This window comes from Pseudomonas koreensis (genome assembly GCF_024169245.1).
Taxonomy (GTDB): domain Bacteria; phylum Pseudomonadota; class Gammaproteobacteria; order Pseudomonadales; family Pseudomonadaceae; genus Aquipseudomonas; species Aquipseudomonas koreensis_F.
This window is the reverse complement of record NZ_JALJWP010000001.1, coordinates 2232400-2290070: the sequence shown is the minus strand read 5'-3', so window position 1 is coordinate 2290070 and position 57671 is coordinate 2232400. Positions and strand designations below refer to the sequence as shown.

General features: G+C 60.3%; 55 protein-coding genes (2 of these 55 only partly in view). 27 read left to right on the top strand and 28 right to left on the bottom strand.

Annotated features, from left to right (window positions below; genetic code table 11):
• The 4 genes in view from J2Y90_RS10235 to J2Y90_RS10220 are tightly spaced (at most 11 nt apart) and all read right to left on the bottom strand, a layout consistent with a single transcriptional unit that may run on beyond the window.
• A protein-coding gene (locus tag J2Y90_RS10235; protein WP_129999927.1) for an MlaC/ttg2D family ABC transporter substrate-binding protein crosses the window boundary here: on the bottom strand, positions 1-144 show its beginning. It extends 510 nt beyond the left edge of the window; the window shows 144 of its 654 coding nt (coding positions 1-144); the start codon lies at positions 142-144; its stop codon lies beyond the left edge, outside the window.
• Between the two features lie 11 nt (positions 145-155).
• Positions 156-623 (bottom strand): outer membrane lipid asymmetry maintenance protein MlaD, encoded by a 468-nt coding sequence (gene mlaD, locus J2Y90_RS10230; RefSeq protein WP_253499060.1) that lies wholly within the window; start codon positions 621-623, stop codon positions 156-158.
• Positions 623-1420: a lipid asymmetry maintenance ABC transporter permease subunit MlaE gene (mlaE, locus tag J2Y90_RS10225; protein ID WP_042608753.1), complete on the bottom strand. Its 798-nt coding sequence runs from the start codon at positions 1418-1420 to the stop codon at positions 623-625. The genes mlaD and mlaE overlap by 1 nt, the downstream gene beginning before the upstream one ends.
• Positions 1420-2229 (bottom strand): ATP-binding cassette domain-containing protein, encoded by an 810-nt coding sequence (locus J2Y90_RS10220; RefSeq protein WP_039759369.1) that lies wholly within the window; start codon positions 2227-2229, stop codon positions 1420-1422. Before J2Y90_RS10220 ends, mlaE begins: the two co-directional genes overlap by 1 nt.
• 272 nt (positions 2230-2501) lie before the next feature.
• Between J2Y90_RS10220 and J2Y90_RS10215 the strand changes: the two genes are divergently transcribed.
• The 10 genes from J2Y90_RS10215 to J2Y90_RS10170 all read left to right on the top strand — a co-directional run bounded on the left by J2Y90_RS10215 (position 2502) and on the right by J2Y90_RS10170 (position 9505).
• Entirely contained in the window at positions 2502-3476 is a 975-nt protein-coding gene (locus J2Y90_RS10215) for a KpsF/GutQ family sugar-phosphate isomerase (RefSeq protein WP_042608754.1), read from the top strand.
• The gene (locus J2Y90_RS10210) at positions 3476-4000 is read left to right on the top strand and encodes a KdsC family phosphatase (protein WP_253499057.1); all 525 of its coding nucleotides are present in this window, start codon (positions 3476-3478) and stop codon (positions 3998-4000) included. Before J2Y90_RS10215 ends, J2Y90_RS10210 begins: the two co-directional genes overlap by 1 nt.
• A gap of 8 nt (positions 4001-4008) precedes the next feature.
• Entirely contained in the window at positions 4009-4581 is a 573-nt protein-coding gene (lptC, locus tag J2Y90_RS10205) for an LPS export ABC transporter periplasmic protein LptC (RefSeq protein ID WP_253499055.1), read from the top strand.
• The gene (lptA, locus tag J2Y90_RS10200; protein WP_016771679.1) at positions 4568-5113 is read left to right on the top strand and encodes a lipopolysaccharide transport periplasmic protein LptA; all 546 of its coding nucleotides are present in this window, start codon (positions 4568-4570) and stop codon (positions 5111-5113) included. The genes lptC and lptA overlap by 14 nt, the downstream gene beginning before the upstream one ends.
• Complete coding sequence (gene lptB, locus J2Y90_RS10195; protein WP_024011621.1) at positions 5113-5838, top strand: LPS export ABC transporter ATP-binding protein; 726 nt, start codon at positions 5113-5115, stop codon at positions 5836-5838. The genes lptA and lptB overlap by 1 nt, the downstream gene beginning before the upstream one ends.
• A gap of 166 nt (positions 5839-6004) precedes the next feature.
• A complete protein-coding gene (locus J2Y90_RS10190; protein ID WP_016771682.1) occupies positions 6005-7495 on the top strand; it encodes an RNA polymerase factor sigma-54 in 1491 nt (496 codons plus the stop codon).
• A 73-nt stretch (positions 7496-7568) separates the two neighbouring features.
• Positions 7569-7877, top strand: coding sequence for a ribosome hibernation-promoting factor, HPF/YfiA family (gene hpf, locus J2Y90_RS10185; RefSeq protein WP_007912419.1), 309 nt, complete (start codon positions 7569-7571; stop codon positions 7875-7877).
• Positions 7878-7889: 12 nt separating this feature from the next.
• Positions 7890-8354, top strand: coding sequence for a PTS IIA-like nitrogen regulatory protein PtsN (ptsN, locus tag J2Y90_RS10180; protein WP_253499052.1), 465 nt, complete (start codon positions 7890-7892; stop codon positions 8352-8354).
• 2 nt (positions 8355-8356) lie between these two features.
• Positions 8357-9214, top strand: coding sequence for an RNase adapter RapZ (gene rapZ / locus J2Y90_RS10175; RefSeq protein ID WP_253499049.1), 858 nt, complete (start codon positions 8357-8359; stop codon positions 9212-9214).
• Between the two features lie 15 nt (positions 9215-9229).
• Positions 9230-9505: an HPr family phosphocarrier protein gene (locus J2Y90_RS10170; RefSeq protein ID WP_071174390.1), complete on the top strand. Its 276-nt coding sequence runs from the start codon at positions 9230-9232 to the stop codon at positions 9503-9505.
• A gap of 34 nt (positions 9506-9539) precedes the next feature.
• Here the strand turns inward: J2Y90_RS10170 and J2Y90_RS10165 are convergent, their stop codons facing one another.
• From J2Y90_RS10165 to pmbA, 6 genes are all read right to left on the bottom strand, one after another.
• Positions 9540-10433, bottom strand: coding sequence for a ZIP family metal transporter (locus tag J2Y90_RS10165; protein ID WP_253499046.1), 894 nt, complete (start codon positions 10431-10433; stop codon positions 9540-9542).
• 30 nt (positions 10434-10463) lie between these two features.
• Positions 10464-11075, bottom strand: a complete 612-nt coding sequence (locus J2Y90_RS10160; RefSeq protein ID WP_253499043.1) for a superoxide dismutase — start codon at positions 11073-11075, stop codon at positions 10464-10466.
• A 1-nt stretch (position 11076) separates the two neighbouring features.
• Positions 11077-11517, bottom strand: coding sequence for a hypothetical protein (locus tag J2Y90_RS10155; RefSeq protein ID WP_253499041.1), 441 nt, complete (start codon positions 11515-11517; stop codon positions 11077-11079).
• A 27-nt stretch (positions 11518-11544) separates the two neighbouring features.
• Positions 11545-12921: a class II fumarate hydratase gene (locus J2Y90_RS10150; protein ID WP_253499038.1), complete on the bottom strand. Its 1377-nt coding sequence runs from the start codon at positions 12919-12921 to the stop codon at positions 11545-11547.
• The gene (locus tag J2Y90_RS10145) at positions 12902-13309 is read right to left on the bottom strand and encodes a FagA protein (RefSeq protein ID WP_253499035.1); all 408 of its coding nucleotides are present in this window, start codon (positions 13307-13309) and stop codon (positions 12902-12904) included. The genes J2Y90_RS10150 and J2Y90_RS10145 overlap by 20 nt, the downstream gene beginning before the upstream one ends.
• Positions 13310-13561: 252 nt before the next feature.
• The gene (pmbA, locus tag J2Y90_RS10140) at positions 13562-14908 is read right to left on the bottom strand and encodes a metalloprotease PmbA (protein WP_042608767.1); all 1347 of its coding nucleotides are present in this window, start codon (positions 14906-14908) and stop codon (positions 13562-13564) included.
• A 108-nt stretch (positions 14909-15016) separates the two neighbouring features.
• On the opposite strand from pmbA, the gene yjgA reads away from it, so the two are divergent.
• Complete coding sequence (gene yjgA / locus J2Y90_RS10135; protein ID WP_253499032.1) at positions 15017-15541, top strand: ribosome biogenesis factor YjgA; 525 nt, start codon at positions 15017-15019, stop codon at positions 15539-15541.
• Between the two features lie 106 nt (positions 15542-15647).
• Here yjgA and tldD read toward each other — a convergent pair whose 3' ends face one another.
• The 8 genes from tldD to mreB form a co-directional block, all read right to left on the bottom strand.
• Positions 15648-17090 (bottom strand): metalloprotease TldD, encoded by a 1443-nt coding sequence (gene tldD, locus J2Y90_RS10130; RefSeq protein WP_093104683.1) that lies wholly within the window; start codon positions 17088-17090, stop codon positions 15648-15650.
• Between the two features lie 4 nt (positions 17091-17094).
• Positions 17095-17955 carry a carbon-nitrogen hydrolase family protein gene (locus J2Y90_RS10125; RefSeq protein WP_253499028.1) on the bottom strand — a complete coding sequence of 287 codons (861 nt, stop codon included), beginning with the start codon at positions 17953-17955 and terminating at the stop codon, positions 17095-17097.
• Between the two features lie 144 nt (positions 17956-18099).
• Positions 18100-21903, bottom strand: a complete 3804-nt coding sequence (locus J2Y90_RS10120; protein WP_253499025.1) for a YhdP family protein — start codon at positions 21901-21903, stop codon at positions 18100-18102.
• A 75-nt stretch (positions 21904-21978) separates the two neighbouring features.
• On the bottom strand, positions 21979-23436 hold the full coding sequence (gene rng, locus J2Y90_RS10115) for a ribonuclease G (RefSeq protein ID WP_016771696.1): 1458 nt from the start codon (positions 23434-23436) through the stop codon (positions 21979-21981).
• A gap of 58 nt (positions 23437-23494) precedes the next feature.
• Positions 23495-24091: a Maf family protein gene (locus tag J2Y90_RS10110; RefSeq protein WP_253499022.1), complete on the bottom strand. Its 597-nt coding sequence runs from the start codon at positions 24089-24091 to the stop codon at positions 23495-23497.
• Between the two features lie 37 nt (positions 24092-24128).
• Complete coding sequence (gene mreD / locus J2Y90_RS10105; RefSeq protein ID WP_042608773.1) at positions 24129-24620, bottom strand: rod shape-determining protein MreD; 492 nt, start codon at positions 24618-24620, stop codon at positions 24129-24131.
• On the bottom strand, positions 24620-25723 hold the full coding sequence (mreC, locus tag J2Y90_RS10100; protein WP_080902498.1) for a rod shape-determining protein MreC: 1104 nt from the start codon (positions 25721-25723) through the stop codon (positions 24620-24622). The genes mreD and mreC overlap by 1 nt, the downstream gene beginning before the upstream one ends.
• A gap of 305 nt (positions 25724-26028) precedes the next feature.
• The gene (gene mreB / locus J2Y90_RS10095; RefSeq protein ID WP_002555108.1) at positions 26029-27066 is read right to left on the bottom strand and encodes a rod shape-determining protein MreB; all 1038 of its coding nucleotides are present in this window, start codon (positions 27064-27066) and stop codon (positions 26029-26031) included.
• Positions 27067-27277: 211 nt separating this feature from the next.
• On the opposite strand from mreB, the gene gatC reads away from it, so the two are divergent.
• The 6 genes from gatC (at position 27278) to J2Y90_RS10065 (ending at position 32498) form a co-directional block, all read left to right on the top strand.
• Complete coding sequence (gatC, locus tag J2Y90_RS10090; protein WP_024011606.1) at positions 27278-27565, top strand: Asp-tRNA(Asn)/Glu-tRNA(Gln) amidotransferase subunit GatC; 288 nt, start codon at positions 27278-27280, stop codon at positions 27563-27565.
• A 16-nt stretch (positions 27566-27581) separates the two neighbouring features.
• Complete coding sequence (gene gatA / locus J2Y90_RS10085; protein WP_041477968.1) at positions 27582-29033, top strand: Asp-tRNA(Asn)/Glu-tRNA(Gln) amidotransferase subunit GatA; 1452 nt, start codon at positions 27582-27584, stop codon at positions 29031-29033.
• Between the two features lie 10 nt (positions 29034-29043).
• A complete protein-coding gene (gene gatB / locus J2Y90_RS10080; RefSeq protein ID WP_016771702.1) occupies positions 29044-30489 on the top strand; it encodes an Asp-tRNA(Asn)/Glu-tRNA(Gln) amidotransferase subunit GatB in 1446 nt (481 codons plus the stop codon).
• Between the two features lie 152 nt (positions 30490-30641).
• On the top strand, positions 30642-31013 hold the full coding sequence (locus tag J2Y90_RS10075; RefSeq protein WP_042608775.1) for a septal ring lytic transglycosylase RlpA family protein: 372 nt from the start codon (positions 30642-30644) through the stop codon (positions 31011-31013).
• Between the two features lie 97 nt (positions 31014-31110).
• Positions 31111-32121: a calcium/sodium antiporter gene (locus J2Y90_RS10070; protein WP_253505115.1), complete on the top strand. Its 1011-nt coding sequence runs from the start codon at positions 31111-31113 to the stop codon at positions 32119-32121.
• A complete protein-coding gene (locus J2Y90_RS10065; protein ID WP_253499019.1) occupies positions 32118-32498 on the top strand; it encodes a carboxymuconolactone decarboxylase family protein in 381 nt (126 codons plus the stop codon). Before J2Y90_RS10070 ends, J2Y90_RS10065 begins: the two co-directional genes overlap by 4 nt.
• 117 nt (positions 32499-32615) lie before the next feature.
• Here J2Y90_RS10065 and J2Y90_RS10060 read toward each other — a convergent pair whose 3' ends face one another.
• The 5 genes from J2Y90_RS10060 to kdgD form a co-directional block, all read right to left on the bottom strand.
• Positions 32616-33557 carry an AEC family transporter gene (locus J2Y90_RS10060; protein ID WP_122508218.1) on the bottom strand — a complete coding sequence of 314 codons (942 nt, stop codon included), beginning with the start codon at positions 33555-33557 and terminating at the stop codon, positions 32616-32618.
• A gap of 430 nt (positions 33558-33987) precedes the next feature.
• A complete protein-coding gene (garD, locus tag J2Y90_RS10055) occupies positions 33988-35541 on the bottom strand; it encodes a galactarate dehydratase (RefSeq protein ID WP_253499016.1) in 1554 nt (517 codons plus the stop codon).
• Positions 35542-35552: 11 nt separating this feature from the next.
• Complete coding sequence (locus tag J2Y90_RS10050) at positions 35553-36914, bottom strand: MFS transporter (protein WP_051600602.1); 1362 nt, start codon at positions 36912-36914, stop codon at positions 35553-35555.
• Positions 36915-37078: 164 nt separating this feature from the next.
• Positions 37079-38524, bottom strand: coding sequence for an aldehyde dehydrogenase family protein (locus J2Y90_RS10045; RefSeq protein ID WP_016771707.1), 1446 nt, complete (start codon positions 38522-38524; stop codon positions 37079-37081).
• Between the two features lie 71 nt (positions 38525-38595).
• The gene (gene kdgD, locus J2Y90_RS10040; protein WP_039759443.1) at positions 38596-39507 is read right to left on the bottom strand and encodes a 5-dehydro-4-deoxyglucarate dehydratase; all 912 of its coding nucleotides are present in this window, start codon (positions 39505-39507) and stop codon (positions 38596-38598) included.
• Between the two features lie 298 nt (positions 39508-39805).
• Between kdgD and J2Y90_RS10035 the strand changes: the two genes are divergently transcribed.
• Positions 39806-40186 (top strand): hypothetical protein, encoded by a 381-nt coding sequence (locus J2Y90_RS10035; RefSeq protein WP_253499013.1) that lies wholly within the window; start codon positions 39806-39808, stop codon positions 40184-40186.
• Positions 40187-40317: 131 nt separating this feature from the next.
• Positions 40318-40671 (top strand): hypothetical protein, encoded by a 354-nt coding sequence (locus tag J2Y90_RS10030; protein ID WP_253499010.1) that lies wholly within the window; start codon positions 40318-40320, stop codon positions 40669-40671.
• 7 nt (positions 40672-40678) lie between these two features.
• Here the strand turns inward: J2Y90_RS10030 and J2Y90_RS10025 are convergent, their stop codons facing one another.
• From J2Y90_RS10025 to J2Y90_RS10010, 4 genes are all read right to left on the bottom strand, one after another.
• A complete protein-coding gene (locus tag J2Y90_RS10025; protein ID WP_042608783.1) occupies positions 40679-41425 on the bottom strand; it encodes a FadR/GntR family transcriptional regulator in 747 nt (248 codons plus the stop codon).
• Positions 41426-41614: 189 nt separating this feature from the next.
• Entirely contained in the window at positions 41615-43342 is a 1728-nt protein-coding gene (locus tag J2Y90_RS10020; protein WP_253499007.1) for an ABC transporter ATP-binding protein/permease, read from the bottom strand.
• Positions 43343-43438: 96 nt separating this feature from the next.
• Complete coding sequence (locus tag J2Y90_RS10015) at positions 43439-43999, bottom strand: response regulator transcription factor (RefSeq protein ID WP_003221630.1); 561 nt, start codon at positions 43997-43999, stop codon at positions 43439-43441.
• Positions 43992-45254 (bottom strand): ATP-binding protein, encoded by a 1263-nt coding sequence (locus J2Y90_RS10010; RefSeq protein ID WP_042608786.1) that lies wholly within the window; start codon positions 45252-45254, stop codon positions 43992-43994. The genes J2Y90_RS10015 and J2Y90_RS10010 overlap by 8 nt, the downstream gene beginning before the upstream one ends.
• Before the next feature lie 313 nt (positions 45255-45567).
• Between J2Y90_RS10010 and J2Y90_RS10005 the strand changes: the two genes are divergently transcribed.
• Complete coding sequence (locus J2Y90_RS10005; protein ID WP_253499004.1) at positions 45568-46284, top strand: SIMPL domain-containing protein; 717 nt, start codon at positions 45568-45570, stop codon at positions 46282-46284.
• A 174-nt stretch (positions 46285-46458) separates the two neighbouring features.
• Here the strand turns inward: J2Y90_RS10005 and J2Y90_RS10000 are convergent, their stop codons facing one another.
• A complete protein-coding gene (locus tag J2Y90_RS10000) occupies positions 46459-46821 on the bottom strand; it encodes a DUF6124 family protein (RefSeq protein ID WP_116658266.1) in 363 nt (120 codons plus the stop codon).
• Positions 46822-47890: 1069 nt separating this feature from the next.
• On the opposite strand from J2Y90_RS10000, the gene J2Y90_RS09995 reads away from it, so the two are divergent.
• From J2Y90_RS09995 to J2Y90_RS09965, 7 genes are all read left to right on the top strand, one after another.
• The gene (locus tag J2Y90_RS09995) at positions 47891-49492 is read left to right on the top strand and encodes an ABC transporter substrate-binding protein (RefSeq protein ID WP_253499001.1); all 1602 of its coding nucleotides are present in this window, start codon (positions 47891-47893) and stop codon (positions 49490-49492) included.
• Positions 49493-49752: 260 nt separating this feature from the next.
• Positions 49753-51378: an ABC transporter substrate-binding protein gene (locus tag J2Y90_RS09990; RefSeq protein WP_042608790.1), complete on the top strand. Its 1626-nt coding sequence runs from the start codon at positions 49753-49755 to the stop codon at positions 51376-51378.
• Positions 51379-51679: 301 nt separating this feature from the next.
• Positions 51680-53278, top strand: a complete 1599-nt coding sequence (locus J2Y90_RS09985) for an ABC transporter substrate-binding protein (RefSeq protein WP_253498998.1) — start codon at positions 51680-51682, stop codon at positions 53276-53278.
• A gap of 176 nt (positions 53279-53454) precedes the next feature.
• Complete coding sequence (locus J2Y90_RS09980) at positions 53455-54870, top strand: OprD family porin (protein WP_253498995.1); 1416 nt, start codon at positions 53455-53457, stop codon at positions 54868-54870.
• A gap of 76 nt (positions 54871-54946) precedes the next feature.
• A complete protein-coding gene (locus tag J2Y90_RS09975; protein ID WP_253498992.1) occupies positions 54947-56542 on the top strand; it encodes an ABC transporter substrate-binding protein in 1596 nt (531 codons plus the stop codon).
• A 73-nt stretch (positions 56543-56615) separates the two neighbouring features.
• Positions 56616-57626 carry an ABC transporter permease subunit gene (locus J2Y90_RS09970; RefSeq protein ID WP_007917620.1) on the top strand — a complete coding sequence of 337 codons (1011 nt, stop codon included), beginning with the start codon at positions 56616-56618 and terminating at the stop codon, positions 57624-57626.
• Positions 57627-57637: 11 nt separating this feature from the next.
• Positions 57638-57671 carry the start of an ABC transporter permease subunit gene (locus J2Y90_RS09965; protein WP_016771721.1) on the top strand. It continues 893 nt past the right edge of the window, so only the first 34 of its 927 coding nucleotides appear in the window; the start codon lies at positions 57638-57640; its stop codon lies beyond the right edge, outside the window.

Here is a 57671-nt window from a genome sequence, read left to right as displayed (position 1 = left end):
CTCTTTGTTGGCCTGCAAGTCCGCAAGCATCCGGTTCGTGGTGTCCTGAATCAGGTCATGAGCCGATTGTCCCGGTGCAGCGTTAGCCATCAACGGCAGGGCCGCGAGCAACACCAACAGGCCACGTCGCAAGATAGAGATCATTCAAAAGCTCCTCATTTGGCGTCTTTGCTAACGGTATTGAGCAGGAATTTACCGATCAGGTCTTCCAGTACCAGTGACGACTGTGTGTCGTGGATGGTTCCACCGTCTTTCAACTGGGTGTCTTCACCGCCGACGCTGATACCGATGTATTTTTCGCCCAGCAGACCCGCGGTGAGGATAGACGCAGTCGAATCAACCGGCAGGTTGTCGACCTTTTTATCCACCTGCAGCGTGACCCGACCGGTGAAGCTGTCGCGATCCAGATCGATCGCGGTGACCTTGCCGATGGTCACACCGGCCATGGTCACTTTGGCTCTGACCGTCAGACCGGCGATATTGTCGAAATAGGCATAAAGTTTATAAGTGTCGGTGGACGCAGTCGCAGACAGACCGCTGACGCGCAAGGCGAGCAGCAGCAAAGCCAGGATCCCTGCCAGCAGGAACAGGCCGACACCGATTTCCAGGGTGCGGTTTTGCATCAGAAATCTCCAAACATCAAAGCGGTCAGAATAAAGTCCAGGCCGAGCACTGCCAGCGAGGCAAACACCACGGTCTTGGTGGTGGCACGACTGATTCCCTCGGAAGTGGGCTCACAGTCATAGCCTTGGAATACGGCGATCCAGGTCACGACAAAGGCGAAAACGACACTCTTGATCACGCCATTCAGCACATCGCTGGTGAAGGTCACGCTGTTCTGCATGTTCGCCCAGTAGGAGCCTTCGTAGACGCCCAGCCAGTCGACCGCGACCCACGAACCACCCCAGATGCCGACGACACTGAAGATCATCGCCAGCACCGGCAGCGAAATGAAGCCGGCCCACAGGCGCGGGGCAATGATGTACTTGAGCGGATCGACACCGATCATTTCCAGGCTGGACAACTGCTCGGTGGATTTCATGTTGCCGATCTCGGCGGTCAACGCCGAGCCGGCCCGACCGGCAAACAGCAACGCCGTGACCACCGGCCCCAGTTCACGCAGCAACGTCAGGGCGACCATCTGCCCCACCGCCTGCTCTGAACCATAGCTGGAAAGAATGCTGAAGCCCTGTAGCGCGAGCACCATGCCGATGAAAATGCCGGAGACCACGATGATCACCAGCGACATGACGCCGACCGAGTGCAGCTGCTTGACCAACAGGCCGAAACCACCACTGATACCGCCACGGCCCAGCAGGGCGTGAAACAGGAACAGGGTGGCTCGACCAAACACCGCGACCGCGTCGATCGCCGATTCGCCGAACCGACGCACGCGTTCCATCAATGAAATTCTGCGCATCAGCGCTTCCCCAGAAGATCTGCGCGGTAATCCGTCGCTGGAAAATGGTACGGCACCGGGCCATCGGGATCGCCGGTCATGAACTGGCGGATACGCGGCTCATCCGAGTTCATCAGCTCATCCGGCGTGCCCTGCCCCAGCACCTGACCATCGCCCACTACATAGATGTAGTCGGCAATGCTCGCGGTTTCCGCCAGATCGTGAGACACCACGATACTGGTGATGCCCAGTGCATCGTTGAGCAGGCGGATCAGGCGCACCAGCACGCCCATGGCGATCGGGTCCTGGCCCACGAAAGGCTCGTCATACATGAGAATCTGCGGATCGAGAGCAATTGCCCGGGCCAGCGCCACGCGGCGCTTCATGCCGCCGGACAGTTCGTCCGGCATCAGCTCGATGGCGCCACGCAGCCCCACCGCCTGCAACTTGAGCAGAACGATGTCGCGGATCATGTCTTCCGGCAGCTGCGTGTGAACCCGCAGCGGAAATGCCACGTTTTCGAACACATCGAGATCGGTGAACAGCGCACCGCTTTGAAACAGCACGCCCATGTGCTTGCGCGCATCGAACAGATCGCTGCGCGACAGCGTCGGCAGGTTCTGCCCGTTGACCCAGACTTCGCCGCTGGACGGCCGCAACTGCGCGCCCATCAGGCGCAGCAGCGTGGTCTTGCCGCAGCCGGAAGGCCCCATGATGCCGGTGACCTTGCCGCGCGGGATGCGGATATCGACGTTATTGAAAATGCTCCGCGCACCGCGCTTGAAGGAGACTCCCTTCAGCTCGACCGCGTAGGCGTTATCGGCACTCATCTAAACTCCTTGCGATGCAGCCTTTCATCGGGATGCCAGACTTTCCTCGGAAACACCTGCATCCCGGGCAGGCCGAACTGGCGGCGAACTATATCACTGCAAAGGCTGAGCGCCCAAGCGAGAACCCGGCCAGAATCGCCGACGGGTGAGGGTCACAGCGACTTTCACAGGGTTTTGGTAACCAGTAATGACAAAGCACGACGAACTTGCGTGAGGCTTTGCCACATAACCGCTATAATCGCCGCCTTTTCATCGGCCCATACGATTCTGACATGAGCAAAACCCGCGACCTGATTCAATCGGCACAACGCACCATCCGCCTCGAAGTGGAAGCCGTCCAAGGCTTGATGGCCCATATCGACGCCGATTTCGTACGCGCTTGCGAGATGATTCTGGCCAGCAAGGGCCGTGTGGTCGTGGTCGGCATGGGCAAATCCGGGCATATCGGCAACAAGATCGCCGCGACCCTGGCCAGCACCGGCACTCCGGCGTTTTTTGTCCATCCCGCCGAAGCCAGCCATGGCGACATGGGCATGATCACCCGCGACGACGTCATTCTGGCGCTGTCGAACTCCGGCTCGACCAACGAAATCATCACGCTGCTGCCATTGATCAAACGCTTGGGCATCCAGTTGATCAGCGTCACCGGCAATCCGCAGTCGCCACTGGCGAAGGCTGCCGAGGTCAATCTCAATGTGCATGTTGAGCACGAAGCCTGCCCGTTGAATCTGGCACCGACGTCTTCGACTACTGCAGCGCTGGTCATGGGCGACGCCCTGGCCGTGGCCTTGCTGGAAGCGCGCGGTTTTACCGCCGAAGATTTTGCCTTCTCGCATCCGGGCGGCGCCCTTGGCCGGCGCCTGTTGCTGAAAGTGGAAAACGTCATGCACGCCGGGGAGGAGTTGCCGCAAGTACAACGCGGCACCCTGCTCAAGGATGCGCTGATGGAAATGACCCGCAAGGGCCTCGGCATGACCGCTATCCTTGAAGCCGACGGCAAACTCGCCGGGATCTTCACCGATGGTGATTTGCGCCGCACCCTGGATCGCACCATCGATATTCGCAACGCCACCATCGACGAAGTGATGACCGCACACGGCAAAACCGCGCGGCCCGACATGCTTGCCGCCGAAGCCCTGAAAATCATGGAAGACCACCGAATCAGCGCCCTGGTAGTCGTCGACGAGGAGGATCGCCCGATCGGCGCCTTCAACCTCTCCGATCTGCTGCGCGCAGGAGTCATGTAATGAGCAACGATCTGCTGCAACGCGGCAAAGCGATCAAACTGGCAGTCTTCGACGTCGACGGTGTGCTCACCGACGGCCGTCTGTATTTCCTCGAAGACGGCAGCGAGTTCAAGACTTTCAATACCCTCGACGGCCAGGGCATCAAGATGCTGATGAATGCCGGCGTGGAGACCGCAATCATCAGCGGCCGCAAGACCCCGGTGGTCGAGCGCCGCGCGAAGAACCTCGGCATCCCGCATCTGTTTCAGGGGCGCGAAGACAAATTGGTCGTGCTCGACGGCCTGCTCGCGCAACTGGGCCTAAGCTATGAAGAAGTCGCCTATCTGGGCGACGATCTGCCAGACTTGCCGGTGATCCGCCGTGTGGGGCTGGGCATGGCGGTGGCCAACGCTGCCGATTTCGTCCGCGAACACGCCCACGGCGTTACCCGCGCCCGTGGCGGCGAAGGTGCCGCCCGCGAATTCTGCGAATTGATCCTGCGCGCCCAGGGCCGCCTCGAAGCGGCTAACGCCGCGTACCTGTGAGCCAGACCATGTTTAGCAAAAAGTTTCGCAACTTCCTGCTGTTCGGCTGCATCGCTGCGATATTCGCCGCGGTCGGCTACTGGAACATCAGCCCGGAACGCTTCCTCGACAAGCCGCCGGTCTCGACCGCCGAGAACCCGATCGACTGGTACGCGACCAACACGCACACCATTCAGTACCTGCCCGACGGCAAGGTGCAGTACGAGATGACCTCCGACAAGGCCGAGCATGTCAAGGCCACCGATGTCACTCTGGTGACCAAGCCTGATTTGAACATGTATCGCGGCACCGACTTCCCGTGGCACGTGACCAGCGAGCGCGGCGAAGTGAACTCGGGCGGTACCGAAGTGGAATTGATCGATTCGGTCCGCGTACAGCGCACCGATGAGAAAAATCGCGGCACCCTGATCACCAGCACCCGCATGACCGTGTTCCCGCAGCAGGAATATGCGCAGACTGCGCAACCCGTTAGAATCGAGGGCGCTGGCGGCGTGTCGACTGGCGTCGGAATGAAAGCGTACCTGAAGGACAGCAGGATACACCTGCAATCGAACGTAAGAGGACAGTATGAGGCTCGTTAAAACCCTCCCTATTTTGCTCAGTCTGGGCGCAGCACTGGGAAGCGCGAGCGCCTGGTCCCTGCCGAACGATCAGCAGCAACCTATCCGCATTCAGGCCGACGACGCCCAGCTGGACGACAAGAATGGCATCGCCACCTATAAAGGTGACGTGATCATTACCCAGGGCTCGATGATCGTTAAAGGCAACACGGTGACCATGACTCGCGCGCCCAACGGTGATATCGACGTGGTGACCTCGGTGGGCAATCTGGCTTACTTCGAGCAGTTGCAGACCCAGGGCGACGCCAACCCGGTCAAGGGCTACGGCGTGACGATTCAATACCACGCCCAGCAGAACCGCGTGGTGCTGATCGACAAGGCCAAGGTTATCGACAAGGATAACAACGTCACCCAAGGCGAAAAAATCGTCTACGACACCGTGAAGAAACTGGCCAGCGCCGGTCGCGCCACGGGCAGCAAGGTCACCGAATCGCGTCCGCGCATCGACATGGTGATCCAGCCGAAGAAGAAAACCGAAGAGAAATCCCAGTAATGGCAACTCTGAAAGCTCAGCACCTGGCCAAGGCCTATAAAAGCCGCCAGGTCGTGCGTGACGTCAGCCTGTCGATCGACAGCGGGCAGATCGTCGGCCTGCTCGGCCCGAACGGCGCCGGCAAGACGACCTGCTTCTACATGATCGTCGGCCTGGTGCAGGCCGATCAGGGCCGGGTGCTGATCGATGATCTGGACGTCAGCCACCAGCCGATGCACGGCCGCGCCAAGGCCGGTATCGGCTATCTGCCGCAAGAAGCGTCGATCTTCCGCAAGCTGTCGGTCGCCGACAACATCATGGCGATCCTCGAGACTCGCCCGGAACTCGACAAGGCCGGCCGTCGCAAGGAGCTGGAAAGCCTGCTGCAGGAATTCCACATCAGCCACATCCGCGACAACCTCGGCATGAGCCTGTCCGGTGGTGAACGCCGCCGGGTGGAAATCGCTCGCGCTCTGGCCACTGCGCCGAAATTCATCCTGCTCGACGAACCGTTCGCCGGTGTCGACCCGATCTCGGTCGGCGACATCAAGCAGATCATCCACCACCTCAAGGCCAAGGGCATCGGTGTGCTGATCACCGACCACAACGTCCGCGAGACGCTGGATATCTGCGAAACCGCTTACATCGTCAACGACGGTCAACTGATCGCCGAGGGCGATGCCGAGACTATCCTGGCCAACGATCTGGTCAAGGAAGTGTATCTGGGTCACGAGTTCCGCCTGTAAGCGCGACAGCGCTGTATCGATTCAAGGCGCCTTTATCCGCTTTAATTGTTACAGCGCTCTAGGCAAACACTTCAGTTTCAGGCATATAATTTGCTTAAGTTTGGCGCTTCGGCGCCCTGTAGTGGATGGCGCAAAGCGCCGGCGAATAAGGTGTTAAGCCCCTGCCATGAAACCATCGCTAGTCTTGAGAATGGGCCAGCAGCTGACGATGACACCGCAGCTGCAACAGGCCATCCGTCTGCTCCAATTGTCGACCCTGGACCTGCAACAGGAGATTCAGGAGGCTCTGGAATCCAATCCGATGCTCGAACGCCAGGAAGAAGGCGACGACTTCGACAACGCCGATCCCTTGGCCGACAACGCCGAACAGAAGCCCGCAGAAATCCAGGAACCCTCCTATCAGGAAACCGCCCCGACGGTGGACAACCTCGAGGATGGCGAATGGAACGAGCGCATCCCCAACGAACTGCCGGTGGATACCGCCTGGGAAGACGTCTACCAGACCAGCGCCAGCAGCCTGCCCAGCAGCGATGACGACGAGTGGGATTTCACCACCCGCACCTCCGCCGGGGAGAGCCTGCAGAGCCATCTGCTCTGGCAACTGAACCTGGCGCCGATGTCCGACACCGATCGCCTGATCGCCGTGACCCTGATCGATTGCATCAACAATCAGGGTTACCTGGACGAAACGCTCGAAGAGATTCTCGAAGCATTCGATCCGGAACTGGATATCGAGCTCGATGAGATCGAAGCCGTCCTGCATCGCATCCAGCAATTCGAACCCGCCGGGATCGGCGCACGCAACCTCAGCGAATGCCTGCTCCTGCAACTGCGCCAGTTGCCAGCCAAGACGCCGTGGCTGACCGAGGCCAAGCGTCTGGTCGCCGATTACATCGACTTGCTCGGCAGCCGCGATTACAGCCAGTTGATGCGGCGCATGAAGCTCAAGGAAGACGAACTGCGCCAGGTCATCGAACTGGTGCAGAGCCTTAATCCGCGTCCGGGCTCGCAGATCGAATCGACCGAGGCTGAATATGTCATTCCCGATGTGATCGTGCGCAAGGACAACGAGCGCTGGCTGGTCGAGCTGAACCAGGAATCGGTGCCACGCCTGCGTGTCAACGCCCAGTACGCCGGTTTTGTGAAGCGTGCCGACACCAGCGCCGACAATACCTTCATGCGTAATCAATTGCAGGAAGCCCGCTGGTTCATCAAGAGCCTGCAGAGCCGCAACGAAACCTTGATGAAAGTGGCCACGCAGATCGTCGAACATCAGCGCGGATTCCTGGAATACGGCGACGAAGCGATGAAACCGCTGGTACTGCATGACATCGCTGAGGCGGTCGGCATGCACGAATCGACTATTTCCCGCGTGACCACGCAAAAATTCATGCATACCCCGCGCGGTATTTATGAGCTGAAATACTTTTTCTCCAGCCACGTCAGCACCTCCGAAGGCGGCGAATGCTCGTCCACGGCGATTCGCGCGATCATCAAGAAACTGGTCGCGGCGGAAAATCAGAAAAAGCCGTTGAGTGACAGCAAGATCGCTGGTTTACTGGAGGCACAAGGCATTCAGGTGGCTCGCCGCACCGTCGCCAAGTACCGCGAATCCCTCGGAATCGCGCCTTCGAGCGAACGCAAGCGGTTGATGTAAGCCACGTTACAGCGTTCCAGTGGCAGGCTTTTCGGCCTGCCGCTTTATGCACTGGCAACGAAGGAGAAGCTGTATGCAAGTCAACATCAGTGGACACCAACTGGAAGTGACCCAACCTCTGCGTTCCTACATCGAGGAAAAACTCCAACGACTGGAGCGACATTTCGACAAGATCACCAACGTGCAAGTCACGATGTGCGTCGAAAAGCTGAAGCAGAAGATCGAAGCCACCTTGCATATCCCCGGCAGCGAAGTGGTCGCCAACGCAGAAGATACCGACATGTACGCTGCGATCGACTCACTCACCGACAAGCTGGATCGCCAACTCAAAAAGCATAAGGAAAAGACCCAGAGCCTCCTCCAGGGCGCGACCGGTCGTTAACACCCCTATCCCATGATCCGACTTGAAACCATCCTGACCCCCGGCCGTTCCCAGGTGAACGCGCCGGGCGGCAGCAAGAAAAAAGCCCTCGAACAGATTGCCAACCTGATCCACCGCGAAGTGCCGGATCTGGCGATGCAGGATGTCTTCGAAGCGCTCATTGCCCGTGAAAAACTCGGTTCCACCGGTTTTGGCAACGGCATCGCCATTCCCCACTGCCGCCTCAAGGGCTGCACGGCGCCCGTCAGTGCCCTGCTGCACCTCGAAGCTGCGATTGATTTCGACGCCATCGACGGCGCCCCGGTAGACCTGTTGTTTGTGCTGCTGGTCCCGGAAGCCGCAACCGATGCGCATCTGGAATTGCTGCGCCAGATCGCCAGCATGCTCGATCGCAAGGAAGTGCGCGACAAACTGCGTAGCGCCCCGAGTAACGAAGCCTTGTACCAGGTCGTACTGGACGAGCAGAACGGGCACTGATCATGCGTTTGATTATCGTCAGTGGCCGTTCGGGCTCGGGTAAAAGTACCGCCCTGAATGTCCTTGAGGACAACGGTTATTACTGCATCGACAACCTGCCGGCCGGCTTGCTGCCGGAACTGGCCGAGCGCGCGCTGATCCACACCGAGCTCGCGCAGCCGCTGGTTGCCGTGTCGATCGATGCGCGCAACCTGCCCAGCCATCTGTCACGTTTCCCGGAATTGCTCGAAGATGTGCGTGCCAAGCATATCCAGTGCGATGTGCTGTATCTGGACGCCGACGAAGAAACCCTGCTCAAGCGTTTTTCCGAAACACGCCGTCGCCACCCGCTGAGCAACGCCAATCGCTCACTGGCCGAAGCCATTCAGGATGAAAGCGCCCTTCTCGGGCCGATCGCCGATCTGGCCGACCTGAAAATCAACACCACCAACCTGAATCTGTATCAACTGCGCGACACCCTGAAGTTGCGCCTGTTGAATCAGCCGGAGCCCGGTACCGCATTCCTGATTGAATCTTTTGGTTTCAAGCGTGGCATGCCGGTCGATGCCGACCTCGTGTTCGATGTGCGCTGCCTGCCCAATCCGTACTGGAAACCGGAGCTGCGCGCGCAGTCCGGACTCGATGCACCTGTGGCCGAGTACTTGGCGGAACAGCCTGATGTCGAAGAAATGTATCAGGACATCTACGCCTACCTGAACAAGTGGCTGCCACGTTTCGCCGCGAGCAACCGCGCCTACGTCACCATTGCCATTGGCTGCACCGGCGGGCACCACCGCTCCGTCTACCTGACCGAACGCCTGGGTCAGGCCCTGCAGAAAACCCTGAAGAACGTCCAGGTTCGCCACCGCGACCTCACCTAAAGGATTCACACCGCGATGCCTGCTCGTGAAATCGAAATCATCAATAAGCTGGGCCTGCATGCCCGGGCATCGGCCAAATTTGTCGGCGTAGCGGGTCAGTACCCAGACTGCACGATCAGAGTGGGTCGCACGCCAGAGACGACTGTCGACGGCAAGAGCATCATGGCGATGATGATGCTTGCCGCTGGCAAGGGCACCAAAATTTATCTGAGTACTGAAGGCGAACAGGCTCAGGAAGCCATGGACGCCTTGGTCGATCTGATCGAAAGGTATTTCGACGAAGGCGAGTAATCCTTGAGGCGAGGACAATGTTCCTCGCCTCCATTCAACCCAACGCCGTATCCATCACCATCATCAGACAAAACCCGATCAACAAACCAAGACTCGCCAGCTTGTCATGCCCATGACGACGCGACTCCGGAATCACTTCGTGGGTCACCACCAGCAACATCGCCCCGGCCGCCAGCGCCAGCCCCAGTGGCAACAGCACTTGAGCCAGACTGACCAGCCACGCGCATAACAACGCGAACACCGGTTCGACCAGCCCTGACGCCGCGCCGATCAGAAAGGCCCTGACCCGCGACATCCCCGCCCCGGCCAGCACCAACGCAATCACCAGACCTTCCGGCACATCCTGCAACGCGATGCCCATCGCCAGACTGTCGGCGTCTGCCATGCCGCCACCGGCAGACACGCCGACCGCCATGCCTTCCGGAATGTTGTGCGCGATGATGGCGAACACGAACAGCCAGATGCGCGGTGGAATAACCGGACGCTCAAGCGTGCCGACGAGCATCTCCGGCGTGGCACCGGAAACTCTGCGATCCACCAGATACAGGCCGAAGGCGCCGAGCAGGATGCCAAAGCAGATCAGGCCACTGGCGGCCCACGGCGTCAGGCCAAGACTCTCAGCCGCAGCGATGCCCGGCACGATCAGCGAAAACGCCGTCGCCGCCAGCATCACCCCGGCACCGAATCCCAGCAAGGTGTCGCTGAGTGCCTGCGGCATACGCCGAATTATCAGCACCGGCACCGCGCCGAGTGCCGTGCCCAAGGCACAAATAGCGCCGCCCTGCAGCGCGCGCAGAAGCTTCGGTTCCAGATTCAGCCAGTGCAAACCGTGGGCGACCAGCAAAGTCATCCCCGCCAACAGCAACAGCGAGCCCACCGCGTAACGAAACATCCGTCCGCTGCCAATCGCCAGTGTTTCAGTGCCCATAGTCAGCCCTGGATTGTTTTTATTGGAGGCTTAAACCAGTGCGGCCTGATAGCGCGCAGCAACTTCCGGCCAGTTGATCACGTTGTAAAAGGCGTTGATGTATTCCGGACGACGGTTCTGGTAGCGCAGGTAGTAGGCGTGCTCCCAGACGTCGAGACCGAGAATCGGGGTATTGCCGTTCATCAACGGACTGTCCTGGTTGCCACTGCTTTCCACGATGAGCTTTTTCTCCGGGGTCACGCTGAGCCAGGCCCAGCCACTGCCGAAGCGGGTCAGCGCGGCTTTGGTAAACGCTTCCTTGAAACTGTCGAGTCCGCCCAGTTGCTCGTCGATGGCCTTGGCCAAAGCGCCGTCGGGCTTGCCGCCGCCGTTGGGCACCATCACTTCCCAGAACAGCGAATGATTGGCGTGACCGCCGCCCTGGTTGATCACCGCCGCGCGAAGTTTTTCCGGCAGTTGCTCAACGCTGGCGACGAGCTTTTCCACCGGCCACTCGGCAAACTCGGTGCCTTCAACCGCCGCGTTGAGGTTATTGATGTAGGTCTGGTGGTGCTTGGTGTAATGAATCTCCATCGTCTGCGCATCGATGTGCGGTTCGAGGGCATCGTAGGCGTAAGGCAAGGCAGGCAAGGTAAAAGCCATTTCAATGGACTCCATGCTGATGAGAAGTTGAGGCGCGGCGGGCATTGCCGGTGTCGGGATGCAGCAGGCGTTGGGTGCGCGGGTATTCACCGTGCTCACTGATGAAATTCAACAGTTCGACGTAGGTCTTGCTGCTCTGGCGCAACGCCGCCTCACGCAGGGCCGGGCGCAGGCGTTCGTCCTGCATGGTCTGCAACAGGCGTTGGTGGATGGCGCAGAGATATTCGGCGCTCTCCTCCGGTTGGTTCAGGCGCAGATGCAGGTCGGCGAGGTTGTGATGCGAGACGACGCAGGCCGCCACCGCTTCGTCGGCATCCGTCCAGCGTTCGAACAGCACTTGCGCCAGGGCCAGGGCTTGCAGGTAAGCCTCGCGGGCGTCGATCAATTCGCCCAGCATGAAGCAGCGATTGGCCCGTTCGATCGTGCGTTTCCAGTGCTCCATGGTGATCCTCCAAAGCGGTTGCAGGTTTTACACGCCGCCGGCGGTGAGCTTCTCGGGGTTGAGCAACTCTTCCAGCTGGCTGCGCGACAGGTCTGTGTGTTCCAGAGCAACGTCGATCACCGCGCGGCCTTCCCGGTAAGCCTGCTTGGCGATGTCGGCAGCTTTCTGGTAGCCGATGATGGGGTTGAGGGCGGTGACCAGAATCGGGTTGCGCGACAACGCTTCTTGCAAGCGCGATTCGTTGACCTTGAAGCTGGCAATCGCCTTGTCACCGAGCAGGCGACTGGAATTGGCCAGCAGTTCGATACTGCTCAGCAGGTTCTGCGCGATGATCGGCAGCATCACGTTCAGTTCGAAATTGCCGGATTGACCGGCCACGGTGATCACCGAGTCGTTGCCGATCACTTGCGCGGCGACCATGGCGGTGGCTTCCGGAATCACCGGGTTGACCTTGCCGGGCATGATCGACGAACCCGGCTGCAGCGCTTCGAGTTCGATTTCGCCGAGACCGGCCAGCGGGCCGGAGTTCATCCAGCGCAGATCATTGGCGATTTTCATCAGCGAGACGGCGATGGCCTTGAGTTGGCCGGAGACAGCGACGGCGGTGTCCTGCGAGCCGATCAAAGCGAAGAGATCCTTGCCGGGGGTGAATTGCACGTCGGTCAATTGGCTCAGATGCCGACTGAATCGCGCGGCAAACTCCGGATGCGCATTGATCCCGGTGCCCACGGCGGTGCCGCCCTGCGCCAACGCTTGCAGACTCGGCAGCAAATCCTGCAGATGCCCGATGTTGGCCTTGAGCTGCTGCGCCCAGCCGTTGAGCACCTGGCTCATGCGCACCGGCATCGCGTCCATCAGGTGGGTGCGCCCGGTTTTGACATGGTGGTGCACCTGTTCGGCCTTGCGCTCGATGACCTGGACCAGATGCAACAGCGCTGGCAGCAATTGTTCATGCAGCGCCAGCGCGGCGCTGACGTGAATGGTGGTCGGGATGATGTCGTTGCTGCTCTGCCCGCAGTTGACGTGATCGTTGGCATTGACCGGCTCGCCGAGCATGCGGCTGGCCAGTGTGGCGATCACTTCGTTGGCGTTCATGTTCGAGCTGGTGCCGGAGCCGGTCTGGAAGATATCCACCGGAAAATGCTGCATGAAATCGCCTTCGAGCAGACCTTGCGCGGCGTCGCTGATGGCTTTGCCTTGCGAAGCGCTGATCTGGTTCAGCTCGACGTTGGCGCGCGCGGCAGCGGCTTTGGCAAGAATCAGCGCGCGGATGAACTGCGTCGGCATAGGCTTGCCGCTGATCGGGAAGTTGTCCACTGCACGCTGGGTCTGCGCGCCGTAGAGCGCGTCGACCGGCACCTGCAGCTCGCCCATGCTGTCGCGCTCAATACGTGTCTTGGTCATTCGAATGTCCTTGCAGCAAATCAATGAGAGGAATCGACGGTTGCAACTCGCAGGTGGCGAGCTGCCAGGTGTAGCGTTGCCAGCGCTGCAGGCGGCATTGGCACAGCGACAGGCGCTCCATGTCCCGCAACGGGCGCCAGGCTTGGTCGAGACAGACGCTGCGCCAGTGCCACGGCAACGCGGTGTCGGTGGCCGTGTCGAGCAGCAGACGGAAAGACGTTTCGGCGACGGTCCAGGGCGAAGTGGCTGTGCAACAGGACAGATAGCGCCCTTCGGCGAGATAGTGTTCGATCAGACGCGGTTCGTCAGGATCCAGTGCGCAACGGATCTGGCGGCTCATCCAGCGCCAGCTTTCGAGGTAGGGCTGCTCGTGCAAGGCAGAACTCATGATCCGGGACTCGTTCGGAGATGAGATTTATTATTAGATGATAATGAGAACCAACACAAGCATGCAAGTTTGCGCTGTTCGCTTGTGGGAGCAAGCCTGCTCGCGAATGCGCTGTGTCAGTCAGTACATTTACAACTGATCCACCGCTTTCGCGAGCAGGCTCGCTCCCACAGGGAAATCGCAGTGAAACCAACAAAAAAGGCGCGCCATCCAGATCGGATGGCGCGCCTTTTTGGTTTAGCGGATTCGGAATCAGCTGCCGGCGACAGTCATCCGTTCGATCAACACTGAACCGGTGCGGATGTTGCTGCGCAGCTCAAGATCATTACCCACCGCAACAATCTGCTTGAACATGTCGCGCATGTTGCCGGCGATGGTCACTTCCTGCACGGCGAACTGGATCTCGCCGTTCTCGACCCAGAAACCCGCCGCCCCGCGCGAGTAGTCGCCAGTCACCATGTTCAAGCCATGGCCCATCAACTCGGTAACCAGCAGGCCTCGGCCCATGCGTTTCAACAGCGCTGCCTGATCCTCATCGCCATGGGTGACGAAAAGATTGTGCACACCGCCCGCATTGGCGGTGCTTGGCATGCCCAGTTTGCGCCCCGAGTAAGTACCGAGGATGTACGAGACCAACTCGCCCTTCTCGACGAACGGTTTTGCGTAGGTGGCCAGGCCGTCACCGTCGTAGGAAGCACTGCCCATGGCGCGCATCAGATGCGGACGCTCATCGATGGTCAGCCATTCCGGAAACAGTTTCTGCCCCAGGGTGCCTTCGAGAAACGACGATTTGCGATACAGGCTGCCACCGGACACTGCCGAGAGGAAGCTGCCGAACAGGCCGCCCGCCAGTTCCGCGGAAAACAGCACCGGCACTTCGCAGGTCGGCACCGGACGCGCGCCCAGACGGCTGGCCGCCCGCTGCGCAGCTCGCTGACCGATGCTCACCGGATCGGCGAGCAGACTGCCCTGGCGATTGACGTCATACCAGTAATCACGCTGCATTTGGCCATCGGCTTCAGCGATCATCACGCAACTCAGGCTGTGCCGGGTCGACGCGTAACCACCGATAAAACCGTGGCTGTTGCCATAAACCCGGCAGCCCTGATGGGTGCTGAGGGTGGTGCCGTCGGCGTTCTTGATCCGCGCATCGGCGTCGAACGCCGCGGCCTCGCAGAGCAGGGCCTTCTCGATGGCTTGCTCCGGGGTGATGTCCCACTCGTGGAACAGGTCGAAATCCTGCACATCCCTGGCCATCAGTGCCGCATCGGCGAGGCCCGAGGCTTCATCCTCGGAAGTGTGTCTGGCGATGGCCAGCGCTGCTGCGACCGTTTCACGAATCGCTTCAGGGCCAGTGGCCGAGGTGCTGGCCGAGCCTTTGCGCTGGCCGACGTACAGGGTGATGCCAAAGCCCTGATCACGATTGAATTCAACGGTTTCGACCTCGCGCTGACGCACCGAGGTCGACAGGCCCTGCTCCAGCGACACCGCCACTTCACAGGCGCTGGCGCCCTGGCGCTTGGCTTCGGCGATGATCTGCTCGACCTGTTCTTGCAGTGCCGGCAATGCCTGCGGGCCGACGCTTTGAACTGCACTCATGCTCATCTCCACTCAAATTCTGCTTTCGGCTGGGGTCATCGAGCGACCGGGCCGGACAAGCGGCCCCCGACTGGTTATCATGGCGGCGTTTCTTTGCGGACTGCCACCATGGTTGATTCTTACGACGACTCCCTCGATACGGGAGAAAAAAGCAAATCTCAGGTCAAACGCGAGTTGCATGCGCTGGTTGACCTCGGCGAGCGCCTGACCACACTCAAGCCTGATCTGGTCGCCAAACTGCCCTTGACCGACGCTCTGCGCCGGGCACTGGCCGATGCGCCCAAGCACACCGCGAACATCGCGCGTAAACGGCATTTGCAGTTCATCGGCAAACTGATGCGCGATCAGGACACTGACGCGATTCTGACTCTGCTCGATCAACTCGATGCCTCCACTCGCCAGTACAACGAGCGTTTCCATAATCTGGAACGTTGGCGTGACCGCCTGATCGCGGGCGATGACGCCGTGCTGGAGAAATTCGTCGTCGAGTACCCGGACGCCGATCGCCAGCAATTGCGTTCCCTGATCCGTCAGGCCCAGCATGAGGTTGCGCAAAACAAACCGCCTGCTTCGAGCCGCAAGATCTTCAAATACATTCGGGAGCTGGACGAGACTCAACGCGGCCTGCGTTGATATTCTCGCCCCTGTAGGAGCTGCCGAAGGCTGCGATCTTTTGACGTTGATTGTTAAAAGCAAGATCAACAGATCGCAGCCTTCGGCAGCTCCTACATACATCTCCTTATGCGCCCGTGCCACCCACGGTGATCGCATCGATTTTCAGCGTTGGCTGGCCGACACCCACCGGCACCGACTGCCCATCCTTGCCGCACGTGCCCACACCGCTGTCCAGCGCCAGATCGTTACCGACCATCGACACCCGGCTCATCGCCTCGGGGCCGTTGCCGATCAACGTCGCGCCTTTGACCGGCGCGGTGATCTTGCCGTCCTCGATCAGATAGGCCTCGCTGGTGGAAAACACGAACTTGCCACTGGTGATGTCGACCTGACCGCCGCCGAGGTTGGCGCAGTAGATGCCCTTCTTCACCGAGGCGATGATTTCCGCCGGATCGCTTTCGCCGCCGAGCATGTAGGTGTTGGTCATGCGCGGCATCGGCAGATGCGCATAGGATTCGCGGCGACCGTTACCGGTACGCGCCACGCCCATCAGCCGCGCGTTGAGCTTGTCCTGCATGTAGCCCTTGAGTACGCCGTTTTCGATCAGCGTGGTGCACTCGGTTGGCGTGCCTTCGTCGTCGACGCTTAGCGAACCGCGACGACCGCTCAGGGTGCCGTCATCGACAATGGTGCAGAGTTTCGATGCAACCATTTCGCCCATGCGTCCGCTGTAGGCCGAACTGCCCTTGCGGTTGAAATCGCCTTCCAGACCATGGCCGACCGCTTCGTGCAGCAGCACGCCGGACCAGCCGGAACCCAGCACCACCGGCAGGGTACCGGCCGGCGCCGGAATCGCTTCCAGATTGACCAGTGCCTGACGCAGCGCCTCGCGGGCATAGCCCATGGCGCGGTCTTCGGCGAGGAAGTAGCGGTAATCGGTACGCCCGCCGCCGCCATGCCCGCCGCGTTCGCGCCGGCCATTCTGCTCAACGATGACGCTGACATTGAAGCGCACCAGTGGTCGCACATCGGCGGCCAGACCGCCATCGGTGGACGCGACAAGGATTCGCTCCCAGACCCCGGCCATGCTCACGCTGACCTGCTGGATCCGTGGATCTAGCGCACGGGTGGCGACGTCGATGCGCTTGAGCAATTCAACTTTTTCGGCGCGGCTGAGCACTTCCAGCGGATTATCCGGCGCGTACAGTTGCGCCACGTCCTGAGTGCTGAACGCCTGCACGGTGCCGTTCTGCCCGGCGCGGGAGATCGAACGCGCCGCACGGGCCGCTGCACCGAGGGCCTCGAGGGTGATCGCGTTGCTGTAGGCAAAACCGGTTTTCTCACCGGACTGCGCGCGCACGCCGACACCCTGATCGAGGTTGAAGCTGCCTTCCTTGACGATGCCGTCTTCCAGCGCCCACGACTCGGAAATCTGGCCCTGGAAATACAGGTCGGCGGCATCGATGCCGGGCCCGGCCAGATCGCCGAGGACGCCTTGCAGGCTCTCGATCGTGACACCGCCGGGTGCCAACAGGTGATCACTGACTGAGGACAACAACTCGCTCATAGGTTTACGCCTTAAATTCGTGTTCTGAAGCAGGCCGCTGGGCGCCCTGCGAGAAAAACCGCCGATGACGCGTCACCGGCATGCGCGCCCGGATGGACGCTTGTTCATCGCTGTCGCGTGCGGCCAGCAACACCGCCTCGCCTTGATCCTGCTGGGCCAGCACGCGTCCCCACGGGTCGACAATCGCCGCATGCCCGAAGGTTTCGCGCGGCCCCGGATGGGTGCCGCCCTGTGCTGCCGCCAGCACATAACACTGTGTTTCGATGGCCCGTGCACGGATCAGCACATCCCAATGCGCGGCGCCGGTCACGGCAGTGAACGCCGACGGTGCGGTAATCAACTCGGCACCGGCGGCGCGCAATTCGCTGTACAGCTCCGGGAAGCGCAAGTCATAACACACGCTCAGACCAACGCGACCTACCGGGGTGTCGGCCACCACTACATTACCGCCATAAGCATAGTCATCGGATTCGCGGTACCGGCCGCGATTATCCGCCACGTCGACATCGAACAGATGCAGCTTGTCATAGCGCGCGACGATTTCGCCGTGTTCATTGACCAACAGCGAGCAGGCATTGGCTTTGGCCGAGGGTTGACCCAGCGGTGGCAACGGCAATGTACCGGCGACTATCCATAAGGTGAGGTCGCGGGCGGTCTGTTTCAACCAGGGCAGGATCGGCCCTTCGCCCAAAGCCTCAGCGCGGCCGATATCGGCAACGTCGCGACGGCCCATGGCGGCGAAGTTTTCCGGCAGCACCGCGAGTTTCGCACCGCCGGCGGCGGCCTGTTCAAGCAGGCGTCGGGCTTGGGCCAGATTGGCCAGCACGTCACTCTGGCTGACCATTTGAATCACCGCTAAAGACATGGCCGCTCCTCGGGATTTGCATATGACTGTGTAGGAGCTGCCGAAGGCTGCGATCTTTTGATCTGGCTCTTAAAAACAAAATCAAAAGATCGTCCGATCGCGGCCCGAGCCTTCGGCAGCTCCTACCGGGGTAGTGTCTGCTAGTTAAAAAGGCTTGTCGAAGGTGATTTTCGGCTCTTTCCATGGGCCTTTGACGGTGTACTTGACGCTGGCGAAGCGCGCCACGCGGTCACCGATCAGCTTGTCGATGAGGAATAGCGCGCCGCCAACCGCCGGTGCGCCGACGATCAGCGCAGCAATCGGCAGGTTGTTGGTCACCGGCAAGGTCACCAGCAATTTCGCATCGACCTTGTCGTCAACCAGGTCCAGCGTGCCGTCCAGCTCAAGGTTGCTCGAAGGCCCGGTCAGGCGAATCGGCTCACGGGTAACGTAGACGCCGTTGTTCGCCACCAGCAAACCTTTGACCCGGTCGTAGCTCAAGCCTTTACCGAACAGGTCGGAGAAATCCAGACGCAGGCGCCGGCCGATCGAATTGAAGTTGAGCAGGCCGAACACCCGCAACGCCTGGGCGCCGCCCTCCACTTCAACGAACTGGCCCTTGTTCAGCGAAGCGTCGAGAGTGCCGGAGAAACGCTTGGTCGCCAGCCACGCCGGCGAACCCGGCCAGCGGCCGTCGACGTCCATGTGGAATTCTTCACTGGTCACGCTCGGCGCGAAGCCCCAGCCCTTGAGCACGTCAGCCAGATTCTTGCCGCCAATGCGGCCCTTGTACCAACTGCTGGTCGAACCCGGCGTGCCTTCCCAGCCGCCGTTGCCTTGCAGGAGGATGCCTTTGAGACCCATGTCGAGGTTGTTCAGGGCGATGCCTTTGGCGGTCGGCCTTACTTTCAGCGACCAGCCACCGACCAGATCGGGACCGAGGAACAATTGATTGAGGGTGATATCCAGCGCCGGGATTTTTGTCGGGTCGACAGAGGCCAGTGGATCAGGCGCATTCTCGTCAGCCTGAACAGCCGGGTCCGGCGCCGGCAGTTTCACGTATTGCAGATTCACCGCGATCGGCACGCCTTTGGCGTCCGGCAGACTGGCGCTGCCCTTGGCCTGCTGGCTGTCGAGAGCGAGATTCCATGCGCCGGGCTTGCGATTGATCTGCACCGAGGCCTGATCCAGTGTGGTGCCGAACGCAGTCAGTTTGCCGACCTTGATGTCAGCGCTGCTGAGCAATTGCTTGGCGCTGCCGCCCGGATCCTGGCCGGCGTATTTATTGGCCAGATCCTGCCACGGCGCGACGTCCAGCTCCGACAGCACGCCGCGAATCCGCAGGCCTTTGGCACCCGGCAGGACCGCTTCGCCCGTGCCGAGAAACAGCTCGCCACGGCCATCGGCGAAATTGCTCGGTGGCGCGGCGAAGGTGAAATTGGCCAGTTGATCGTAATTGACCCAGTAACGCCGCTCCTGCCCTTGCAGGGTCATGCGGAACACCGTGTCGCGCCCGACATCGGCGGCCATGCCGAACGGCGCCGGCAGATCCACTGCCACGCCTTTGAGGCTGGAGCTGACCATCAACTGGCTATCGGCCCCGGAGAGATTCAGCTGCAACTGATAAGGAATGATCCCGGACACCGGCAACGGTTGGGTGACGCCCAGCCAGTCGGTGAGCTTTTTGACTTCGACCTGTCCCGACGCAGCCACCCGAGTCTTGATCTGGTTGGGGCTGCCATCGGCGAAGATCTGCGCAGTGACCGGTTTGTCGAAGGCCCGCGCAGAAATGTTCTGACCGCTGAGGCCTTTGTTACTGTCAAAGCGGAAATCGCCCTTGAGCTGGCTCAGTTCCAGTTTCGGTTCGGCCAGTTTCAGTCGCGCATTGGCGGTTTTGAAGTCGACGAGGATTTTCGGCTGCTCGCCCTTGGCCAGCGGAATATCCAGCTTGAGCTTGCCATTCAGATCACCGGCGCCCTCCCAGCCGGCAAAGGTTTCACCGGTGCCGATCGGCGCATCCTGAAGAATCTTCAAGCCATCGCCGAGGCCGCCGGCAAACGCACCATCGAGGAACAGATGGGTGTTCTGCCCGGCCGGTACATGAGGAATATTGACGAAGACATCGCTGACTTGCGTGTCGAGCAACTGGCCTTTGCTGGCCCAGATGCGCACGCCGCTGTCCTCGATGAACACGTCACCGCTGACCTTGCTCACATGCGGCCACCCCGGCTGAAAGGCCAGTTCGGCGTCGTGCACTTTGAAGAACAGACTGATGCTGCGGTCAGCCTCACCGGCGTTCTTGTTCAGCGAACCCTGGTACTGGAAGAAGCCCTGATCCACCGCACCTTTGAGGATCGCCGTGCGCAGCCATTCATCAAGCGCGGGGCTCAACACGGCCGGCAGGTATTTAGCGGTATAGCGACCGTCGCCGTCGACCAGACCGACGCGCAGGTCCATGTAATCTTCCTGGCTATGGTCGAAGTGCAAACGGATGAGGAAGTCGCCGGCAATCTTGCCCTCCTCGCCCAACACCTTCAGATACGGCGCAATCAGGGTGAAGCCATCCTTGTCGAGCTTCCACGTCAGCCGGGCATTGGCCTGCAGGTATTGCCACGGCTTGGCGAAAATCGGATCGAGGTGCAGGACGAAATCCTTGCTGTCGAGGCGCAACTCGCCGCCGTCGAGATTGCCGCTGAGGCTGCCGCTGACATTTCGCGCCGCCGGAGCACCGTGGTAGGCGTCAAAACCGACGTTGTCGAGGTTGGCGGCAAAGCCGAATTTGTTGCCATCGGTGGCAGTCGGACGGAAATCCAGCAGAACGTTGCGCAAGCCGCCGGTCACTTTCAAGCGTTCGACCACCGTGGCAAGACTCTGCGGCAACGGCCCCAACGCATTGAGCAGCGGCGTGATCGGGGTCAGATCGAGGCGATCCGCCTGCAAATGCCAGAGCTCTTCAGCCTTGGCGCTGGCGCGGGTCTGCTGTATCTGCACGCGGGATTCCCAGCGAGTCTCGCCAAAGCTCATCGCCAGTGAATCGAGGGTGACTTTCACCCCTTCGGCTGTGTTGCGGTAATAGGCGTTGAGCGCCAGATTATTGATCTGGATTGGCTTGCGCTCGGCGTAGGCCCCCGTCACTTGCGGCGCATTCAAGCGCAACGCGGCGCTCTGCAATGCGCCTTCGGCCCAATCGATCCAGAGTTCGCCGCCGGCCTTGATCTCGGAAAAATTCCATTGCTGGGTCAGCCGTTCGGGCAGCCATTTCGACCAGTCGCTTTGTGGCAGGCTGGCATAGCCCTCGAGGGCGCTGTTCTGCCATTGATCGGGACGCAGCTGGCTGCGCAGGCTCAGCGCAACGGGCTGGCCATCAGGCAAGGTCAGACGCGCGTCGAGCCGCTGACGGCTGGCGCCGGTGCGCAGATTGAGGCCGACATAGGTGAGTGTCATGGGCGGGTGATCAAGCGGTTGCAGGGTCACTTGGCTGTCGAGCACCGACAGTTGCCTGATCATCTGCGAGCGCTGGAACAGTTGCGCCGCATCAAACGGTTGATCCTTCTGCACCGGCAAGCCTTCCAGCGCCCAGGTGCCGTCTTCGGCTTCCTTTAGGCTGATCTTCAGACCGTTGAGTTCGATATGCGCGAGGCGCACTTCGCGGGCGAGCACGCTGGCCCACAAATCCGGCACCACCCGCACGCGATCAAGGCGCAGTGCGTTGGCACCGTCGCCGACCATCACGTCATGGGCCAGCAGGATCGGCGCGAAACCGCTCCAGTTGCCTTCCAGCTCACCGATCTGCAAGGGCATGCCGAGGGCGGCGCTGGCCTTGTCTTCGATGTCGGCGCGGTATTCCGCCACCAAAGGGGTCAGCTCGCGGCCGAGGCTGACGTACAACGCCATCAACACCAGAACCAACGCGCACAGGCCCAGCCCCCAGCGGGTGAGTGCGGCCAGTATGCGTGTCAGACGCTCCATGTCAGTTGGCTCCCATGGCAAAAAAACTGCGAAAAGCTGAGGCCAGCCGCGTTGAATGAAAGGTGTTGCAGGGCTTCAGAGCAGCACCACGTCATATTGTTCCTGGGAATACATGGTTTCCACCTGGAAGCGTATGGTGCGACCGATAAAGCCTTCAAGCTCGGCGACGTTACCGGACTCTTCGTCGAGCAGACGGTCGACCACTTTCTGGTTGGCCAGCACTCGGTAACCCTCGGCCTGGTATGCCCGGGCCTCGCGCAGAATCTCGCGGAAGATCTCGTAACAGATGGTTTCGGCAGTTTTCAGTTTGCCGCGTCCCTGGCAACTGCTGCACGGTTCGCACAGCACTTGTTCAAGGCTTTCGCGGGTGCGCTTGCGGGTCATCTGCACCAGGCCCAACTCGGTGATGCCGATGATGTTGGTCTTGGCGTGATCGCGCTCCAGCTGTTTCTCCAGAGTGCGCAGGACCTGACGCTGGTGCTCTTCATCTTCCATGTCGATGAAGTCGATGATGATGATCCCGCCGAGATTGCGCAGGCGCATCTGCCGGGCAATCGCGGTGGCCGCTTCGAGATTGGTCTTGAAAATGGTTTCTTCGAGGTTGCGGTGACCGACGAACGCCCCGGTGTTGACGTCGATGGTGGTCATGGCTTCCGCCGGATCGATCACCAGATAGCCGCCAGACTTCAGCGGCACCTTGCGCTCCAGCGCACGCTGGATTTCGTCTTCGACACCGTAAAGATCGAAAATCGGCCGCTCACCCGGATAGTGTTCCAGACGATCAGCGATTTCCGGCATCAGTTCGGCGACGAACTGCGTGGTTTTCTGGAAGGTTTCCCGGGAATCGATGCGGATTTTCTCGATCTTCGGATTGACCAGATCGCGCAGGGTACGCAGGGCCAGGCCGAGGTCTTCGTAGATCACGCTCGGTGCGGCGATGGTCTTGATCTGCTCGTTGATCTGGTCCCAGAGGCGGCGCAGGTAACGGATGTCCATGAGGATTTCGTCAGCGCCCGCGCCTTCAGCGGCGGTGCGCAGAATGAAGCCGCCGGCTTCCTTGATGCCTTCTTTGGCCACGCAATCACTGACCACCTGCTTGAGGCGCTCGCGCTCGGCTTCGTCTTCGATCTTCAGGGAAATGCCGACGTGGGCGGTGCGTGGCATGTACACCAGATAGCGCGAAGGGATCGACAGTTGCGTGGTCAGGCGTGCGCCTTTGGAACCGATCGGGTCCTTGGTGACCTGCACCACCAGACTCTGGCCTTCATGCACAAGCGAGCTGATGCTTTCTACCGCCGGGCCTTCGCGCAGGGAGATTTCAGCGGCGTGAATGAAGGCGGCGCGATCGAGACCGATGTCGACGAATGCCGCCTGCATGCCCGGCAGGACGCGGACGATCTTGCCTTTATAGATGTTGCCGACGATCCCGCGTTTCTGCGTGCGCTCGACGTGGACTTCTTGCAGCACACCGTTTTCGACCACCGCCACGCGCGACTCCATCGGCGTGATGTTGATCAGAATCTCTTCACTCATGGCAGGATCTCGTTCAGGCATGTTCACGATAGTGGCCGCATCTGGATTCGTACGACGCTCAGGGCGTGTTCAGGTTTTGCCAACAGGGTATGCCGAAATGGCCCAACACCTCGCAGGTTTCGCACAGCGGCAGGCCGACCACCGCCGAATAGCTGCCTTCGAGCCCGGCGACAAACACCGCACCAAGACCCTGAATGCCGTAACCGCCGGCCTTGTCACGCGGCTCGCCACTGGCCCAGTAGGCGCCGGCCTCATCGCGGCTGATCGCGCGGAAGCGCACCCGACTGCGCACCACCCGCGACTCGCAGCGCTCACCTTCAAGCACGGCGATGGCGGTCAGCACTTCGTGTTCGTTGCCGGACAACATCATCAGCATGGCGCATGCATCGGCTTCGTCCACCGGTTTGCCAAGAATTTTGCCGTCGAGCACCACAGCGGTGTCGGCGCCAAGCACGCAGAACGGCTGGTCAGAGACGACCGAGCGGCGACCGGCCTCAGCCTTGCCGCGCGCGAGGCGTTCGACATAGGCCGAAGGGGATTCATCAGGAAGCGGGGTTTCGTCGATATCCGCACTGATGGCGGAGAATTGCACGCCGATCTGCGTGAGCAATTCGCGGCGACGCGGTGAGCCGGAGGCGAGGTAAAGCAGTTTCATCAAAACATCTCCCTGTTCAGTGCCCTGCTTCACCGGCTCAATAGATTCTGTAGCGTCGGCACATCCCGCGCAGGGCGAAGCTGACCCACGGCCAGAGCAAGGCACTGACCAGCGCCGGCAAGACCAACGCCAGGGTCGGCTGGCGGTTGCCGGTCAGAGCACTCAGCCACAGTTGCGCCAATTGTGCGAGGCCGAAGATCACCAGGATCACCAGGCACTGCTGCCACATCGGGAACATGCGCAGACGCTGCTGCAACGACAATACCAGGAAGGTAATCAGGGTCAGGATCAGCGCGTTCTGCCCAAGCAGGTCGCCCTGCAGGACATCTTCGGCCAGCCCCAGACAGAACGCGGTGACCATGCCGACCGTGTGCGGCATGTACAGCGCCCAAAAGGTCACGAGCAAGGCCAGCCACAGCGGGCGGAGGATTTCCATGAAGATCGGCAACGGTGAAACGCTGAGCAGGATGCCGACGAAGAAGGTCAGCCAGATCATCCAGCCGTTTGCGGATTTTTTCGCGCCGACCATTATTCTCGTCCCCCGGTAGTCGCTGGCGGTTTCGCCGGTGGTTTGCTGGCGGCCGGTGGCTTGGCCGCGGCCGGCGCAGCAGCGGGCGGTTTGCTCGCGGCGGGCTTGGCTGGCGTGGCGGCAGGCGCTGCGGCTTCGGCGGCCGGCGCGGCGGTAGCAGTGGAAGGCGTGGCAGGCATGATCAACGGTTTCGGCACGCTGGCCGGCAACATCGGGCCGCCACCGTGGGCGTCGAGCTGTTCCTGGGCCTGGGCGGCGTCATTGGCGCGTTCCTCGGCGGTGCGGCTGTCACTGAACACCAGCAGCAGGTAACGGCTGCGGTTCAGGGCGGCGGTCGGCACGGCGCGGACAATGGCAAACGGTTGGCCGGAATCGTGGATGACTTCCTTGACCGTGGCCACCGGATAACCGGCCGGGAAACGCTGGCCGAGACCGGAACTGACCAGCAGATCACCTTCCTTGATGTCCGCCGTGTCGGCGACATGACGCAACTCCAGGCGCTCCGGGTTACCGGTGCCACTGGCAATCGCGCGCAGACCGTTGCGGTTCACCTGCACCGGAATGCTGTGGGTGGTGTCGGTCAGCAGCAGGACACGCGAGGTGTAAGGCATCAATTCAACCACCTGGCCCATCAGCCCGCGGGCATCGAGCACCGGCTGGCCGAGCACCACGCCGTCGCGCTCGCCTTTGTTGATGATGATGCGATGGGTGAAGGGGTTGGGGTCCATGCCGATCAACTCGGCCACTTCGACCTTTTCGTTGACCAGTGCCGAGGAATTGAGCAACTCGCGCAGACGAACGTTCTGCTCGGTCAGGGCCGCGAGCTTTTGCATGCGTCCCTGCAACAGCAGGTTTTCGGTCTTGAGTTTTTCGTTTTCGGCGACGAGCTCGGTGCGGCTGCCGAACTGGCTGGCGACCCCTTCCCACAAGCGGCCGGGCAGGTCAGTGATCCAGTAGGCGTCCATGAGCACCAGCGACGCTTGTTTGCGCGCGGGCTTGAGCAGGTCGAAACGCGCATCGACCACCATCAGCGCGACCGCGAGCACGGCCAGCACCAACAGGCGCACGCCCAACGAAGGGCCTTTGGTGAAAAGCGGTTTAATAAGCCGCTCCTCCCAGGCAAATGTTCTGTTTATTCATACGGCATCAAACCGGCCTGGATGAAGACTGACAGAAGATAAACGCCAACAGGCAGCACTGCAAAGTGCTGCCTGTGCGCTCACCCACGTATTGCATTCGAAGCATCAAATGGTGTGAAAGCGTAGCGAGCGACGGCAAGACAAGGCAAAAACAGGCGAGGAAGCGGAGTTTACGGGTTGTAAATGAGCATTCCGAGCCTGTTTTTAACGCAGTATTGCGCGCGTAAAGCCGAAGGCTCCCAGCCCTGAGTAGCTTTCACGCCGTTTGATTATTCGCTCGAAAGCAGGTCCATGGTGTGCTTATCCATCATTTCCAGCGCACGGCCACCGCCGCGAGCAACGCAAGTCAACGGATCTTCGGCAACGATCACTGGCAGACCGGTTTCCTGGGCCAGCAACTTGTCGAGGTCACGCAGCAGCGCGCCACCACCGGTCAGCACCAGGCCACGCTCGGCGATGTCGGAAGCCAGTTCAGGCGGCGATTGCTCCAGAGCGCTTTTCACGGCCTGAACGATGGTCGCCAGCGACTCTTGCAGAGCCTCGAGCACTTCGTTGGAGTTCAGGGTGAATGCGCGTGGAACGCCTTCGGCCAGGTTGCGACCGCGAACATCGACTTCGCGCACTTCGCCGCCCGGGTAGGCGGTACCGATTTCCTGCTTGATGCGCTCGGCGGTGGATTCACCGATCAGGCTGCCGTAGTTGCGGCGCACGTAGGTGATGATCGCTTCGTCGAAACGGTCGCCGCCGACACGGACGGATTCGGCGTAAACCACACCGTTGAGGGAGATCAGGGCGATTTCGGTAGTACCACCACCGATGTCCACGACCATCGAGCCGCGCGCTTCTTCAACCGGCAGACCGGCACCGATCGCAGCGGCCATCGGCTCTTCGATCAGGAACACTTCACGGGCACCGGCGCCAAGGGCCGACTCACGGATGGCACGACGCTCAACCTGGGTGGACTTGCATGGAACGCAGATCAGCACGCGAGGGCTGGGCTGCAGGAAACTGTTTTCGTGAACCTTGTTGATAAAGTACTGCAGCATCTTTTCGCAGACGCTGAAGTCGGCGATCACGCCATCCTTCATCGGACGAATGGCAGCAATGTTGCCCGGCGTACGGCCGAGCATGCGCTTGGCCTCGGTGCCGACAGCGACGACACTTTTCTGGTTACCGTGTGTCCGAATGGCCACAACCGATGGCTCATTCAGGACGATACCGCGCTCGCGCACGTAAATAAGGGTGTTGGCAGTGCCCAGGTCAATGGAAAGATCGCTGGAAAACATGCCACGCAGTTTCTTGAACATGGGAAAGGGACCCTAGGCAACGCGTGGGTAAAAAAGTGCGGCAAACTCTAACAACGACAGGGATTTTGGGCAAGGCGCCAATATGTTAAATTGGCCGCTTTTCTGTGCACCAAGCCCCACAATCGCGGCCTTATGACCGTAGAAGTGCGGTAGTGTTCCGACAATCTAACACACGGACGCCGTCCGTTCTGTTTTCCACTGGAGAATCCCGATGGCGCTAGAACGCTCCGACGTGGAAAAAATCGCGCACCTGGCCTGCCTTGGCCTCAACGATGCCGATCTTCCGCACATTACTTCCGCCCTCAACAGCATTCTCGGGCTGGTCGACGAAATGCAGGCCGTTGATACCGACGGTATCGAGCCGCTGGCCCACCCCCTGGAAGCCAGTCAGCGCCTGCGCGCCGACGTGGTGACCGAGACGAATAATCGCGAGGCCTACCAGTCCATCGCACCAGCGGTCGAAAACGGCCTGTATCTGGTTCCGAAAGTCATCGACTAAAGGGAAAGAGCCTGCAATGCATCAAATGACTCTGGCCGAGATCGCCCGCGGTCTCGCCGATAAAAAGTTTTCCTCCGAAGAGCTGACCAAAGTCCTGCTGGCGCGTATTACCCAGCTCGACCCGCAGCTCAACAGTTTCATCAGCCTCACCGAGGATCTGGCCATCGAGCAGGCGAAAGCCGCCGATGCACGCCGGGCCAATGGTGAGAGCGGCGCCCTGCTCGGCGCGCCGATCGCCCACAAGGACCTGTTCTGCACCCTGGGCATCCGCACCAGCTGCGGCTCGAAGATGCTCGACAACTTCAAGGCGCCCTACGACGCCACCGTGGTCGCGAAACTGGCCGCTGCCGGCGCCGTGACCCTGGGCAAGACCAACATGGACGAGTTCGCCATGGGTTCGGCCAACGAGTCGAGCTGGTACGGCGCGGTGAAAAACCCGTGGAACCTGGAACACGTACCGGGCGGTTCGTCCGGTGGTTCGGCGGCGGCGGTTGCTGCTCGTCTGTTGCCGGCGGCCACCGCAACCGACACCGGCGGCTCGATCCGTCAGCCGGCGGCGTTCACCAACCTCACCGGTCTGAAGCCGACCTACGGTCGCGTTTCGCGCTGGGGCATGATCGCCTACGCGTCCAGCCTCGATCAGGGCGGTCCGTTGGCGCGCACGGCCGAAGACTGCGCGATCCTGCTGCAAGGCATGGCCGGCTTCGATCCGAACGACTCCACCAGCATCGATGAGCCGGTGCCGGATTACTCCGCCAGCCTCGGTGATTCGCTGCAAGGCCTGCGCATCGGCGTGCCGAAGGAATACTTCAGCGCCGGTCTCGACCCGCGCATCGCCGAGCTGATCCAGAACAGCATCCAGCAGTTGCAGAAGCTCGGTGCGGTGATCAAGGAAATCAGCCTGCCGAACATGCAGCACGCGATTCCCGCGTACTACGTGATCGCCCCGGCAGAAGCCTCCTCCAACCTGTCGCGTTTCGACGGCGTGCGTTTCGGCCACCGCTGCGAAAACCCGGAAAACCTCATCGACCTGTACAAGCGCTCCCGTGGCGAAGGCTTCGGCGCGGAAGTACAGCGCCGGATCATGGTCGGTGCTTATGCGCTGTCCGCCGGTTACTACGACGCCTACTACCTGAAAGCGCAGAAGATCCGTCGTCTGGTGAAAAACGATTTCATGGCTGCCTTCAATGAAGTCGACATCATCCTCGGCCCGACCACACCGAACCCGGCGTGGAAACTCGGCGCGAAGAACAGCGACCCGGTCGCTGCCTATCTGGAAGACGTCTACACCATCACCGCCAACCTCGCCGGCCTGCCGGGCCTGTCGATGCCGGCCGGTTTTGTCGACGGTCTGCCGGTGGGCGTGCAGTTGCTCGCGCCGTATTTCCAGGAAGGCCGCCTGTTGAACGTTGCCCACCAGTATCAGCTCAACACTGACTGGCACACCCGCACCCCAACCGGCTTCTGAGGAGACACACATGCAATGGGAAGTCGTGATCGGGCTGGAGATTCACACTCAGCTCACCACCCGGTCGAAAATCTTTTCCGGTAGTTCCACCACCTTCGGTTCCGAGCCGAACACCCAGGCCAGCCTGATCGACCTGGGCATGCCCGGCGTGCTGCCGGTGCTCAACCAGGAAGCGGTGCGCATGGCGGTGATGTTCGGTCTGGCGATTGACGCCGAGATCGGCCAGCACAACGTGTTCGCCCGTAAGAACTACTTCTATCCGGACCTGCCGAAGGGCTACCAGATCAGCCAGATGGAATTGCCGATCGTCGGCAAGGGCCACCTGGACATCGCCCTGGAAGACGGCACGGTCAAACGCGTCGGCATCACCCGTGCGCATCTGGAAGAAGACGCCGGCAAGAGCCTGCACGAAGAGTTCAACGGCGCCACCGGCATCGACCTCAACCGTGCCGGCACGCCGCTGCTGGAAATCGTCTCCGAGCCGGACATGCGCAGCGCCAAGGAAGCCGTGGCTTACGTCAAGGCGATCCACGCGCTGGTGCGTTACCTGGGCATCTGCGACGGCAACATGGCCGAAGGCTCGCTGCGTTGCGACTGCAACGTCTCGGTGCGCCCGAAAGGCCAGGTCGAATTCGGCACCCGCTGCGAGATCAAGAACGTCAACTCGTTCCGCTTCATCGAGAAGGCGATCAACTCCGAAATCCAGCGCCAGATCGAACTGATCGAAGACGGCGGCAAAGTGATTCAGCAGACTCGCCTGTACGATCCGAACAAGGACGAGACCCGTCCGATGCGTTCGAAAGAGGAAGCCAACGACTACCGTTACTTCCCCGATCCGGACTTGCTGCCGGTGGTCATCGAAGAGTCGTTCCTCGGTGAAGTGCGTGCGACCCTGCCGGAACTGCCACCGCAAAAACGCGAGCGCTTCCAGAGCCAGTTCGGTCTGTCGGCTTACGACGCCAACGTGCTGGCCACCAGCCGTGAGCAGGCGGACTACTTCGAAAAAGTCGCGGCCATCGGTGGCGACGCGAAACTGGCGGCGAACTGGGTGATGGTCGAGTTGGGCAGCCTGCTCAACAAGCAGGGCCTGGACATCGAGGATTCGCCAGTCTCCGCCGAGCAACTGGGCGGCATGCTCCAGCGCATCAAGGACAACACCATCTCCGGCAAGATCGCCAAGGTGGTGTTCGAAGCGATGGCCAATGGCGAAGGCAGTGCTGACGAGATCATCGAAAAGCGCGGCCTCAAGCAGGTCACCGACACTGGCGCAATCTCCGCCGTGCTCGACGAAATGCTCGCAGCCAACGCCGAACAGGTCGAACAGTACCGCGCGGCAGACGAAGCCAAACGCGGCAAGATGTTCGGCTTCTTCGTCGGCCAGGCCATGAAAGCCTCCAAAGGCAAGGCCAACCCGCAGCAGGTGAACGAACTGCTGAAAAGCAAGCTCGAAGGCTGACCACAATGGAGCCAGCCGCAGTCATGACTGGCTCCGATCCCTGTGGGAGCGAGCCTGCTCGCGAAGGCGCCCTGACATCCAACATGGATGTTGAATGAAATGGCCTCTTCGCGAGCAGGCTCGCTCCCACATTTGTATCCGGGAAACCTTGAATGAAGCGTCTGTTTTTGAGCAGCGCCCTGCTCTCCCTGCTGGCCGGTTGCGCCAGTACTGACACCATCGACCCGCACGGTTACGACCAGACCGGCGTCGCCTCCTATTACGGAGCCAGACACCACGGCAAACGCACCGCCAGCGGCGAAGCGTTCAACCAGCATTCCCTGACCGCCGCCCACCGCCAGTTGCCGTTCGGCACGCGGGTGAAGGTCACCAACCTGAAAAACGATGAATCGGTCGTGGTCCGTATCAATGACCGTGGGCCGCACACCCGTGGCCGGCTGATTGATCTGTCGCGCGAGGCTGCCGACGAAATCGGCATGCTGCGCAGCGGCACCGCACGGGTCCGCGTACAGGCCCTCGACTGATGGAGCGCCGACCATTTTCGGACTAGCCGATCTGCCGCTGATCAACGTCATCGAATTGCTCAGCGGCCTGGTTCTTTTGATCATCGGCGCCGAGCTGATGGTGCGCGCTGCCGTGCGTCTGGCCGAGCGCCTGCATGTGCGCCCGCTGATCATCGGCCTGACCATCGTCGCCCTCGGCAGCAGCGCGCCGCAAATGACTGTCAGCCTGCAAGCGGCGCTGACCGACAACCCGGACATTGCCGTCGGCAGCGTGGTCGGCAGTGGCATCTTCAACATTCTGGTGACCCTTGGCCTGTCGGCGCTGATCATCCCGCTGCGCGTATCGCGACAACTGGTGCGACTCGATATCCCGCTGATGATCGGCGCCAGCCTGCTGGTGTTCATCCTTTCCTGGAATAAAGACCTCGGCCGCTTCGATGGCGTCTTGCTGCTCGGGGCTCTGGCGCTGTACCTCGGTTTGCTGTTCCGCCAGTCGCGGCATTCGACCCGACCACACAGCACGAGACCGGAGGACACGCAGCAATCCTGGCTGATCAGTGTGCTGATGATTGTCGCTGGCCTGGCCATGCTGGTGTTCGCCGGCCGCTTGCTGCTCGGCGCCGCCGTGGTCGTGGCCACCGATCTTGGCCTGTCGGAACGGGTCATCGGCCTGACAGTCGTCGCGGTCGGCACCTCGCTGCCGGAACTGGCGACCTCGCTGATCGCCGCCCTGCGCGGGCAGCGCGACATTGCCGTGGGCAACGTGATCGGCGCCAATCTGTTCAACCTGCTCGGCGTGCTCGGGCTGACCGCGCTGCTCGCACCGACGCCACTGTCCGTTTCCCCCAATGCGCTGGATTTCGACCTGCCGGTGATGCTCGGCGTCGCTGCGCTGTGTCTGCCGGTGTTCTATTCCGGCTACCGCGTGACCCGGGCTGAAGGCTTGCTGCTGCTGGGTTTGTATCTGGTCTACGGGCTGCACGTGGTGTCGTTCACCACCGGCATGCCATTGGCCGGCAAACTCGAGCGCTTGATGCTGTTTTATGTCCTGCCGGCGCTGCTGACGTTTCTGCTGTTCACGTCGATCCGCGCCTGGCGTCGCCAACACCACAAGAGAGATGTGCCATGAGCGAGTCGAAGCAGTCCGGGGTTGAAATCCGTCGCCAGGTCATGGGCGATGCCTTCGTTGATCGCGCGCTGGGCAATGCCAGCGAATTTACCCAGCCGTTGCAGGATTTCGTCAATGAACATGCGTGGGGCGGGGTGTGGAATCGCGATGGTCTGTCGCTGAAAACCCGCAGCCTGATCACCCTCGCAGCGCTGACTGCATTGAAGTGCCCGCAGGAGTTGAAGGGCCACGTGCGCGGCGCGCTGAACAATGGCTGCACAGTGGAGGAGATTCGCGAGGCGCTGCTGCATTGCGCGGTGTATGCCGGCGTGCCGGCGGCGATCGATGCGTTTCGCGCGGCGCAGGAAGTGATTGATACCTACCAGAAGCCGCAGTGACCCGCCGCGGCTGAAACAGCTATCGCGAGCAGGCTCACTCCTACAAGGGAAACGCATTCCTAATGTAGGAGTGAGCCTGCTCGCGATTAGGCCATAAGCAACACCGCAGAATCCAGATCAGATCCACCCACCCCACTGCAACACAAAGATCCCGACATTGGTGGTGATCGCCGCCATCAACGTGGTCATCACGATAATCGCCGCTGCCAGCTCATGATTGCCCTGCGCTGCCCGGGCCATGACGAAACTCGCCGCTGCCGTCGGGCTGCCGAAGTAGAGAAACAGAATCCCCAGTTCCGCCCCGCGAAAGCCCCACAGCCATGCCCCCAGTGTCGCCAGCACCGGCAAACCGACCATCTTCACCAGGCTGGAGCTGAGCGCCATCTTGCCGCTCTTGCGCAACGCCGCCAGCGACAGCGTGCCACCGATACAAATCAGCGCCAGCGGCAATGTGGTCTGCGCCAGATACTGGCCAGAGGTTTCCAGCCAGCCCGGCAGTCCGATCTTGAAATAGGCGAACGGCGCCGCGGAAATCACGCTGATGATCAGCGGGTTGCTGAACACGCTTTTGCAGATGCTCCACGGATCGGACTTGATCACCGGGCTGTACACCGCCAGCACGATGGTCGACAGCGTGTTGTAGAACAGGATCACCAGCGCCGCGAGAATCGCCCCGAGGGAGATACCGTAATCGCCGTACATGCTCGCGGCGAGCGCCAGACCGATCACGCCGTTGTTACCGCGAAACGCGCCCTGGGTGTAGATACCGCGATCTTCACGCGGACACTTGAAAATCGCCCAGCCCCAGGCCACGGCGAAACTCACCAACGTGGCGAGAGAAAAATAGATAAGTAGCGACGGTTGCAGAGCGGCGTGCAGGTCAGCGTGGAGGATGCCGAGAAACAGCAGCGCCGGCATGGTCACGTTGAACACCAGCGACGAGGCGGTGTGAATGAAGTTGTCGTTGATCCAGTCGATGCGTTTGAGCAGCACACCGAGAAACAGCATGGCAAACACCGGCGCGGTGATGTTCAGGGTTTCAAGAAAGATTGCCAGCATGCCGGGGAGCCTTGGGTGAGCGTCGATAGGGGGCTAATGATAAGCCAAAAGCTGGAAAAGCCCCTCACCCTAACCCTCTCCCAGAGGGAGAGGGGACTGATCGGGGGATATTCAAGACATTCACCGACCTGAAAACACATCACTGAATCGAGCAGTGCTGGTCAAAGCCATAATCGACTCGATCTTCCAGGTCGATGTACCACGCAAGACAACCCGGTCGGCTCCCTCTCCCAGAGGGAGAGGGGACTGATCGGGGGATATTCAAGACATTCACCGACCTGAAAACACATCACTGAATCGAGCAGTGCTGGTCAAATCCATAATCGACTCGATCTCTCAGGTCGATGTACCACGCAAGACAACCCGGTTGGCCCCCTCTCCCTCCGGGAGAGGGCTGGGGTGAGGGGGGGTTTGATCTTCCCTGCAACGATCAGGTAATCGGCGCCGGGTTGAACAAGGTGATGTCGTTGTGCAGCTTGTGCTTCTCCGCCCAGGTCTGTTGCTTGCCACTGGCCACATCCAGGTAGTAGTGAAACAACTCCCAGCCGAGTTCTTCGATGGTCGCTCGCCCGGTAGCAATGCGGCCGGCATCGATGTCGATCAGGTCCGGCCAGCGCTGCGCCAATTCAGTCCGTGTCGACACCTTGACCACCGGCGCCATGGCCAGCCCGTAAGGCGTGCCGCGCCCCGTAGTGAACACGTGCAGGTTCATCCCCGCCGCCAGTTGCAGCGTACCGCAGACAAAATCACTCGCCGGCGTCGCACAGAAAATCAGGCCCTTGCGCTTGAAACGCTCGCCCGGGCCGAGCACGCCATTGATCGCGCTGCTGCCGGACTTGACGATCGAGCCCAGCGACTTCTCGACAATGTTCGACAACCCGCCCTTCTTGTTGCCTGGCGTGGTGTTGGCACTGCGATCAGCCTCGCCCTTGGCCAGGTAACGGTCGTACCAGTCCATCTCGCGCACCAGCTCTTCGGCGACGGTCTGCGTCTGCGCCCGTGAAGTCAGCAGGTAGATCGCATCGCGCACTTCGGTGACTTCGGAAAACATCACCGTCGCCCCCGCACGCAACAGCAGGTCCGAGGCATAACCCAGTGCCGGGTTGGCGGTGATGCCGGAGAAGGCATCACTGCCGCCGCACTGCATGCCGAGAATCAGCTCGGAGGCCGGCACGGTTTCGCGGCGGCGCTGGTCGAGCTTCTTCAAGCGGACTTCAGCCAGTTGCATGATCTGCTCGATCATTTCGGTGAAACCGTGACTGGAGTCCTGCAAGCGGTACAACCACGGATCGCTGAGATCCACAGACGCATCGTCCTCGTGCATCACCTGCCCGGCCTGCAATTTTTCGCAGCCCAGACTGATCACCAGCGCCTCGCCGCCCAGGTTCGGGTTGCGCGCCAGATTGCGCACGGTACGAATCGGGATATAGGCGTCGGTGGCGGTGATCGCCACGCCGCAGCCATAACTGTGAGTCAGCGCCACCACGTCATCGACGTGCGGGTACTTCGGCAGCAGCTCTTCCTTGATGCGTTTTACCGCGTGATCGAGCACGCCGGTGACGCACTGCACGGTCGTAGTGATACCGAGAATATTGCGTGTGCCGACGGTACCGTCAGCGTTGCGATAACCCTCGAAGGTGAAGCCTTCCAGCGGTGCCTGCGCGGCCGGCACATCGGTGGACAGCGGCAGGCTGTCCAGCGGCGGCGCGGTCGGCATGCGCAGTTGATCTTCCTTGACCCAACTGCCACGACGAATCGGCTGCAACGCATAGCCAATGATCTGCCCGTAACGAATCACCGGGCCGCCTTCGGGAATGTCCTCCAGGGTGACCTTGTGGCTCTGCGGCACGAAATCCACGGTGACCAGGCCATCGGCAAACTCGGTACCGGCCGGTACGCCCTGATCGTTGACCACCACTACCACGTTGTCCCGCTCGTGCAGGCGGATGTAGCGCGGCGAGTCGGAATGTTCAATCAACTGCATGACGCCGCTCCTCAGGAATGCGCTTGAGACAAATTGCCGGTGGCTTCATTACCGCCCTTGGCTGGCGGCTCTTTCAAGACCACACGCTTGATCGGGCCGACGATCACCAGGTAGCTGAACACCGCGACCAGGGCGTTGGCACCGACAAACACCAGCGCCCATTTGAACGAACCGGTGGAGCTGATGATGTAGCCAATCACGATTGGTGTGGTGATCGAAGCGATGTTGCCGAAGGTGTTGAACAGGCCACCGCTCAGACCGGCGATCTGTTTAGGTGAAGTGTCGGAGACCACCGCCCAGCCCAGTGCGCCAACACCTTTGCCGAAGAATGCCAGCGCCATGAAGCCCACGACCATCCATTCCACTTCGACATAGTTGCACGCAACGATGCTGCTCGAAACCAGCAGACCGGCGATGATCGGCGCCTTGCGGGCGAAGGTCAGCGAGTGGCCCTTGCGCAGCAGGTAGTCGGAAATCACCCCGCCAAGCACGCCGCCGATAAAGCCGCAGATGGCCGGCAACGAGGCGATGAAACCGGCCTTGAGAATGGTCATGCCACGCTCTTGCACCAGATACACCGGGAACCAGGTCAGGAAGAAATAGGTGATGCCGTTGATGCAGTACTGGCCCAGATACACACCGAGCATCATGCGATTGGTCAGCAACTGACGGATGTAATCCCACTTCGGACCGTCGGACTTCTTGCCCTTCTGATCCATGTCGACCATGCCGCCGTTGTCAGCGATGTGCTTGAACTCGGCCTCGTTGACGCGTGGGTGCTCGCGCGGGCTGTAGATGACTTTCAGCCACACCAGCGAGAACACGATGCCGAGGATACCCATGACGATGAACACGTGCTCCCAGCCGAAGCTGTAGACGATCCAGCCCATCAGCGGCGCGAACAACACGGTGGCAAAGTACTGCGCCGAGTTGAAGATCGCCGAAGCGGTGCCGCGTTCAGCGGTCGGGAACCACGCGGCGACGATGCGCGCGTTGCCAGGGAACGATGGCGCTTCGGCCAGGCCCACGAGGAAGCGCAGCATGAACAGCGCGACCACTGCCGTGGACATGCCGAATTCACCGACAAAGCCTTGCAGCACGGTGAACAGCGACCAGGTGAAAATGCTCAGGGCATAGACTTTTTTCGAGCCGAAGCGATCGAGCAGCCAGCCACCGGGAATTTGCCCGGCGACGTAGGCCCAACCGAATGCGGAGAAGATGTAGCCGAGGGTAACGGCGTCAATGCCCAGATCCTTTTGCAGGCTGGAGCCGGCAATGGCGATCGTGGCACGGTCGGCGTAGTTGATCGTGGTCACCAGAAACAGCATGAGCAGGATCAAATAGCGGACGTGAGTCGGCTTGGAGGATTGCATGCAGATGTACTCCCACTGATTATTTTTATGCGGGGTGAAGCTTCTTTGGTCTTGCATTTATTCCCTGTAGGAGCTGCCGAAGGCTCGGGCCGCGATCGGACGATCTTTTGATCTTCAAAGCAAAGATCGCAGCCTTCGGCAGCTCCTACAGGGATATTGCTGTATCAGGAGCCGATGTAACTGGTCTTCACGACCGTGTAGAACTCTTGCGCATAGCGGCCTTGCTCGCGGGAGCCGTAGGACGAGCCTTTACGGCCACCGAACGGTACGTGGTAATCCACGCCGGCGGTCGGCAGGTTGACCATCACCATCCCGGCCTGGGAGTGGCGTTTGAAGTGGTTGGCGTACTTCAGCGAGGTGGTCGCGATGCCGGCCGAAAGGCCGAACTCGGTGTCGTTGGCCATCGCCAGCGCGGCTTCGTAATCGGCCACGCGCACAATGTTGGCCACCGGGCCGAAGATCTCTTCGCGGCTGATGCGCATCGACGCTTCACTGTCGGCGAACAGCGTTGGGGCGAGGAAGTAGCCTTCGGTATCGCAGGTCACCACACCACCACCGCTGACCAGCCGTGCACCTTCGGACTGGCCGATATCGATGTACTTCATGTCCTGTTCAAGCTGCGCCTGGGACACCACCGGACCGATGTCAGTGCCGGCTTTCAGGGCGTGACCGACCTTGATCGACTTCATGCGCTCAGCCATGGCTTCGACGAACTTGTCGTGGATACCGGCAGTAACGATCAGACGGCTCGACGCGGTGCAACGCTGGCCGGTGGAGTAGAACGCGCTCTGCACCGACAGCTCGACCGCTTGCTTGAGGTCGGCGTCGTCGAGAATGATCTGCGGGTTCTTGCCACCCATTTCCAGCTGAACCTTGGCCTGGCGCGAAACGCAGTTGACCGCGATCTGCCGGCCAACGCCTACCGAACCGGTGAAGCTGATGCCGTCGACTTTCGGGCTGTTGACCAACGCCTCGCCAACCACGCGACCGCTGCCCATTACCAGGTTGAACACACCGGCCGGGAAGCCCGCGCGGGAGATGATTTCGGCCAGTGCCCAGGCGCAGCCCGGAACCAGATCCGCAGGCTTGAGCACGACGCAGTTGCCGTAGGCCAGGGCCGGGGCGATTTTCCACGCCGGGATGGCGATCGGGAAGTTCCACGGGGTGATCAGACCGACCACGCCCAGCGCTTCGCGAGTGACTTCAACGTTGACGCCCGGGCGTACCGATGGCACGTAATCGCCGGACAGACGCAGGCATTCACCGGCGAAGAACTTGAATATGTTGCCGGCGCGAGTCACTTCACCGATCGCTTCCGGCAGGGTCTTGCCTTCTTCACGGGCCAGTAGGGTGCCGAGCTCTTCGCGACGAGCCAGGATCTCAGTGCCGACTTTATCCAGCGAATCGTGACGGGCCTGGATGCCCGATGTGGAATACGCCGGGAACGCAGCGCGGGCGGCGTCGATGGCGGCGTTGACTTGGGTCAGGTCGGCCTTGGCGTAGTCGCCGATGGTGTCGCTGAGTTCCGACGGGTTGATGTTGGCCGAGTAATCGGCACCGGCGACCCATTCGCCATTGATGTAGTTGTCGTAGCGTTTTGCAGTTGTCACAGGGCAGCCCTCAACTCTAAAAGCCTTCACGCAAAAAGCCGCTGATTGCTCAGCGGCTTCGCTTCTCTGGTTTATTGCGCGCCTTGCTTGTCGATCAGCGCGGCGAGCATTTCGTATTCTTCGCCGGTCAGGTCGGTCAGCGGCGCACGCACCGGGCCTGCGTCATAGCCGGCGATTTTTGCACCGGCCTTGACGATGCTCACGGCGTAACCGGCCTTGCGGTTGCGGATGTCCAGGTATGGCAGGAAGAAGTCGTCGATGATCTTGCCGACGGTAGCGTGATCTTCGCGAGCGATCGCGTGGTAGAAGTCCATCGCGGTTTTCGGGATGAAGTTGAACACCGCCGAGGAGTAAACCGGCACGCCCAAAGCCTTGTAGGCCGCGGCGTAGACTTCAGCGGTCGGCAGCCCACCCAGGTAGCTGAAGCGATCACCGAGGCGGCGGCGGATCGACACCATCAACTCGATATCGCCCAGGCCATCCTTGTAGCCGATCAGGTTCGGGCAGCGCTCGGCCAGACGTTCCAGCAACGGCGCGGTGAGGCGGCAAACGTTGCGGTTGTAGACGACCACGCCGATCTTCACCGATTTGCACACGGCTTCAACGTGCGCGGCAACACCGTCCTGGCTCGCTTCGGTCAGGTAGTGCGGCAGCAGCAACAGACCTTTGGCGCCCAGACGCTCGGCTTCCTGAGCGTATTCGATGGCCTGGCGGGTCGAACCACCGACGCCGGCGAGGATTGGCACGCTGGTGGCGCAGGTGTCGACGGCGGTCTTGATGATTTCCGAGTATTCGCTGGCGGCCAGGGAGAAAAACTCACCGGTGCCGCCGGCGGCGAATAGAGCCGAAGCACCATACGGAGCCAGCCATTCCAGGCGTTTGATGTAGCCCGCGCGATTGAAATCGCCTTGCGCGTTGAAATCGGTCACCGGGAAAGACAGCAGGCCGGCAGAGAGGATGGACTTCAGTTCTTGTGGATTCATTATTCGAACACCCTGGTAGCAACGTTTTATTGTGAGTGGACCGTTCAGCCTTCGCCGAAGTTGTAGGTCATCGTACAACTTAAAAAACAACCGTCAACACCATTTCATCGTTGGCCGCACTTTTTTGTCCGACAAGATCGCTTTTTGCGCTTGCGGAAATTGCTGGAAGGCCCGTGCTTGAAGGATTTGCTGGCAGAAATATCTGGTCTGGATTCGTTTAATTCCTGAGGGACCAGCGGCTCGTAAAGTACGTCGACTGCCACGAAGGATCGTGGCGGACCATTCAAAGGAAGCCGTTATGTCGATGCATTTTGCTGCCCCCACCCTCACCCACGTTGCCCCCGCGCAGGAAGACTGCGTCACGGTTCAGCTGTCGCAACTGCCGGACATCCTCACCGTGCAGGTGCCGGATTCCAGCGATTTCGCAGCCAACTGGAGCGTTTACGCGATCCTCGGCAGCGACGCCGAGGATCCTGAATGGGAAGGCGATGAAGTGGACACTGGCGCCTGGGACGACGCCGAGGATGAAATGGAAAAGCTGTTCGACATCGAGGTGCAACTGCCGAAAGAGGCGCTGCAACCGTATCTATACCGCGAGGTGGAGCTGAGGTACAAATTTCGGGATGAGTCGAGTATGGAACCGTATTCGCAGGCGTTGAGGTTGCGGGTTGAGGCGTGAGAGATTGGGTGTTTGAGGAATGACCGTTGGTCGGGACTGGTATTTCTTACAGGTGCCAGGCTTTCGCGATCCATACGTTAATTAGCTTGAGCTGCCAACGGCTCGTTTCGACAACTAAAAGGATTTTGAACATGACAGATAAACGTTTCGCTATCCAAATGCTGCCAGCACCTGTAGTGAAGGAAGCCGACAATAACGTTCTGCACGTGAAAAATTTTCACGGAGTAGTGCCTGCGGTTCAAGAAGCGGCCCCAGGGGACACAATCACGCTGATACTGTATGACTCAGACAAGACCAGGAAATGGTCAGACTCCGTTGCACTGACTGCAATCTCCGTTGGAAAGCCCATTCCGTTCGCAATTTCGAAAACGCATTTTGAAGAAATGCTGACGGCTAAGAAGAACGCAGTCTTGCAGTACTCCCTCCAAACAATGGAGGGCGTTCAAAAGCTCTCAATCGAACAGCTGATCGAGCTTAAAGACTGACCCAACCTCACCCCTGCGCCTGCGCCTCTTCATGGGCCTGGCGCAGCCTTTCGCGGCTGTTAGTCAGGTGCAGACGCATCGCCGCACGCGCGGCATCGGAGTCCTGACGGGCAATCGCGTCGTAGATTTCCTCGTGCTCGCGGCTCAGGCGGCTCATGTAATGCTGTTGATCATCGTGGGCCAGGCGCGCCGAGTTCAGCCGCGTACGCGGAATGATGCTGGTGCCCAGGTGGGTCATGATGTCGGTGAAGTAGCGGTTGCCAGTGGACAGGGCGATTTCCAGGTGGAAAGCGAAGTCCGAAGACACCGCATCGCTGGCATGCGAGGCGCTTTCGTTCAGGGCGTCGAGGGCGGCGCGCATGGTTGCCAGTTGCTCGGCACTGCGACGTTGCGCGGCGAGGCCGGCGGATTCGACTTCGAGGCTGATACGCAATTCGAGAATCGCCAGGACGTCACGCAGAGTGACGACAGTGGCCGGGTCGATGCGGAAACCGCTCGGGCTCGGTGTGTCGAGAACAAAGGTGCCGATGCCGTGGCGGGTTTCCACCTGACCGGCAGCCTGCAAACGGGAAATCGCTTCGCGCACCACAGTGCGGCTGACACCATGGGCTTCCATGATCGCCGACTCGGTGGGCAACTTGTCGCCACGCTTGAGCAGGCCATCGCGGATCTGCTCGCTCAACACCGTCACCAGTTCCTGGGCGAGGCTGCGGCGCTTGCGGGGGAGGCGCGGGGTGTCGATCAGCTTTTCCATGATTTGTATCTTGTCTCGAAAGTTCGGCTTGCGGCCATCATAGCTCAAGCGAGTTGTACGATCACCGCCCAGATCACATACCCTTTGTAGGAGTGAGCCTGCTCGCGATAGCGTTCTATCAGCCACATCCATGTTGAATTTATCGACGCTATCGCGAGCAGGCTCACTCCTACAGGGGTTGTGTGGGCGTCAGGCAGTCACGGGTTGTTCGACCAGACGCCCGCTGTCGATCCGCACATGCCGTGGATGGAATCGTTTCAAACTGCTTCGATGGCCGACGCTGACAATGCTCAACCCCGGGATCTCATCGATCAACGCCTGATAAAGCGTCGCTTCGTCCTCTTCATCCATCGCCGAAGTGGCTTCGTCCATGTACAGCCATTGCGGTGCATAGAGAAGTGCGCGGGCGAAAGCCAAGCGTTGCTGCTCCCCCGGCGAGAGCATGCGCTGCCAGTGATTGGCCTCATCCAGACGTCCAACCAGGTGCGGCAGACGGCAGGTTTCCAGTACTTGTGCATAACGCTCTGGCGCGTAGGTGTCGCCCGGCTGTGGATAACTCAGCGCTTCACGCAATGTGCCGATCGGCAGATAGGGCTTCTGCGGCAGGAACAGATAACGCGCTGCCGGCAAACGGATATTGCCGTGGCCCGCCGGCCACAAATGCCCCATCGCCCGCAGCAATGTGGACTTGCCACTGCCGGAGCGGCCGCTGAGCATCACCCGCTCACCCGGCTCCACGGTCATGTCGGCGTTGGTCAGCAGATGGCGACCATCGGCCAGATCCAGGCCGAGGCTGTGCACCTGCAATTCGCTGCCCTGATTCTGCACATCGATGGCCGGTGTGCGCTCCTCGTTGTCAGTCATGGCCTGACGGAAACTCAGCAGACGATCACAGGTGGCCCGCCACGCGGCCAGGTCCGAATAAGCAGTGATGAACCAGCTGAAATTCTCCTGCACGTTGCCGAACGCCGAGTTGATTTGCATCAGCTCGCCCAGTTCGATCTTGCCGGACAGGTAACGCGGCGCGGCGACGATGAACGGGAAAATGATTGCGATCTGGCCGTAGCCGGAGGTGAAGAACGTCAGGCGCTTGGACACGCGCATGATGTCCCAGAAGTTATGCCAGACCAGCCCGAAGCGGTTGCTCAAGCGGCGGTTTTCATTGGGTTCGCCGTTGTACAACGCGATACTTTCAGCGTTCTCCCGGACCCGCACCATGGAAAAACGCAGGTCCGCTTCAAAGCGTTGCTGCTGGTTGTTCAGGCCAATCAGACGGCGCCCGATCAGGTGCGTCAGCCAACTGCCGACCGCCGCATACAACAGCGCGCACCAGAACATGTAGCCGGGAATCTCGATGCCGAACACCTCGATACTGCCCGACACGCCCCACAGAATGATCGAGAACGACACCAGACTGACAATCGTGCGCAGCAACCCGAGGCCCAGGCTCAGGGTATTGGCGGTGTAGGTATTGAGGTCTTCGGAAATGCGCTGATCAGGGTTATCGGTGTAACCGCCCTGCTCCAACTGGTAGTAATTCTTGTGGTCGAGCCAGCGTTTGAAGTGTTTCTCGGTCAGCCACGCCCGCCAGCGGATGGTCAGCATCTGCGTCAGGTACAGGCGATACACCGCGCCGAGGATTGCCACCGTGGCGATGCCGCAGAAGTACAGAATCAACTGCCAGAACGCCGCTTCATCCTTTTTCTGCAGGGCGTTATAGAAATCCTTGTACCAACTGTTGATCCACACCGAAATTGCCACGCTGAACAGCGTCAGCACGATCACGGCAATCAGCAACGTCCAGGCCTTGCCCTTCTCTTCGCTGCGCCAGTAAGGCGTGGTCATCGCCCAGACTTTGCGAAAAAACTGCCCGCGCACGGCATCGTTGACCGCGGAATATTCAGCGTTCTGATTCATGGATAAGGCTCGATAGAAAAAACAACAGACACGCGCCGATCATAGATGATCGGCGCGATTTATCGCGAGGGCAGGCGATAGTCGTTCAGCGCAGGTTCAGCGACGCACCGGACGCTTCTGCAGTTTGCGCTGCAGAGTGCGGCGGTGCATGCCTAGCGCGCGGGCCGTGGCGGAGATGTTGCCTTCGTGCTCGGTGAGCACGCGCTGGATGTGTTCCCACTGCAGGCGGTCGACCGACATCGGGTTTTCCGGCACCAGACTGTCGAGGTCGGCGTGCTCGGACAGCAACGCGGCGAGTACGTCATCGGCATCGGCGGGTTTGCACAGGTAGTTGCAGGCGCCGCGCTTGATCGCCTCGACGGCGGTAGCGATGCTCGAATAACCGGTGAGGATCACCACGCGCATTTCCGGGTCCAGCTCCAGCAGCTTGGGCAGCAGGACAAGTCCGGAGTCGCCGTCCATTTTCAGGTCCAGCGCGGCGTAATCCGGCAGATCGGCCTGGGCGATGGTCAGGCCTTCTTCAGCGGAACCGGCAGTGCTGACGCGAAAGCCGCGTCGGGCCATGGCACGGGCCATGACGCGGGTGAAGGTCGCGTCGTCGTCGACCAGCAGCAGATGCGGCAGCTCTTCGCCTTCGACTTGGATTTCGTCACTCATGTTGGTCTCCTCGGGCGCCATGGGGCAGGCGCAGCTCGGTGAGCGTGCCGCCTTCCTCATGACTATAGAGTTTCACTGAGCCGCCGGCGCGTGTCACGCTGGCCTTGCTCAAAAACAGGCCCAGGCCGAAACCTTTGCCCTTGGTGGTAAAAAACGGTTTGCCGATCTGCTCGGCGATGGCCAGCGGCACACCGGCGCCGTGGTCGCGAATGCTGATGGTCAGGGTTTCCGCATCCCAATCCAGCGTCACCTGGAGATTTTCCGGGCAGGCGTCAGCAGCGTTGTTCAGCAAATTGAGCAGCGCCTGGGTCAGATCCGGCGGCGGCGCCATGCGTGGCACGGTGCCTTGGCCGAGACGCTGGAAGCGATAACTGGCCTCCGGGCGCATCAGGTGCCAGCGGTTCAGCGCTTCGTCGAGCCAGTCGGTGACGTCCTGCATTTCCACGGCCAGACGCCGGTTGGCCTCAGCGGCGCGGACCAGTTGCTGCAAGGTTTCCTTGCACAGCTTGACCTGATCCTGCAGCACTTTCAGATCATCCTGCAACAGCGCATCGGGGTGGTCTTGCTGCATCTCTTTGAGCAGCACGCTCATGGTCGCCAGTGGCGTACCCAGCTCATGCGCGGCACCGGCTGCTTGCGTGGCGACGGCAAGCAACTGCTGATCGCGCAGGCCTTCTTCGCGACGAATCGCCCGCAACTCTTCCTGCCGGCGCAGCTCTTCAGCCATGCGCGCAGCGAAGAAGGTGATCACCGCAGCGGCGAGGGCGAAGCTCAGCCACATGCCGTAGATCTGCAGATTCTCACGGGCGACCGGCAAGGTTTCCAACGGATAGAAACGCGTCAGCATCACCGTATACAACGCCAGCGCGATGCCCGACAGAATCACCGAATAACGCCACGGCAACGTCACCGCCGCGATGGTCAACGGCACCAGATAATAGGAAACGAACGGGTTGGTCGAGCCGCCGGAGAAATACAGCAGCGCACTGTGGATGACCAGATCGCAGGCCAGTTGCAGCGCGTATTCAAGCTCGGTCACCGGCCACGATGTACGCAGGCGCACGGCAGTGAACACGCAGAGCAGAATCGAACAGCCCAGGGTCATCGCCAGTTGCACCCAAGGCAACGGCAACAATTGCAGCCAGTACGCCAGGCCCACGGACCCGGCCTGCGCGGCCAGCACCAGGGTGCGGATGAAAGTCAGCCGCCAGAGGTTCTGGCGAGTGGCGGAAGTCAGTTGTACGGGGGCGAGCATGAGCTCTCCTGATGAGCGCTCCAGGCGGATCGCACGGAGTATAACCAACGCGCGGGGTTCAGAGGCGAAAGTGCGGCAAACGACCACATGGCAAAAAGATTTTCGGCGACTGTGAAAACCTCTTCGCGAGCAGGCTCGCTCCCACTTTTGAAATGCATTCCTCTGTGGGAGCGAGCCTGCTCGCGAAGGGCTGCGCAGCTGCCCCGGGCATGTGTATAGAAGTTGTAACTGGGCGAACCGGATCATAGAAGTTAGAGTCTGATGGTTCACGCAGGCCGAGACCCAGCACCTGCGCCTCATTCAAGGAGCCTTCATGCACACATTTCGCCGCAGCGCCGCCCTCCTCGCCCTGACCGTCGGCAGCGTCGCCAGCCTTCCGGCGCTGGCCGCCGATGAGCTGCACTACAACCAGATTTCCCTGCGCGCCGAAGTCAGCCAGGAAGTCGCCCGCGACCAGATGATCGTGACGCTCTACACCGAAGAGCAAAACACCGACCCGGCCAAACTCGCCGCCGCCATCAGCACCACCATGAACAAGGCCACCGCCCAGGCCAAACAGGTCAAAGACATCACCCTGCGCACGGGCAGCCGCAACAGTTATCCGATCTACGACACCAAAGGCCAGAAGATCACCGGCTGGCGCGAACGCGCCGAACTGCGCCTGGAAAGCACCGACTTCGCTGCCCTGTCCAAACTCACCGGCGAACTGCTGACCGACCTGAAAATGGGCGGCATGGACTTCGCCATCGCCGACCCGACCCGCAAGGCCAGCGAAGACCAGTTGCTAAAAGAAGCCGTCACCGCCTTCAAGACCCGCGCGCAACTGGCCACCGACGCCTTGGGCGGCAAGGGCTATAAAATCGTCAACCTGAATTTAAACAGCAACGGTTATCCACAACCTTACCTGCGCGCCCCGATAATGATGAAGGCAGCGGCGATGGATTCCGCGCCGGTGACCCCGGAAGTCGAAGCCGGCACCAGCCAGGTCAGCATGACCGCGGATGGCTCGATTGAAGTGTTGATGCAGTGATTTGAGTTTGGCTGAATGAAGGACCGCCGATCGGTGAATGATCGGCGGTTTTTTTATGCCCGGGATTTGTGGTGAATGTTCCAGCGCTTTCGCGAGCAGGCTCGCTCCCACAGGTTGAACGCATTTGGATGTGGGAGCGAGCCTGCTCGCGAAGAACGATGACGCGGCATCCGATCAGGTATGCGGATCAACCCGATCCAGCGCCCGATTCACTGCCAGCTCCGCCAGCATGATGATCTGCTGAATCGCCAGCGCCGTATTGCGCTGCGGCCGACCGAGCTGATCGGCGAAATCGCTGGCCAGCGTGTTGGCTGACGCGAGGGATTCACAGGCATGAGCCAGCAGACTTTCGGTGTCGATGTCGGGCTGGATCAGAAACATCGTGCTGGGTGGATGGGGTTTGCTGGGTGCAGGGCAGAGATAGAAATCGAGGGCACGCTTGATGGCTTCGCGGTTTTTTGCGAGATCGTCGGCGCGCAGCGCGGCTTCGAGGGGGGTTGGGGTTTCTTCGGGTGGGTCGGGGACTGGCTTGGTCATACGCTTCACCTATGAGGTTGAGCCATCTCGATGCCATTTCTCACATGGCGAAGAGGTGGCAGCTTTGTGCGGGGTGAGAAAACCGGTCATAGGCACCCGGCCGGACATACGTCCGCCCGCACAGAGCCGCCATAACGCACTTTGCAGGCAGCAGACTTGCTGGCGGCAATTATGCGGATCTGGGCACTGAATGACTATGAATGTCGGGTTCTCACACCCGATCGCTGAACAACCAGCGACGCCCCAGACTAGAGAGCGGACGTCCGACGGACAACCTGAAAACCTTGTGGGAAGGTTCGGGTTATTTGGCATCGGATTTAAACAGCCAAAAGCAAACCCTCACCCTAACCCTCTCCCAGAGGGAGAGGGGACTGACCGAGGTGTTTGGCAGACCTACGCCGACGTGGAATACCGAGCTGAATGCAAATATGCAGAAGATCAAAAGCCCCTCACCCTAGCCCTCTCCCCGAGGGAGAGGGGACTGACCGAGGTGTTTGGCAGACCTACGCCGACGTGCGCTACCGAGTTGAACTCAGACTTTGAAAAACACACAAATCGGCTCCCTCTCCCTCGGGAGAGGGCTGGGGTGAGGGGCAAACCCACCACAAAACCAAAGCCGAACACCCGCTCCTCACCACTCAATAGGCCGAGTGTCAGCTCGCCTGCTTTTGATCTTGATCCACCAGCGACGTCGGAAGGCTGAGCGGAGGGATTGATCCGGGGGTGGGAGCGCAGCGACCGTTCGACGAAGTCGAACACAGCGGAAGGAGGTGCAGCGAAGCAAACCGGAGCCGCTGCGCCCGGATCAGTCCCGGAGCGAAGGAACCCGAGCCTGCGAGGGCCGAACGCAGGAGCTAGCGTTTTTTGCTTACTTTTTTTGGCGCTTGTAAAAAAGTAAGTCGCCGTCAGGCGAAACCGCCAGCCGCAGCACCCGAAGCAACGGATATGCCCCCAAAACACAGCCACATATACCGAGATAGACACTCCCACGAGAAAAACGATATTTCCGGACGCCCCCGAATCCCCGCTAATCTCAATCCACCACCACCGCCAATTCCCCGGGGACTCCATGCCAAGATCCACCCTCAGACCGCTCTTGATCTCCCTGGCCCTTGCCGCCACCGCACCGATCGCCAACGCCGCCACAACCCTCGTCTACTGCTCCGAAGCCAGCCCCGCCGGCTTCGACCCGAGCCAATACACCAGCGGCACCGACTTCGACGCCTCCGCCGAAACCGTCTTCAACCGCCTCACCCAATTCCAGCGCGGCGGCACCGACATCGAACCCGGCCTGGCGACCAAATGGGACGTCTCCAGCGACGGCCTGCACTACACCTTCCACCTGCGCGAAGGCGTGAAATTCCACACCACCGACTACTTCACCCCGACCCGCGACTTCAACGCTGACGACGTCCTGTTCACCTTCCAGCGACTGCTCGACCCGGACAACGCCTTCCGCAAGGCCTACCCCGCCGAATCCCCATACTTCACCGACATGGGCCTGAACACCACGATCCAATCGGTGGAAAAACTCGACGACCACACCGTGCGCTTCAACCTCAACAACGTTGACGCAGCGTTCGTACAGAACCTCGCCATGAGCTTCGCCTCGGTGCAGTCGGCCGAATACGCCGCACAACTGTTGAAGGAAGGCAAAGCTGCCGACCTCAACCAGAAACCGGTCGGCACCGGCCCGTTCGTGTTCAAGCGCTATCAGAAGGATTCACAGATCCGCTACGCAGCGAACAAGGCCTACTGGAAACCCGAAGACGTGAAAATCGACAATCTGATTTTCTCGATCACACCCGATGCCGCCGTGCGCCTGCAGAAGCTCAAGGCCGGGGAATGCCAGGTCAGCGGCTACCCGCGCCCGGCCGATATCGAGGTGATGGAAAAAGACCCGAACCTGCGCGTGCTTAAACAGGCCGGGTTCAACCTTGGCTTCCTCGCCTACAACACCACCCACGCGCCGCTTGATCAGCTCAAGGTCCGTCAGGCGCTGGACATGGCGATCGACAAACCGGCGATCATCAAGGCGGTTTACCAGAGCGCCGGCCAACTGGCGCAGAACGCTTTGCCACCCGCGCAATGGTCCTACGACCCGAACATCAAAGATGCGCCTTACGACCCGGTCAAAGCCAAGGCGCTACTCAAGGAAGCCGGGGTTGCACCCGGTACAACCATCAACCTCTGGGCGATGACAGTGCAGCGCGCCTCGAACCCGAATGCGCGAATGTCGGCGCAGATGATCCAGCAGGACTGGGACAAGATCGGCATCAAGGCCAACATCGTCAGCTATGAATGGGGCGAGTACATCAAGCGCGCCAAGAATGGCGAACATGACACCATGATCTACGGCTGGACCGGCGACAACGGCGACCCGGACAACTGGCTCGGCGTGCTTTACAGCTGCGCGGCCGTCAAAGGTAGCAACTATGCGAAATGGTGCGACCCCGCCTACGACAAACTGGTGCAGCAGGCCAAAGTGGCCACGGATAAAGCGCAACGGGTAAAACTGTATCAACAGGCGCAACTGATCCTTAAACAGCAAGTGCCGATCACGCCGATCGCCAACTCCACGGTCTTCCAGCCGTTGCGCAAAGAGGTCACTGACTTCCGTATCAGTCCTTTCGGTCTAACCCCTTTTTATGGCGTGGGTATAAATAAGTAACACCCAGCCCCAAGGCGGCGCGCTGCAGGTGACCACCGCACCGTTTTGGGGCTCCATTTGCACCTTAAAAACCACTCGCAAACGGTTAAATGCGTCAAAAGTTATACGGATGCGACATTAAGGTACGTTCGTGCCACCGTTTAACGCCGCCAACCGCTCTGGATCTTGCATTGGGTATGGGCCCTGCATAAGTATCCGCAGGCACGACTCACGAGGTCGTACCTCACAACTAAAAAATGACAACAAATCATGAGGCCAACATGCTTAAACACGCGGTCATTCCGTTTCTAGTCGGCGCAGGCTTGTTAGCCTCCGCACCTTTCGCCACCGCTGCGACTAACCTGGTGTTCTGCTCCGAAGGGAGCCCGGCCGGTTTTGATCCAGGCCAGTACACCACCGGAACCGACTTCGACGCCTCAGCCGAAACCATGTTCAACCGCCTGACCCAGTTCGAGCGCGGCGGCACCGCCGTGATTCCTGGTCTGGCGACCAAGTGGGACATTTCCGACGATGGCCTGACTTACACCTTCCACCTGCGCGAAGGCGTCAAGTTCCACACCACCCCGTATTTCAAGCCGACTCGTGAATTCAACGCCGACGACGTGCTGTTTACGTTCAACCGCATGATCAACAAGGACGACCCGTTCCGTAAGGCGTACCCGACCGAATTCCCGTACTTCACCGACATGGGGATGGACACCAACATCACCAAGATCGATAAAGTCGACGACCACACCGTCAAGTTCACTCTGAAAGAAGTCGACGCTGCGTTCATCCAGAACCTGGCCATGAGCTTCGCTTCGGTACAGTCCGCCGAATACGCCGCCCAGCTGCTCAAGGATGGCAAAGCCGCCGACATCAACCAGAAGCCGATCGGCACTGGCCCGTTCGTATTCAAGAGCTACCAGAAAGACTCGAACATCCGTTACACCGGCAACAAGGATTACTGGAAGCCTGAAGACGTGAAGATCGACAACCTGATCTTCGCCATCACCACCGACCCGTCGGTGCGTATCCAGAAGCTGAAAAAGAATGAGTGCCAGGTCACTCTGTTCCCGCGTCCGGCCGATCTGAAAGCGCTGAAAGAAGACAAGTCGCTGAAGATGCCGGATCAGGCCGGCTTCAACCTGGGCTACATCGCCTACAACGTGATGGACAAGGTCAAGGGCAGCAACGAGGCCAACCCGCTGGCTGACCTGCGCGTGCGCCAGGCGCTGGACATGGCCGTGAACAAGCCGCAGATCATCGATTCGGTTTACCAGGGCGCCGGCCAGCTGGCCGTCAACGCCATGCCGCCGACCCAGTGGTCCTACGACACCACCATCAAAGACACCAAGTACGATCCTGAGAAAGCCAAGCAGCTGCTCAAGGAAGCCGGCGTCAAGGAAGGTACCGAAATCGTTCTGTGGGCGATGCCGGTGCAGCGTCCGTACAACCCGAACGCCAAACTGATGGCTGAGATGCTCCAGTCCGACTGGGCCAAGATCGGCTTGAAAGTGAAGATCACCAGCTACGAATGGGGCGAGTACATCAAGCGTTCCAAAGGTGGCGAGAACCAGGCCATGATCATTGGCTGGAGCGGTGACAATGGTGATCCGGACAACTGGCTCAACGTGCTGTTTGGCTGCGACTCGCTGAGCGGTAACAACTTCTCCAAGTGGTGCGACAAGAAGTTCGACGGCCTGGTGAAAGAAGCCAAACGTACCACCGACCAGGGCAAGCGCACCGAGCTGTACAAACAGGCGCAACACGTCCTCAAAGATGCAGTTCCAATGACACCTATCGCTCACTCGACGGTGTATCAACCCATGCGCGCCAACGTGCAGGATTTCAAGATCAGCCCATTTGGCCTGAATTCCTTCTACGGCGTCAGCGTCAGCAAGTAAGACATTGCAGCGGCGGCGTTTCTGACGTCGCCGTTGCTTTATCTACCGGGGAAAAAGGAAAAGGCCTACACCCAAATCCGCCGCAGATGATTGCTTCGGTATAGGCGCGTCGACTTTTCCTACGAGCATTAAGGCAATTACGTATTTACTGCCAGCAGCACGGTGCCTACCGTCGCGTACTGACCAGTGTCTGCGTGGGCCACCGGTTTTGCCGTACGTATTGGATTGAGCTCAATGCGGCCAAAAAGTCCCGGGATCGGGACCGAGGCGCATTGCACAACACTAAAAAAGAGGGAGCGTCATGCGCCATACCTTGGTTTTTTCCGCACTGTTGGGCGCCGGCCTGTTGGCCGCCACGTCTGCAAGCTACGCCGCCAGCGACAGCCTGGTGTTTTGCTCGGAAGGCAGTCCGGCGGGTTTCGATACCGCGCAATACACGACGGCCACCGACAACGACGCCGCCGAGCCGCTGTACAACCGTCTGGTCGAGTTCGAAAAGGGCGCGACCAACGTCGTACCGGGTCTGGCGACCCAATGGGACATTTCCGAAGATGGCCTGAAATACACCTTTCACCTGCGTGAAGGCGTGAAATTTCATACAACCCCTTACTTCAAGCCGAGCCGCGATTTCAACGCTGACGACGTGTTGTTCACGTTCAATCGCATGCTCGACGCGCAACAGCCGTTCCGTAAGGCCTACCCCACCGAGTTCCCGTACTTCAACGGGATGAGCCTGAACAAGAACATCGCCAAGGTCGAAAAGACCGGGCCGCTGACCGTGGAGTTCACGCTCAACAGCGTCGACGCCGCGTTCATCCAGAACATCGCCATGAGTTTCGCCTCGATTCTGTCCGCCGAATACGCCGACAAGTTGCTGGCCGACGGCAAGCCGAGCGACATCAACCAGAAGCCGATCGGCACCGGGCCGTTCGTGTTCAAGAGCTACCAGAAAGACTCGAACATTCGCTACACCGGCAACCCGCAGTACTGGGATCCGAGCCGGGTCAAACTGAAGAACCTGATTTTCGCGATCAACACCGATGCGTCAGTACGCGTGCAGAAGCTCAAGGCCAACGAGTGCCAGATCACCCTGCACCCGCGCCCTGCCGACGTCGAAGCGCTGAAAACCGATCCGAAGCTGCAACTGATTTCCAAGCCAGGCTTCAACCTCGGCTACATCGCCTACAACGTGCGCCACAAGCCGTTCGATCAACTGGAAGTGCGTCAGGCACTGGACATGGCGGTGAATAAACAGGGAATTCTCAACGCTGTTTATCAAGGCGCCGGTCAACTGGCCGTCAATGCCATGCCACCGACCCAGTGGTCCTACGACGAGTCCATCAAAGACGCCGCCTACAACCCGGAAAAAGCCAAAGAGCTGCTCAAGGCTGCCGGTGTGAAAGAAGGCACCGAGATCACCCTGTGGGCAATGCCGGTGCAGCGCCCGTACAACCCGAACGCCAAACTGATGGCCGAGATGCTCCAGTCCGACTGGGCCAAGATCGGTCTGAAAGTGAAGATCGTCAGCTACGAATGGGGCGAATACATCAAGCGCACCAAGAACGGCGAGCATGACATCAGCCTGATCGGCTGGACCGGTGACAACGGTGACCCGGACAACTGGCTGGGCACGCTGTACAGCTGCGACGCGATCGGTGGCAACAACTACTCCATGTGGTGCGATCCGGCGTACGACAAGCTGATCAAACAGGCCAAAGTCGTCACCGATCGTGACCAGCGCACCGAGCTTTATAAACAGGCCCAGCAATTGCTTAAACAACAAGTGCCGATCACGCCTGTCGCCCACTCGACGGTCAACCAGCCGTTAAGCACCCGGGTCGAAGGGTTCAAAGTCAGCCCGTTCGGCCGCAACGTGTTCTCGGGTGTCAGTATCGATTAAACCAACCGATTAGCCGCAATGCTGAGGGGAGCCGTCTACTCCCCTCACGCAAGCGCTTTGCCGAAATTCGCCAATCCGGCCTTTTGCAAACGTTTGCGATGTGTGAACGAGTTCTAAACCAATAACCGGCATACCAAAAAAAGCCGGGATAAAAAGAAAGTAAAGGAGCTTCACCCATGAAACTGAGCAGCACCGCGATACTGGCCTTGGCCATCAGCAGCATCACCGCCACGGCTTATGCGGAAACCCAGAGCCAGGCATTTACGCCGGTAACGGTCAACGAGAAGAGCGCCCAGGCCGAAGCCACCGGCTTCGTCGAAGGGCAATCGATCAGCGGTTCGACCCGTAACTGGTACGCCAACGAACAACTCAAGCGTGGCGGCAAGTTCGCTTACCGCAAGAACGGCCAGTCCACCGAAACCGATCGCCGGATCAACTGGGTGCAAGGCACGATCATCAAGTACAACTCGGGCTTCACCGAAGGTACTGTCGGCTTCAGCACCGAAGTGGCTGCCTACAACGCAATCGCTCTTGAGCGCGACCGCGAGAACCTCGCCGCGAACAACGGCGGCGCTCCGGGCACCCGCCCAGGCGCGGGCAACAACCGTACCCTGACCCGTGAAGGCGGTGATGCGGTAGGTCAGTGGAGCAAGCTGGGCCTGGCCAACGTCAAGGCGCGCATCTCCAACACCACCCTGACCGCCGGCCGCATGAACTTCAGCAGCCCGCAAGTCGATGTGATCGGTAACCGTCCGTTGCCATCGAGCTTCGAAGGTATCGCGATCCACAGCGAAGAGCTGAACAACCTGGCGTTCGACCTCGCGACCTTCGACCGCGTTTCGCCGCGTACCGAAGAAAGCCTGAGCAAATTCCGCTCCGAATACGGCGACATCAACGCCGAAGCCGATCACGTCAACACTGCCGGTATTTCCTACCAGCCGTTCGCCAGCCTGACCACCAGCCTGTGGGGCACTCAGGCCGAAGACCTGTGGAACCAGTACTACTTCGGCGCCACCCATGTGTTGGGCGACAGCTCGATCCTGAGCCTGACCACCGGCCTGAACTACTACAAGACGGTCGACGAAGGCAAAAAACTGCTCGGTGACATCGACAACGACACCTACTCGCTGTCGTTCGGCCTGACGCATCAGGCGCACACCGTAACCTTCTCCTATCAGGAAGTGAACGGTAACGAGTACTTCGATTACCTGCACGAAACCAACGGTATCTACCTGGCCAACTCCCTGCTCTCGGACTTCAACGGCCCGAACGAGAAATCCTTCCAGGTTTCCTACGGCATCAACATGGCCGAATACGGCGTGCCGGGCCTGAAATTCAACATCTACCAGGCACGCGGCTGGGGCATCGACGGCACTCACTACAAGGGTGGCGGCTACGATGGCGTGCAGGCGATGGACGGCGAGCACCACTATGAATACGGCGTCGGTGCAGCCTATGCAGTCCAAAGCGGTCCGCTCAAAGCCACGACGATTCGCGGCACCTACACCGCGCACCGTGCCAGCGAAAACCAGGCTGACGGCAGCATCAACGAGTTCCGTCTCGTGACCACCATCCCGTTCAACATTCTGTAAAAACGCAACCGACGGCTGACTCATGATGAGTCGGCCGTTCGGTTTTCTGTCTTCAACCGATTGCAGAGGGTTATCGATGAAAATGCTTCCCCTACGTGCGGCCATCGCGGCTGCGTTGCTGAGTGTCGCTGTCGGCGCCTCGGCCAAACCCTTGGTGGTCTGCACCGAAGCCAGCCCGGAAGGCTTCGATATGGTCCAGTACACAACTGCAGTCACGGCGGACGCTGTGGCCGAAACCATCTTCAACCGGCTCGCCGATTTCAAGCCCGGCACCACCGAAGTGATCCCGGCGCTCGCCGAGTCCTGGGACATCAGCGAAGACGGCCTGAGCTACACGTTCCACCTGCGCAAAGGCGTCAAGTTTCACACCACCGAATATTTCAAGCCGACCCGCGACATGAACGCCGACGACGTGGTCTGGAGCTTCCAGCGCCAGCTGGACCCGAATCACCCGTGGCACAAACTGTCGAGCGTGGGCTTCCCGTACTTTGAAAGCATGGGCTTCAAGGAACTGCTGAAAAGCGTCGAGAAAGTCGACGACAACACGGTCAGGTTCACCCTGACCCGCCGCGAAGCGCCGTTCCTCGCCGACATCGCCATGGCCTTCTCGTCGATCTACCCGGCCGAATACGCCGACCAGTTGCTCAAGGCCAACAAGGCCGGCGATCTCAACAACAAGCCGATCGGCACCGGCCCGTTCATCTTCCAGCGCTACGCCAAGGATGCCCAGGTACGCTTCAAGGCCAACCCGGATTATTTCCGTGGCAAGCCACCGGCCGACGCGTTGATCCTGGCAATCGCCACCGACAACAACGTGCGCCTGCAGAAGCTCAAGGCCAACGAATGCCAGGTCGCCTTGTATCCGAAACCGGATGACATTCCGAGCATCAAGAAAGACAGCAACCTGAAAGTCGACGAGCTGGACGCGATGACCGTTTCGTACATCGCCATGAACACCCAGCACAAGTACATGAGCGACGTGCGCGTGCGCAAAGCCATCGACATCGCGTTCGACAAGGAAGCCTACGTCAACGCGTTGTTCGGCAAGGGCAACGCGTCGGTGGCGGTCAACCCGTACCCGCCGACCCTGCTCGGTTACAACCATGACCTGAAGAACCCGCCACGCGACCTCGACGCAGCGCGCAAGCTGCTCAAGGAAGCCGGGGTTCCGGAAGGCACCACGTTTACCCTGTTCACCCGTAACGGCGGCGGTCCGACCAACCCCAACCCGATGCTCGGCGCGCAGATGATGCAGGCTGACCTGGCGAAAGTCGGGATCAAGATCGACATCCGCGTGATGGAATGGGGCGAGATGCTCAAGCGCGCCAAAGCCGGCGAGCACGACATGGTCTCGGCCGGATGGGCGGGCGACAACGGCGACCCGGATAACTTCCTGACGCCTATGCTCAGTTGCGAGGCCGCCAAGAACGGCGAAAACTACGCACGCTGGTGCAACGAAAAATTCCAGGCACTGCTGGATGAAGCACGGGCTAAAGTAGATCCGGCCGAACGCGCCGCGCTCTACGAACAGGCTCAAGTGCTGTTTAATCAGGACCAGCCATGGATCAGCATGGCCCATACTCGGATGTTCACTGCAATGCGCAAAAATGTAGAGGGCTACCACATCAGCCCTCTCACCACTAATAACTTCGCCACCACCCAGGTGAAGTAGATAAGAAACGCCCGGCGTCCCTGACCTGAGGGACGCCGGACACGCCTAACCGGCTGATGAGGTACCACACAAGATGTTTAGTTTTATTGCCCGCCGACTGGGGTTGTTGATCCCCACGTTTTTCGGCATCACCTTGCTGACTTTCGCGTTGATTCGCATGATTCCGGGCGACCCCGTGGAAGTGATGATGGGCGAACGTCGGGTCGACCCCGAAATGCACGCTCAGGCAATGGAACGCCTGGGGCTGAACAAGCCGCTGTATGCCCAGTATCTGGACTACATCGGCAAATTGGCCCAGGGCGATCTCGGTGAGTCGTTGCGAACCCGTGAAAGTGTGTGGACCGAGTTCACCTCTCTTTTCCCGGCGACCCTGGAACTGTCCATGGCCGCCCTGCTGTTCGCTGGCATCCTGGGGCTCTTGGCCGGGGTGATCGCGGCACTCAAACGAGGATCGCTGTTCGACCACGGGGTGATGGGCATCTCCCTGGCGGGGTATTCGATGCCGATCTTCTGGTGGGGCCTGATCCTGATCATGTTCTTCTCGGTGAGCCTGGGCTGGACTCCGGTTTCCGGGCGCATCGACCTGCTGTATGACATCGAGCCGCGCACCGGCTTCATGCTGATCGACACGCTGCTGGCCGATGACGTCGGCGCGTTCTTCGACGCCCTGCATCACCTGATCCTGCCGGCCATCGTCCTTGGCACCATTCCGCTGGCGGTGATCGCGCGGATGACCCGTTCGTCGATGCTCGAAGTGCTGCGCGAGGATTACATCCGCACCGCCAAGGCCAAAGGCCTGTCGCCGTCGCGCGTGGTGTTCGTGCATGGTCTGCGTAACGCACTGATTCCGGTGCTGACCGTGGTCGGCCTGCAAGTCGGCACGTTGCTGGCCGGTGCGGTCCTGACCGAAACCATCTTCTCCTGGCCCGGCATCGGTAAATGGCTGATCGAAGCCATCGGCGCCCGGGACTACCCGGTGGTGCAAAACGGCATCCTGTTAATCGCCTGCCTGGTGATTCTGGTCAACTTCGTGGTGGACATCCTCTACGGCTTTGCCAACCCACGCATCCGTCATCAGCGCTGAGGTCAATACCCATGAGCACTCCAACTTCCTCAGTAGCCACCGCCA

Coding starts and splice junctions, on each gene's coding strand:
- mlaD (WP_253499060.1), bottom strand. CDS start 623: ATGCAAAACCGCACCCTGGAAATCGGTGTCGGCCTGTTCCTGCTGGCA.
- mlaE (WP_042608753.1), bottom strand. CDS start 1,420: ATGCGCAGAATTTCATTGATGGAACGCGTGCGTCGGTTCGGCGAATCG.
- J2Y90_RS10220 (WP_039759369.1), bottom strand. CDS start 2,229: ATGAGTGCCGATAACGCCTACGCGGTCGAGCTGAAGGGAGTCTCCTTC.
- J2Y90_RS10215 (WP_042608754.1), top strand. CDS start 2,502: ATGAGCAAAACCCGCGACCTGATTCAATCGGCACAACGCACCATCCGC.
- J2Y90_RS10210 (WP_253499057.1), top strand. CDS start 3,476: ATGAGCAACGATCTGCTGCAACGCGGCAAAGCGATCAAACTGGCAGTC.
- lptC (WP_253499055.1), top strand. CDS start 4,009: ATGTTTAGCAAAAAGTTTCGCAACTTCCTGCTGTTCGGCTGCATCGCT.
- lptA (WP_016771679.1), top strand. CDS start 4,568: ATGAGGCTCGTTAAAACCCTCCCTATTTTGCTCAGTCTGGGCGCAGCA.
- lptB (WP_024011621.1), top strand. CDS start 5,113: ATGGCAACTCTGAAAGCTCAGCACCTGGCCAAGGCCTATAAAAGCCGC.
- J2Y90_RS10190 (WP_016771682.1), top strand. CDS start 6,005: ATGAAACCATCGCTAGTCTTGAGAATGGGCCAGCAGCTGACGATGACA.
- hpf (WP_007912419.1), top strand. CDS start 7,569: ATGCAAGTCAACATCAGTGGACACCAACTGGAAGTGACCCAACCTCTG.
- ptsN (WP_253499052.1), top strand. CDS start 7,890: ATGATCCGACTTGAAACCATCCTGACCCCCGGCCGTTCCCAGGTGAAC.
- rapZ (WP_253499049.1), top strand. CDS start 8,357: ATGCGTTTGATTATCGTCAGTGGCCGTTCGGGCTCGGGTAAAAGTACC.
- J2Y90_RS10170 (WP_071174390.1), top strand. CDS start 9,230: ATGCCTGCTCGTGAAATCGAAATCATCAATAAGCTGGGCCTGCATGCC.
- J2Y90_RS10165 (WP_253499046.1), bottom strand. CDS start 10,433: ATGGGCACTGAAACACTGGCGATTGGCAGCGGACGGATGTTTCGTTAC.
- J2Y90_RS10160 (WP_253499043.1), bottom strand. CDS start 11,075: ATGGCTTTTACCTTGCCTGCCTTGCCTTACGCCTACGATGCCCTCGAA.
- J2Y90_RS10155 (WP_253499041.1), bottom strand. CDS start 11,517: ATGGAGCACTGGAAACGCACGATCGAACGGGCCAATCGCTGCTTCATG.
- J2Y90_RS10150 (WP_253499038.1), bottom strand. CDS start 12,921: ATGACCAAGACACGTATTGAGCGCGACAGCATGGGCGAGCTGCAGGTG.
- J2Y90_RS10145 (WP_253499035.1), bottom strand. CDS start 13,309: ATGAGTTCTGCCTTGCACGAGCAGCCCTACCTCGAAAGCTGGCGCTGG.
- pmbA (WP_042608767.1), bottom strand. CDS start 14,908: ATGAGTGCAGTTCAAAGCGTCGGCCCGCAGGCATTGCCGGCACTGCAA.
- yjgA (WP_253499032.1), top strand. CDS start 15,017: ATGGTTGATTCTTACGACGACTCCCTCGATACGGGAGAAAAAAGCAAA.
- tldD (WP_093104683.1), bottom strand. CDS start 17,090: ATGAGCGAGTTGTTGTCCTCAGTCAGTGATCACCTGTTGGCACCCGGC.
- J2Y90_RS10125 (WP_253499028.1), bottom strand. CDS start 17,955: ATGTCTTTAGCGGTGATTCAAATGGTCAGCCAGAGTGACGTGCTGGCC.
- J2Y90_RS10120 (WP_253499025.1), bottom strand. CDS start 21,903: ATGGAGCGTCTGACACGCATACTGGCCGCACTCACCCGCTGGGGGCTG.
- rng (WP_016771696.1), bottom strand. CDS start 23,436: ATGAGTGAAGAGATTCTGATCAACATCACGCCGATGGAGTCGCGCGTG.
- J2Y90_RS10110 (WP_253499022.1), bottom strand. CDS start 24,091: ATGAAACTGCTTTACCTCGCCTCCGGCTCACCGCGTCGCCGCGAATTG.
- mreD (WP_042608773.1), bottom strand. CDS start 24,620: ATGGTCGGCGCGAAAAAATCCGCAAACGGCTGGATGATCTGGCTGACC.
- mreB (WP_002555108.1), bottom strand. CDS start 27,066: ATGTTCAAGAAACTGCGTGGCATGTTTTCCAGCGATCTTTCCATTGAC.
- gatC (WP_024011606.1), top strand. CDS start 27,278: ATGGCGCTAGAACGCTCCGACGTGGAAAAAATCGCGCACCTGGCCTGC.
- gatA (WP_041477968.1), top strand. CDS start 27,582: ATGCATCAAATGACTCTGGCCGAGATCGCCCGCGGTCTCGCCGATAAA.
- gatB (WP_016771702.1), top strand. CDS start 29,044: ATGCAATGGGAAGTCGTGATCGGGCTGGAGATTCACACTCAGCTCACC.
- J2Y90_RS10075 (WP_042608775.1), top strand. CDS start 30,642: ATGAAGCGTCTGTTTTTGAGCAGCGCCCTGCTCTCCCTGCTGGCCGGT.
- J2Y90_RS10070 (WP_253505115.1), top strand. CDS start 31,111: ATGGTGCGCGCTGCCGTGCGTCTGGCCGAGCGCCTGCATGTGCGCCCG.
- J2Y90_RS10065 (WP_253499019.1), top strand. CDS start 32,118: ATGAGCGAGTCGAAGCAGTCCGGGGTTGAAATCCGTCGCCAGGTCATG.
- J2Y90_RS10060 (WP_122508218.1), bottom strand. CDS start 33,557: ATGCTGGCAATCTTTCTTGAAACCCTGAACATCACCGCGCCGGTGTTT.
- garD (WP_253499016.1), bottom strand. CDS start 35,541: ATGCAGTTGATTGAACATTCCGACTCGCCGCGCTACATCCGCCTGCAC.
- J2Y90_RS10050 (WP_051600602.1), bottom strand. CDS start 36,914: ATGCAATCCTCCAAGCCGACTCACGTCCGCTATTTGATCCTGCTCATG.
- kdgD (WP_039759443.1), bottom strand. CDS start 39,507: ATGAATCCACAAGAACTGAAGTCCATCCTCTCTGCCGGCCTGCTGTCT.
- J2Y90_RS10035 (WP_253499013.1), top strand. CDS start 39,806: ATGTCGATGCATTTTGCTGCCCCCACCCTCACCCACGTTGCCCCCGCG.
- J2Y90_RS10030 (WP_253499010.1), top strand. CDS start 40,318: ATGACAGATAAACGTTTCGCTATCCAAATGCTGCCAGCACCTGTAGTG.
- J2Y90_RS10025 (WP_042608783.1), bottom strand. CDS start 41,425: ATGGAAAAGCTGATCGACACCCCGCGCCTCCCCCGCAAGCGCCGCAGC.
- J2Y90_RS10020 (WP_253499007.1), bottom strand. CDS start 43,342: ATGAATCAGAACGCTGAATATTCCGCGGTCAACGATGCCGTGCGCGGG.
- J2Y90_RS10015 (WP_003221630.1), bottom strand. CDS start 43,999: ATGAGTGACGAAATCCAAGTCGAAGGCGAAGAGCTGCCGCATCTGCTG.
- J2Y90_RS10010 (WP_042608786.1), bottom strand. CDS start 45,254: ATGCTCGCCCCCGTACAACTGACTTCCGCCACTCGCCAGAACCTCTGG.
- J2Y90_RS10005 (WP_253499004.1), top strand. CDS start 45,568: ATGCACACATTTCGCCGCAGCGCCGCCCTCCTCGCCCTGACCGTCGGC.
- J2Y90_RS10000 (WP_116658266.1), bottom strand. CDS start 46,821: ATGACCAAGCCAGTCCCCGACCCACCCGAAGAAACCCCAACCCCCCTC.
- J2Y90_RS09995 (WP_253499001.1), top strand. CDS start 47,891: ATGCCAAGATCCACCCTCAGACCGCTCTTGATCTCCCTGGCCCTTGCC.
- J2Y90_RS09990 (WP_042608790.1), top strand. CDS start 49,753: ATGCTTAAACACGCGGTCATTCCGTTTCTAGTCGGCGCAGGCTTGTTA.
- J2Y90_RS09985 (WP_253498998.1), top strand. CDS start 51,680: ATGCGCCATACCTTGGTTTTTTCCGCACTGTTGGGCGCCGGCCTGTTG.
- J2Y90_RS09980 (WP_253498995.1), top strand. CDS start 53,455: ATGAAACTGAGCAGCACCGCGATACTGGCCTTGGCCATCAGCAGCATC.
- J2Y90_RS09975 (WP_253498992.1), top strand. CDS start 54,947: ATGAAAATGCTTCCCCTACGTGCGGCCATCGCGGCTGCGTTGCTGAGT.
- J2Y90_RS09970 (WP_007917620.1), top strand. CDS start 56,616: ATGTTTAGTTTTATTGCCCGCCGACTGGGGTTGTTGATCCCCACGTTT.